The organism is Spongiibacter thalassae, assembly GCF_012272835.1.
GTDB lineage: Bacteria > Pseudomonadota > Gammaproteobacteria > Pseudomonadales > Spongiibacteraceae > Spongiibacter > Spongiibacter thalassae.
On record NZ_JAAWWK010000005.1, the window covers coordinates 193,312 to 250,982 of the forward strand.

The 57,671-nt window shown below is 50.3% G+C and carries 53 protein-coding genes and 1 tRNA gene (2 of these 54 only partly in view); 23 read left to right on the forward strand and 31 right to left on the reverse strand.

Annotation, left to right across the window (positions count from 1 at the left end; translation table 11 throughout):
- The 3 genes from HCU74_RS14210 to HCU74_RS14220 all read left to right on the forward strand — a co-directional run.
- Positions 1-1,389: the 3' portion of a hypothetical protein gene (locus tag HCU74_RS14210; protein WP_168451097.1), read on the forward strand. Its footprint begins 1,041 nt before the window's first position; 1,389 of the gene's 2,430 nt are visible here — the last part of the coding sequence; the start codon falls outside the window, past its left edge; its stop codon occupies positions 1,387-1,389.
- A 245-nt stretch (positions 1,390-1,634) separates the two neighbouring features.
- A complete protein-coding gene (locus HCU74_RS14215; protein ID WP_168451098.1) occupies positions 1,635-2,708 on the forward strand; it encodes an ELM1/GtrOC1 family putative glycosyltransferase in 1,074 nt (357 codons plus the stop codon).
- Positions 2,709-2,875: 167 nt separating this feature from the next.
- Complete coding sequence (locus HCU74_RS14220) at positions 2,876-3,715, forward strand: glycosyltransferase family 25 protein (protein WP_168451099.1); 840 nt, start codon at positions 2,876-2,878, stop codon at positions 3,713-3,715.
- Positions 3,716-3,752: 37 nt separating this feature from the next.
- Here HCU74_RS14220 and HCU74_RS14225 read toward each other — a convergent pair whose 3' ends face one another.
- The 3 genes from HCU74_RS14225 to HCU74_RS14235 are packed head-to-tail and all read right to left on the reverse strand — an operon-like array spanning position 3,753 to position 4,822.
- Complete coding sequence (locus HCU74_RS14225; RefSeq protein ID WP_168451100.1) at positions 3,753-4,097, reverse strand: hypothetical protein; 345 nt, start codon at positions 4,095-4,097, stop codon at positions 3,753-3,755.
- Positions 4,094-4,507, reverse strand: a complete 414-nt coding sequence (locus HCU74_RS14230; RefSeq protein WP_168451101.1) for a hypothetical protein — start codon at positions 4,505-4,507, stop codon at positions 4,094-4,096. The genes HCU74_RS14225 and HCU74_RS14230 overlap by 4 nt, the downstream gene beginning before the upstream one ends.
- Positions 4,508-4,519: 12 nt before the next feature.
- Positions 4,520-4,822: a hypothetical protein gene (locus tag HCU74_RS14235; RefSeq protein WP_168451102.1), complete on the reverse strand. Its 303-nt coding sequence runs from the start codon at positions 4,820-4,822 to the stop codon at positions 4,520-4,522.
- A gap of 432 nt (positions 4,823-5,254) precedes the next feature.
- On the opposite strand from HCU74_RS14235, the gene HCU74_RS14240 reads away from it, so the two are divergent.
- From HCU74_RS14240 to HCU74_RS14250, 3 genes are all read left to right on the forward strand, one after another.
- Positions 5,255-5,455 (forward strand): CsbD family protein, encoded by a 201-nt coding sequence (locus tag HCU74_RS14240; RefSeq protein ID WP_168451103.1) that lies wholly within the window; start codon positions 5,255-5,257, stop codon positions 5,453-5,455.
- A gap of 137 nt (positions 5,456-5,592) precedes the next feature.
- Positions 5,593-6,156 carry a BON domain-containing protein gene (locus HCU74_RS14245; RefSeq protein ID WP_168451104.1) on the forward strand — a complete coding sequence of 188 codons (564 nt, stop codon included), beginning with the start codon at positions 5,593-5,595 and terminating at the stop codon, positions 6,154-6,156.
- Positions 6,157-6,387: 231 nt separating this feature from the next.
- Positions 6,388-6,464, forward strand: a tRNA-Met gene (locus tag HCU74_RS14250).
- 40 nt (positions 6,465-6,504) lie between these two features.
- On the opposite strand, the gene HCU74_RS14255 is transcribed toward HCU74_RS14250, so the two are convergent.
- Both HCU74_RS14255 and HCU74_RS14260 read right to left on the reverse strand, forming a co-directional pair.
- Positions 6,505-7,629 (reverse strand): tyrosine-type recombinase/integrase, encoded by a 1,125-nt coding sequence (locus HCU74_RS14255; protein WP_168451105.1) that lies wholly within the window; start codon positions 7,627-7,629, stop codon positions 6,505-6,507.
- Positions 7,630-8,243: 614 nt separating this feature from the next.
- Entirely contained in the window at positions 8,244-9,062 is an 819-nt protein-coding gene (locus HCU74_RS14260) for a replication-relaxation family protein (RefSeq protein WP_168451106.1), read from the reverse strand.
- A 1,048-nt stretch (positions 9,063-10,110) separates the two neighbouring features.
- On the opposite strand from HCU74_RS14260, the gene HCU74_RS14265 reads away from it, so the two are divergent.
- Positions 10,111-10,638: a hypothetical protein gene (locus HCU74_RS14265; protein ID WP_168451107.1), complete on the forward strand. Its 528-nt coding sequence runs from the start codon at positions 10,111-10,113 to the stop codon at positions 10,636-10,638.
- 9 nt (positions 10,639-10,647) lie between these two features.
- On the opposite strand, the gene HCU74_RS14270 is transcribed toward HCU74_RS14265, so the two are convergent.
- The 6 genes from HCU74_RS14270 to HCU74_RS14295 form a co-directional block, all read right to left on the reverse strand.
- Positions 10,648-11,211, reverse strand: a complete 564-nt coding sequence (locus HCU74_RS14270) for a GrpB family protein (RefSeq protein WP_168451108.1) — start codon at positions 11,209-11,211, stop codon at positions 10,648-10,650.
- Complete coding sequence (locus tag HCU74_RS14275; RefSeq protein ID WP_168451109.1) at positions 11,204-11,707, reverse strand: GrpB family protein; 504 nt, start codon at positions 11,705-11,707, stop codon at positions 11,204-11,206. Before HCU74_RS14275 ends, HCU74_RS14270 begins: the two co-directional genes overlap by 8 nt.
- Positions 11,697-12,068: a glyoxalase superfamily protein gene (locus HCU74_RS14280; protein WP_168451110.1), complete on the reverse strand. Its 372-nt coding sequence runs from the start codon at positions 12,066-12,068 to the stop codon at positions 11,697-11,699. The genes HCU74_RS14275 and HCU74_RS14280 overlap by 11 nt, the downstream gene beginning before the upstream one ends.
- An 8-nt stretch (positions 12,069-12,076) precedes the next feature.
- Positions 12,077-12,820, reverse strand: a complete 744-nt coding sequence (locus tag HCU74_RS14285; protein WP_168451111.1) for a GNAT family N-acetyltransferase — start codon at positions 12,818-12,820, stop codon at positions 12,077-12,079.
- 84 nt (positions 12,821-12,904) lie between these two features.
- Complete coding sequence (locus tag HCU74_RS14290) at positions 12,905-16,564, reverse strand: YobI family P-loop NTPase (protein ID WP_210425290.1); 3,660 nt, start codon at positions 16,562-16,564, stop codon at positions 12,905-12,907.
- Between the two features lie 616 nt (positions 16,565-17,180).
- Complete coding sequence (locus HCU74_RS14295) at positions 17,181-17,414, reverse strand: helix-turn-helix domain-containing protein (protein WP_168451112.1); 234 nt, start codon at positions 17,412-17,414, stop codon at positions 17,181-17,183.
- A gap of 120 nt (positions 17,415-17,534) precedes the next feature.
- On the opposite strand from HCU74_RS14295, the gene HCU74_RS14300 reads away from it, so the two are divergent.
- Positions 17,535-18,047: a hypothetical protein gene (locus HCU74_RS14300; protein WP_168451113.1), complete on the forward strand. Its 513-nt coding sequence runs from the start codon at positions 17,535-17,537 to the stop codon at positions 18,045-18,047.
- Positions 18,048-18,089: 42 nt separating this feature from the next.
- On the opposite strand, the gene HCU74_RS14305 is transcribed toward HCU74_RS14300, so the two are convergent.
- The 5 genes from HCU74_RS14305 to HCU74_RS14325 all read right to left on the reverse strand — a co-directional run bounded on the left by HCU74_RS14305 (position 18,090) and on the right by HCU74_RS14325 (position 22,497).
- Positions 18,090-18,476: a hypothetical protein gene (locus tag HCU74_RS14305; RefSeq protein ID WP_168451114.1), complete on the reverse strand. Its 387-nt coding sequence runs from the start codon at positions 18,474-18,476 to the stop codon at positions 18,090-18,092.
- Between the two features lie 283 nt (positions 18,477-18,759).
- Complete coding sequence (gene qatD, locus HCU74_RS14310; protein ID WP_168451115.1) at positions 18,760-19,509, reverse strand: Qat anti-phage system TatD family nuclease QatD; 750 nt, start codon at positions 19,507-19,509, stop codon at positions 18,760-18,762.
- Positions 19,509-20,765 (reverse strand): Qat anti-phage system QueC-like protein QatC, encoded by a 1,257-nt coding sequence (gene qatC, locus HCU74_RS14315; protein ID WP_210425291.1) that lies wholly within the window; start codon positions 20,763-20,765, stop codon positions 19,509-19,511. The genes qatD and qatC overlap by 1 nt, the downstream gene beginning before the upstream one ends.
- Positions 20,762-21,628 (reverse strand): Qat anti-phage system associated protein QatB, encoded by an 867-nt coding sequence (qatB, locus tag HCU74_RS14320; protein WP_168451116.1) that lies wholly within the window; start codon positions 21,626-21,628, stop codon positions 20,762-20,764. The genes qatC and qatB overlap by 4 nt, the downstream gene beginning before the upstream one ends.
- Complete coding sequence (locus HCU74_RS14325; protein WP_168451117.1) at positions 21,628-22,497, reverse strand: hypothetical protein; 870 nt, start codon at positions 22,495-22,497, stop codon at positions 21,628-21,630. Before HCU74_RS14325 ends, qatB begins: the two co-directional genes overlap by 1 nt.
- A gap of 223 nt (positions 22,498-22,720) precedes the next feature.
- On the opposite strand from HCU74_RS14325, the gene istA reads away from it, so the two are divergent.
- The 10 genes from istA to HCU74_RS14375 all read left to right on the forward strand — a co-directional run bounded on the left by istA (position 22,721) and on the right by HCU74_RS14375 (position 31,737).
- Entirely contained in the window at positions 22,721-24,274 is a 1,554-nt protein-coding gene (istA, locus tag HCU74_RS14330) for an IS21 family transposase (RefSeq protein WP_168451118.1), read from the forward strand.
- A 36-nt stretch (positions 24,275-24,310) separates the two neighbouring features.
- A complete protein-coding gene (locus tag HCU74_RS14335) occupies positions 24,311-24,829 on the forward strand; it encodes an ATP-binding protein (RefSeq protein ID WP_210425292.1) in 519 nt (172 codons plus the stop codon).
- 38 nt (positions 24,830-24,867) lie between these two features.
- A complete protein-coding gene (locus tag HCU74_RS14340) occupies positions 24,868-25,815 on the forward strand; it encodes an IS5 family transposase (protein ID WP_168451119.1) in 948 nt (315 codons plus the stop codon).
- Between the two features lie 171 nt (positions 25,816-25,986).
- Complete coding sequence (locus HCU74_RS14345) at positions 25,987-26,115, forward strand: twin-arginine translocase TatA/TatE family subunit (protein WP_428480345.1); 129 nt, start codon at positions 25,987-25,989, stop codon at positions 26,113-26,115.
- Positions 26,116-26,320: 205 nt separating this feature from the next.
- Positions 26,321-27,490: an alkane 1-monooxygenase gene (locus HCU74_RS14350; protein ID WP_022958335.1), complete on the forward strand. Its 1,170-nt coding sequence runs from the start codon at positions 26,321-26,323 to the stop codon at positions 27,488-27,490.
- Complete coding sequence (locus HCU74_RS14355; RefSeq protein WP_022958336.1) at positions 27,490-27,660, forward strand: rubredoxin; 171 nt, start codon at positions 27,490-27,492, stop codon at positions 27,658-27,660. Before HCU74_RS14350 ends, HCU74_RS14355 begins: the two co-directional genes overlap by 1 nt.
- Positions 27,661-27,663: 3 nt before the next feature.
- On the forward strand, positions 27,664-27,825 hold the full coding sequence (locus HCU74_RS14360) for a rubredoxin (RefSeq protein ID WP_168451121.1): 162 nt from the start codon (positions 27,664-27,666) through the stop codon (positions 27,823-27,825).
- Positions 27,826-27,837: 12 nt separating this feature from the next.
- Positions 27,838-29,979 (forward strand): PQQ-dependent dehydrogenase, methanol/ethanol family, encoded by a 2,142-nt coding sequence (locus HCU74_RS14365; RefSeq protein WP_022958337.1) that lies wholly within the window; start codon positions 27,838-27,840, stop codon positions 29,977-29,979.
- Positions 29,980-30,038: 59 nt separating this feature from the next.
- Positions 30,039-30,665 carry a class I SAM-dependent methyltransferase gene (locus tag HCU74_RS14370; RefSeq protein ID WP_028968206.1) on the forward strand — a complete coding sequence of 209 codons (627 nt, stop codon included), beginning with the start codon at positions 30,039-30,041 and terminating at the stop codon, positions 30,663-30,665.
- Positions 30,666-30,747: 82 nt separating this feature from the next.
- Positions 30,748-31,737 (forward strand): AraC family transcriptional regulator, encoded by a 990-nt coding sequence (locus tag HCU74_RS14375; protein ID WP_022958340.1) that lies wholly within the window; start codon positions 30,748-30,750, stop codon positions 31,735-31,737.
- A 22-nt stretch (positions 31,738-31,759) separates the two neighbouring features.
- Here the strand turns inward: HCU74_RS14375 and paaI are convergent, their stop codons facing one another.
- The 9 genes from paaI to paaZ form a co-directional block, all read right to left on the reverse strand.
- On the reverse strand, positions 31,760-32,197 hold the full coding sequence (paaI, locus tag HCU74_RS14380) for a hydroxyphenylacetyl-CoA thioesterase PaaI (RefSeq protein ID WP_022958341.1): 438 nt from the start codon (positions 32,195-32,197) through the stop codon (positions 31,760-31,762).
- Between the two features lie 39 nt (positions 32,198-32,236).
- Complete coding sequence (locus HCU74_RS14385; protein WP_022958342.1) at positions 32,237-33,328, reverse strand: 2Fe-2S iron-sulfur cluster-binding protein; 1,092 nt, start codon at positions 33,326-33,328, stop codon at positions 32,237-32,239.
- A gap of 27 nt (positions 33,329-33,355) precedes the next feature.
- A complete protein-coding gene (paaD, locus tag HCU74_RS14390) occupies positions 33,356-33,877 on the reverse strand; it encodes a 1,2-phenylacetyl-CoA epoxidase subunit PaaD (RefSeq protein ID WP_168451122.1) in 522 nt (173 codons plus the stop codon).
- An 18-nt stretch (positions 33,878-33,895) separates the two neighbouring features.
- A complete protein-coding gene (gene paaC, locus HCU74_RS14395) occupies positions 33,896-34,660 on the reverse strand; it encodes a 1,2-phenylacetyl-CoA epoxidase subunit PaaC (protein ID WP_022958344.1) in 765 nt (254 codons plus the stop codon).
- An 8-nt stretch (positions 34,661-34,668) separates the two neighbouring features.
- Positions 34,669-34,956 carry a 1,2-phenylacetyl-CoA epoxidase subunit PaaB gene (gene paaB / locus HCU74_RS14400; protein WP_022958345.1) on the reverse strand — a complete coding sequence of 96 codons (288 nt, stop codon included), beginning with the start codon at positions 34,954-34,956 and terminating at the stop codon, positions 34,669-34,671.
- A 12-nt stretch (positions 34,957-34,968) separates the two neighbouring features.
- Positions 34,969-35,940, reverse strand: coding sequence for a 1,2-phenylacetyl-CoA epoxidase subunit PaaA (gene paaA / locus HCU74_RS14405; RefSeq protein ID WP_210425293.1), 972 nt, complete (start codon positions 35,938-35,940; stop codon positions 34,969-34,971).
- Positions 35,941-35,952: 12 nt separating this feature from the next.
- Positions 35,953-37,170 (reverse strand): 3-oxoadipyl-CoA thiolase, encoded by a 1,218-nt coding sequence (gene pcaF, locus HCU74_RS14410; RefSeq protein WP_168451123.1) that lies wholly within the window; start codon positions 37,168-37,170, stop codon positions 35,953-35,955.
- A 64-nt stretch (positions 37,171-37,234) separates the two neighbouring features.
- Positions 37,235-38,026, reverse strand: coding sequence for a 2-(1,2-epoxy-1,2-dihydrophenyl)acetyl-CoA isomerase PaaG (gene paaG, locus HCU74_RS14415; protein WP_168451124.1), 792 nt, complete (start codon positions 38,024-38,026; stop codon positions 37,235-37,237).
- Between the two features lie 22 nt (positions 38,027-38,048).
- Complete coding sequence (paaZ, locus tag HCU74_RS14420; RefSeq protein WP_168451125.1) at positions 38,049-40,091, reverse strand: phenylacetic acid degradation bifunctional protein PaaZ; 2,043 nt, start codon at positions 40,089-40,091, stop codon at positions 38,049-38,051.
- Positions 40,092-40,278: 187 nt separating this feature from the next.
- Here paaZ and HCU74_RS14425 point away from each other — a divergent pair, with 187 nt between their 5' ends.
- Complete coding sequence (locus tag HCU74_RS14425; protein WP_168451126.1) at positions 40,279-42,387, forward strand: 3-hydroxyacyl-CoA dehydrogenase NAD-binding domain-containing protein; 2,109 nt, start codon at positions 40,279-40,281, stop codon at positions 42,385-42,387.
- Between the two features lie 140 nt (positions 42,388-42,527).
- Positions 42,528-43,460 carry a phenylacetic acid degradation operon negative regulatory protein PaaX gene (paaX, locus tag HCU74_RS14430; protein WP_168451127.1) on the forward strand — a complete coding sequence of 311 codons (933 nt, stop codon included), beginning with the start codon at positions 42,528-42,530 and terminating at the stop codon, positions 43,458-43,460.
- Between the two features lie 157 nt (positions 43,461-43,617).
- Here the strand turns inward: paaX and HCU74_RS14435 are convergent, their stop codons facing one another.
- Positions 43,618-44,295 carry a hypothetical protein gene (locus tag HCU74_RS14435; RefSeq protein WP_210425294.1) on the reverse strand — a complete coding sequence of 226 codons (678 nt, stop codon included), beginning with the start codon at positions 44,293-44,295 and terminating at the stop codon, positions 43,618-43,620.
- 117 nt (positions 44,296-44,412) lie between these two features.
- On the reverse strand, positions 44,413-45,360 hold the full coding sequence (locus HCU74_RS14440) for an IS5 family transposase (protein WP_168451129.1): 948 nt from the start codon (positions 45,358-45,360) through the stop codon (positions 44,413-44,415).
- A gap of 21 nt (positions 45,361-45,381) precedes the next feature.
- On the opposite strand from HCU74_RS14440, the gene HCU74_RS14445 reads away from it, so the two are divergent.
- Positions 45,382-46,521, forward strand: coding sequence for a hypothetical protein (locus HCU74_RS14445; protein ID WP_168451130.1), 1,140 nt, complete (start codon positions 45,382-45,384; stop codon positions 46,519-46,521).
- 744 nt (positions 46,522-47,265) lie between these two features.
- On the opposite strand, the gene HCU74_RS14450 is transcribed toward HCU74_RS14445, so the two are convergent.
- The 4 genes from HCU74_RS14450 to HCU74_RS14470 all read right to left on the reverse strand — a co-directional run bounded on the left by HCU74_RS14450 (position 47,266) and on the right by HCU74_RS14470 (position 57,155).
- The gene (locus tag HCU74_RS14450; protein WP_168451131.1) at positions 47,266-47,922 is read right to left on the reverse strand and encodes a hypothetical protein; all 657 of its coding nucleotides are present in this window, start codon (positions 47,920-47,922) and stop codon (positions 47,266-47,268) included.
- 754 nt (positions 47,923-48,676) lie between these two features.
- Entirely contained in the window at positions 48,677-55,117 is a 6,441-nt protein-coding gene (locus tag HCU74_RS14460; RefSeq protein WP_168451132.1) for a P-loop NTPase family protein, read from the reverse strand.
- Positions 55,118-55,211: 94 nt separating this feature from the next.
- The gene (locus tag HCU74_RS14465) at positions 55,212-56,753 is read right to left on the reverse strand and encodes an SNIPE associated domain-containing protein (protein ID WP_168451133.1); all 1,542 of its coding nucleotides are present in this window, start codon (positions 56,751-56,753) and stop codon (positions 55,212-55,214) included.
- Positions 56,754-56,945: 192 nt separating this feature from the next.
- Positions 56,946-57,155 (reverse strand): helix-turn-helix domain-containing protein, encoded by a 210-nt coding sequence (locus HCU74_RS14470; RefSeq protein WP_168451134.1) that lies wholly within the window; start codon positions 57,153-57,155, stop codon positions 56,946-56,948.
- A 136-nt stretch (positions 57,156-57,291) separates the two neighbouring features.
- On the opposite strand from HCU74_RS14470, the gene HCU74_RS14475 reads away from it, so the two are divergent.
- Both HCU74_RS14475 and HCU74_RS14480 read left to right on the forward strand, forming a co-directional pair.
- Positions 57,292-57,528 (forward strand): hypothetical protein, encoded by a 237-nt coding sequence (locus tag HCU74_RS14475; RefSeq protein ID WP_168451135.1) that lies wholly within the window; start codon positions 57,292-57,294, stop codon positions 57,526-57,528.
- Positions 57,521-57,671 carry the start of a tyrosine-type recombinase/integrase gene (locus HCU74_RS14480; protein ID WP_168451136.1) on the forward strand. The gene runs 1,100 nt beyond the window's last position, so 151 of the gene's 1,251 nt are visible here — the first part of the coding sequence; it begins with the start codon at positions 57,521-57,523; its stop codon lies beyond the right edge, outside the window. The genes HCU74_RS14475 and HCU74_RS14480 overlap by 8 nt, the downstream gene beginning before the upstream one ends.

Below are 57,671 nucleotides of genomic sequence, written 5' to 3' on the forward strand. Positions count from 1 at the left end.
GCGCAATTAAGCGCGGGGCAGGGCTTCCATGCGCAAATCGGTATAGCCGCAGACATGATGTCGGATGACGCCAGCGCGACCCTTGATGCCCTGGGGCTGGGTGTCAACGCGATTGCGTCGGCCCATGCGGCCTATCGCGAAGCACAGCTCAATGAGGAAACGCCGCCGGCCAGTCACACCGAAGGCGACATTGAAGTCACTATCACTGCAACGGCGACCGGGGTTGAGTACAGCATCGACCAGACGCTGACTATTGCGGTGAACGATGAGCTTGATATCGGCGTTGATCTGGCGCTGACGGCGGTGGATGACAGCGCGGTGGAGCAGACCGAGACAACCGCGGAAGGTGAGACGACTGTCGATCACGAGGGGCCTGTGGATCTGTCGATCAGCGGTTCATCGAGCACTGCTGTAGCGGTATTAAGTATTGCCGATACGTCGGCGGTAACCGCAACACTGGATGTGCAAACCCGCTCCAGCGAAACCACCACGGGCGGCTCACCTCTCCCCGGTGTGGGTGAGGAGAGCACCGTGGGTGAAACCCATGCCACCGTGGTGGTTACCGACCTGTCGGCGGCGCTGGCGGTGAGCCTGAATCAGTTGGCGAGCGATGAGGTCACTGACCCGGTCGGCTTCGACGGCGAACTGGCGATGTCAGTTGATCGTATTGATGGCAGTCACGACCGTTACTACCGCGAGGACAGCAGTATTAATGGCACGACCAGTGGTGAAGAAGCGGACAGTGCGCTGCTGATCGATAATATCGCGCTGACCCTCTCCGGGCGTCTCTATAACACCAGCGGCGATCAATTGCGGGCCAGTATCTCTGCAACACTGGAAAAGTTTGACGCCAGCTGCAGCGGAAACTCAAGTAAAACCACCTCTGTTACCGGGCAGACCACTGACGAGGGGGGCTATGACCACGAGACAGGCTTTACCAGCGAGGGCAGTGCTGAGCAGTGCACGGTGGTGAACGAAGAAGCTGATTTTGCCGACGCGTCATTAACATTGATCTTTGCCGCGCAGTTGGACGGTATTGCCGATGTGGTCAAAGTGACCGCCAACGGTACCCGCAGCGGATTTGAAGAAGTCACCATCAATCTTGAGCTGGTCTACAATGGCAGTTCACTTACCGTGGCCCATGTTGCCGACTTGAGTGATGATGCCGCGGGTCGCTCGGTTACGATCACCAACCACAACAATGTGATGTTAACCCTGAATGATCCCGCTGACCCTGAGCAGGGTATCAACGGTAAAATTGAACAGGGCGGTGAGAAGTACGCGGACATCGACGAAGACGCAGGGATTGTTGTTATCACCTATAGCGACGGCACCTTCGAGTCGGCGTTCAGCGGTAGCAGTTCCGGCGCAGGGTCTTCCGGTTCCTGAACAGTTAATCCCGCGTCGGTCACGCCGACGTGATCAGCCGATGAGGGAGGCCTCCCTCATCGGCTTGTTCAAGCCCTCATTCGTTTTCCTTCCCGTCTTTTTATACCACTGCCAATAAATTCTTCATAAAACTACCACCTCAACGTAAACCCCGTTGCTGATACTCCCACTTCCACTGGTCGCAGCCCACGCAGTCCTGCGCCAGATACTCACAACGAGTCAAACAGGGAGGGGCGGTACGGGCGATGGGTACGATCAATATTCTGGTGATATACGACGGCAAGCCGGGGCACCTGTCCCAGTCGCTGGGTCTGGCGAAGTTGATTCAGCAGCGCTTGTCTGCGCCGGTAGCCATTACGGTGATGCGCGCGAAACCCCGGGCGAAGTTGCTCAACCGGCCACTCCGCGAAGTCGCAGCATGGGGGCGGCGAAGCCTGTGTCGGGGATTGCTGACGTTCTATAACATATCGGCGCTGCCGGGCCAGCGTCCCGATCTTATTATTTCCTTTGGCGGTAATGTGGTGGCGTTGAACGTGGCACTGAAACGTCTTTGGCAGAGCCGCAATATTGCTATTGGTAACATCTACTGCTTTGCCGAGTCGGACTTTGATGCTCACATTACGGGCTTCGGCAAGGAGGGGCAGGTAAACGCCGTGGCAAGCCATATCGCGATGTGCAGCATTGATCGCCATGTGTGTGACGCAGCGGGGCGAGCCATGCGGGATACACATCCCACGCCGCTTTGGGCGCTGTTTGTCGGTGGCGACGGTAGCGGCTATCGCTACACTGTGCAGGACTGGCAATCGCTTGCGCAGGCCCTGAATACCCTGGCCGAGATCCACGGCATACGATGGTTGCTCAGCACCTCGCGGAGAACCGGCAGCGAGGGCCTCCAGTGTTTGCAGCATTATCTGGACAGCGCGGCCGTGGCTTCGTCGATCTGGTACGGCGAGGCCAACGCTACGCCCTTAACCGCCTATCTCGGTGCGGCCAGCCGAATATTTTGCAGCGAAGATAGCCTCAGTATGTTGTCGGAATCAGTGGCAATGAATAAGCCCGTTGTGGCGTTTAGCCCAGCGGAGAGGGCTGATGGGCAAACCCACCACGAAATGGTCGCGCATATGCAGTCCAGCGGTTTGCTGGAGCGGTGGAAAATCGCTGATCTTGCCGAGTATCAACCTACACCCTATGCACCGGCGTTATCCTACGACGAGCAATTGACGGCTATTTTTCGCCAGCTGGTTGCGACCGGTGTGCTGCGCAATCTGGCCCCTACCTCGCGGTTGGTACACCCACTGGTGGCCGACGCGATGGCGTGAGTTCCGTCGTAAATCATGCTGACATAAAGCCTTCATCTACCGGGTGGCATCATGGGGCGATTGGGGTTAGTCGAATATGGCCTCGATGTTATATCACCTCGAATTCCTGTAGCAGACTCTGGCAAACAGGCTCAGCGAAACAGACACTGCGAAACAATAGGACACCCATGTCGAAACTCGACCCCATTCTGGCATGTTTTGTTATCAGCCTTGAGCCGGAGGCAGCGCACACCCGCTTGCTGCTTCGGTCCTTGCAGTCTCAGGGCGTTACAGCGTCGCTGTTCGCCGCCGTTGATGGTCGCTCGACTCGTCCGCCGCTCGCGGCAGGAGAAAAACTCAACGACAGGTTGGCGATGCTGCGCTTGAGGCGGCTGCTGACGAACACCGAACTGGGATGTTACCTGTCCCATTATCGCGTAATAAAACAAGCCTATGACCAGGGCTGCGATTACGTTTGTGTGCTGGAAGACGATGTGGTGCTCGAACCGAGATTTGCTGAAACCCTGCAGGCGCTATTGGGAGAACAGCGGGATTTTGTACGCCTGATGGATCTTAAAATTCGTCGGCGCAAGCGGGTTAAAGAACTGGTGCCGGGCATCGTGTTGACGCGTCCTGAGCGGGGAACCCTTGGCGCACAGGCCTACCTGTTCAGCCGAGACGGCATGGTCAAGTTTCTGCGCTATGCGGCGACGATTTACGAGGCGATAGATGGCGTCTTCGACCACGGATATATATTTGGCCTGGATACCTTCTCAGTAGAACCCCACGTTGCCTATGAAGTGGAACGTGAATCGAATATTGCCAAAAAAGCGGACCCTGGCAGTCGCGCAATGACGCTGTTCGAAAGGCTGGCTTATCATCCGGTGAAGCTGTATTTCAGCTTGCGGCGGCATTGGCATCTGAAGACCCACTATCGCGATTACTATCCCGCGACGTTGCCCTTTGTGCGGCCCGGTAAAAGCCCGCGCTTGCGTGCGAAAGGTGAAGCAGCTTACCTGCTGGATTAGCGGAGTGCGCGCCGATGCCATGCCTGCGAGAGTGGCATTAGTGTTTATTTCGCACAGCTGTATTGTGCTGCATACTCTTCGCGGTACTGCGAATAAACCTGGACAGCCAGCGGTCGCATTGCCGGTCCAGCAGATCCAGTAAAATATGCCGAGTCTCGGTGGCGATGACGCCTCGCCCCGGTGAACTGGCTGATGAAGATGCCGCGATACAATAACAAAGTGCGCCGAATATACCCGCGCCCAGAAGCGTCGAGGGGCGCACTGCGCGCTGTCGTGATTGCTCCCGGTAGTAGTGCCGCATTAACCGATTGCGCTGTGCAAGCTGCTCGCGTCGTTGTTTCAGTTCAGCAAGGGAGTGGCGAAGGCGTGACTCTTTTGTCATGGGTTTGAGTCCTCCGCTGAACCCGCGCGATGCTGAAAAAAACTGTGTTGAAAGGTGCCGGTCAGCTTCTTCCAAAGCAGGATGGTCGTCAGTGCCATTATTAGCCCGCCGAGCAGTAGTGCCGCCGCAACCGGTGCACCGGCGGTTACCAATAAGGATAGCAAGGCCGCTACCAGAAAGACCCATGCACTGAAGGCTGCGAACACAAACAGTAGTGTGCCCGCAGCAGCCTTCAGTACTCTCATCAGTACCAGGCGACTGCGTAGCTCAGCGCTTTCCAGCAAGCAATAAAATTGCTCTCCGTGGGCACCAAGCAGGGTGTGCAGATCCAGTTCGGGCAATGTCTCAGGGGCGTCCTCAGGCTTATTGCCGGCTGCATCGGTGTGCTGGCGGTCTTCAATGGTCGTCATAATAATCGTTGTTTAGCGACGGAACAGAAACGCAGCTACGGCGCCAAGTAGAAAGGCCAGACTCAGTGTTTTCAGTGGGTGGGTGCGGGTGTAGTCGCTGACCGCAGCACTGGCTTCGTCGGACCGGCGCTTGGCGCTATTGGCTAACTGCTCGGCCTGAGTTCGTAGCTCCTCGGCAAGGTGTTGCAGCTTTTCCTCTCCGGTACCGGCGAACTGGGCGGCGCGATTAACCGCTTCGTGGGCGCGCTCAGCGGCGTGATCGACTTTTGCGTGGGCAGAGTCAGCGGCGTGGGCGTTGGACTTTGTGGCTTCCATGGTGAGCCTCCTGTTGTAGTGGTTGATCAAGTTTGGTTGTGCTGTTGCACGGGAATTTCGTCTACGGATCGGCGCGTTTTAAGTACCTTGATCAAGTACTGGCGCTTATAAGAGTGACTGTGCGGTTAGCAATGAGTTCGGCGAAAAGCGGTAACGATTACTACTAACGATAGTGAGGCGGGCGGGCGATCAGTGAAACCAATGAACACGGTGCATACTCGGCTGATAGGTGCCAGCTATGGCATTGAGGTTAAATAAACTATTCATAAATAGCGTTGAACTACGGCGTTTTGCCCTGTCGTATTAACTGCGTCGTGCGAAATGTTCAGCACGACCGATGCAGGTTTACTAACATCAGTAAGCTTGAATACAAGGCCAAAGCCAGAGCACTTCGCTCCGGGCGGCAGAAACGAAACCTTTAAGGAGTAACCCATGAACAGAGATATTGCTGAAGGTAAATGGAAACAGCTCAAAGGTCAGATCAAGGAAAAATGGGCGAACATCACAGATGATGACCTCGAAGCCGCTGAAGGCAGCAGTGAGCGCCTGATCGGCATGCTGCAAGAGCGCCAAGGTCTGGCCAAAGACGAAGCGGAAAAGCAGTTTGAAGAAATGAAAAAGAAACTGCACTGAAGGTTTTCGATGTAGCCGGGGTTGAGCGTCGCTGTGCGACCGATAACCCTGGGCCGGAAATATTCAGTTAGCAACGGTAAAAATACACCGCGAATGCGACCACAGGATCCGTCGCGGTGTATCTCACGGAGGTGTTTATGAAATATCAAGCGACTATTCTTGCAAGTGCCATTACCGCGGTGTTGGTCAGCGTAGCTGCAAGCGCGGGTACAAATTCATGGAAAGGCGAATCCCGAGATGCCTGGCTGGATGGGAAGATCGAAACCGCGTTGATGTTGAACGGTGAGCTGAATAATTTTGATATTGACACCAAGGTGCACAATCGAAACGTCACTCTGGCGGGCGTGGTAAATTCGGAAATTGAAAAAGATCTCGCCGAAGAGATTACCGAAAATGTTGAGGGCGTCGAAGACGTGACCAACAATATTCAAGTGGATGCAAACTACCGTAGCAAAATGGAACAGACCGGCGATAGCTTCGCCCGAACATGGAATGATCTGTCCACCACCGCGGGGCTGAATATGAAATACGCCGTTAATGACAGTATTGAAGCTACTTCGATTGATGTCGATACGAAAAATGGCGTGGTGACCCTGACCGGCACCGTGCGCAGCGATGCATCCCACGACCTCGCGATTGAAATAGCCAAGGGCTATGACCACGTGAAGGAAGTTAAGGATAACCTTGAGGTAAAAAAGTAAGCGTTAGCATCGCCGCCCCGAAGCATGTATACGTTGTGTGATGCCTGCACAGGGCGGCGTATGAATGCCCACGCGCCGCTTCTTCCTCACGGCGTTGTGGGTTGGTCGAAAACTGCCCAGTACGGGCCTGGGTTTTAGTGAGTTGAGAAAAAAGCAGGAAACCCCTTGCCAGATCGAATTCTCATCCCTATAATGCGCGTCCTGTCTTAGAGAACAAGACAACCAGTCAATTGCGGGGTGGAGCAGTCTGGTAGCTCGTCGGGCTCATAACCCGAAGGTCGTAGGTTCGAATCCTGCCCCCGCTACCAAATTTTAGTGAAGTAGATCAACGGCTTAGCGGATTATCTGCTAAGCCGTTTTTCGTTTCAGCAGCGTGAGTATGGGAGTTTTGTGACATTCGTCCCCACAAACCCTATTTGCTGCGATCAACAACTCCTCAATTTCCGGCGCACAGTAGTGCGCAGTAATGTCGCCATTCCGATGGCCCAGCAAGACTTTGCGCGTTTCCAGTGGTACGCCCGCCGCCCTTAAGCGACGCCCAAAGGTGTGCTTAAGATCATGCACACGCAAATTCTCAAAGCCCCACGCGACAGGCTGCCCCAGCTTTTCCGCATGGGCCTTGGCGGCTTCCGCCCGAGCCCGCTTCCAAGCGGAGTTGCGCATACCACCAATCGGACGGCCGCGAAAGGTGAATACGTGGGTTGGATGCTTGCCCCGCTGCGCCTCAATGATTGAGCGAGCTATGCGGTTGAGCACCACCAGACGATCCTCTCTGTTTTTGACGCAGTCACCTGGGATCAGAAATACCGACGTATTGAGCTCAGGAACAGCAATTTCCCAGTCCCAACGCAGGCGGCAAACTTCCTGTTCTCTTGTCCCGCTATTGACCTTGAACAGCGTCATAGCAGCCAAGTGGTCAGGGAGCTTACGCAACAGCATGCGCTGCTCCTCCCAATCCAGCGGATACGGCGACCGAGAATCATGCGAAGGCAACATGGTAATGAGTGGTGGAACTTCGAGCCAGGTTAGGCCATTTTCATCCCGCCACCGCCGTGCCGCCTGATTGAGAATTCGTCGCACCATCTCCAATCCATTGTTGATGGTCTTGGACTTCAGGCCACGAGCCCTGCAATCATTCACATAGCCTTGCAATGTACCATCGTGCAAATAGCGCAATGGTACGTCCGCAATAAAGGGCAAAAGCACCTTGATTCGACTCGCGTCTTTCGAAATGCCCTGCCGGTCCATGTTGTCCTGCAGGTATTTCGCTGCCGCATCTCTAAACTTCCACTCCGGTCGCACACCATAGATCTTGGACTGACGACATGAGTTAATGCGGTGCGCTAAAAACGCTTCGGCTTCTTCGAGGTTGCTTGTACCAGTAGACTCTCTAATTCGCTGTCCGTAGACGACTTTGTCAACGTGCCAGACCCCACCCCTGAGGGTGAGCCCCGGCGATTTTTTACGTCCCATAATCGATCTCCTTGAGATTGACCGAGACGTCCGTTGCAGTGCTTATGATCCTCCACCCAGCGATCCAGATCAAGGCGATCAAAGGCGGAGCTGTTTCCACCAAAATTTAGCTCCGCAACATGCGGCCGGACTTCTCGGTTAAATAGCGTTTTGGAGATACCGAGGTAACGGCACGCATCTGGCAGCCTCAAAATTCGGGGCTGGATTGGTGAAATGAGTGTTTCGTCTTTCATTGAGCACTCCCAACTTGGCATCTCTGGGGTACAGTGGGAGAACCTTCCACAAAGTCGTTCGAAGGGACGGAGCAAGAAGCACCGCCACTAAGCAGCCGATAATTAATTGGGCTTATAAAAGCCTTTTTTCAGGTGGGAATATTCAGATTTTAGACAAGAAAAAGGCTAGGCCCGGAGGAGCATCAAATTCCGCCAAAAACTCACTTAGAGAAAACGAAATCCCGCCCCATACAGACGCCGGACCTGCCTACTTTACTTCACTACATTCACTGGCCTAGGCGGGCACTTAGCCCTGTCAATTTGATGACAGCATTTCGAGCTGTGCGCATATGCAAATCTTGAGCGCGCACGACCTACTCAGCTGATATCAAAAAGATTCCTTTATCCGCGAATTATGTGGGTGTAATACCTGCCCGCGTAATGGCTGAGGTCGTATAACACAATCGAATCCCCAAGCATACTTAATGAAAGTGGCCCTTGACGAACCGTCGGGTTAATTGGGTGCCAACGTCCATCGATATAATCAAAAGAGCGAACCCCACGATCAATTATCCGCCTCGCATGTTCCAGAATATTTCTCTTTGTGCTTGCAAAGACCAATCCTTGAATTTCGCCCCGGATAATTGATTCCGCATATAGGGAAAGAATCAGTTCCAAATGATAGGATCGTAAAGGAGATTCCTGAACTTCGATCAGAACCTGATGCGGTTTTTTATGCGATCCCAAATGCACCACAGCGTCTGGAATTTTGTAGTCTTGCCGCAAGAAAAATTTCTGCCTCAATCTGAGCTGCCTATCGGTTAAAAAGCGCGCCTGACTATGTTCGGATTTCAGACGCAAGACAATATGCTGCGTCAATAGATCGTGGACCACATGACTCCTATTTATTTTTGAAGGGAAATAGGCCGTTTTTAGGTGCTCGTCTTTATGGCCCACGAATAGTTCTCGGGCGGTCGAAACTCCATTCTTTTTTAAGTGGTAAACCCGACCACAAACATTGGGCATTGTGAATGAGTCAATTAAGCCAAATTTTTCGTATCGTGCAAGTGTAGAGTAAGTGGCTGATCTTTTCGTGCCAAACAACTCCGCTAGCGCATGTACGCTAGATACCTCCCACCTGTATAGCCATCGCAGCATTTGCCCAAGCTTTTCGCCTGAGCGCGCTTTGGCGGAGTGGTAATCGTAGTCGCTAAATTTCATGGGGTTTCTCTCCTATTAATTGGACTTCACAATCACAGTAGGAGAACACGCCACGAGAATTGATCTTGCTGGCCTATGCAAGAGAGGGCGCTGGCTCTGTCGGACGCTCGGGGCGACATATCGGTGGACTGGATGTCCAGCACGGAGTCCGGCCATTTCGTCCGGGTAGTTCTGAGGCTCTCCAACCTCTGCCCGAAGCGATATCACGTAGGAAGCATCTTTGCCTAGTGAGTTCCAACTCATTGATTTCTGGAAGGTCTTTGCCCGCCACCCCGCTGTCGCGGGGCCCCGAACAGGCCAAGACTGCTTGCGGAAAAGCTGTGCTTTTCCACAAGTGAGTTCGCGCCGCCGTCTTCGACGGCCACCCGCCCTGACGGGCTGGAAAAGCGCTCGCTCCGCTCGCCCCTAGTGCCACCGGCCCAATAACCAGCTAGCGCTGCTTATCGGGGCCCGCCCGGTGGCCCTGCGGGCTGCGGCATTTCCAGGTCCTGCGAATGCCGTATCGTCGCTAACGCTCCTGCCCGCCTGCGGCGGCGGCATCCTCGGACTCCACCCGACGCCCCGCTCGCGGGGACCCCCGTCGGGTTGGACACGGGGTGCAATTCGAGCGGCCCTGATTGTCGCGCTGCGACCGGCCTACGGCCTCAATCCGGGGCCCGACCGCTCGAATTACACCCCTCCGTCAGCTCGGGTGGCCGGCGGAGCCGGCGGCGCGAAGGCGTGCTTTCGCAGCGCCTGATGAAGCAGATTAGCGCGCCCAATTTTCTTCAAAATGCAATCTTTCAGGGACAGAAAAATGGGGCCTTACGCGCAAATCAGCGCTCTCTGCAGGCCTTGATCTGGAAAGATTCCGTCGTCTGCTCAGGGTCAACTAATCGGACGATCAGATTGTTATTTCCCGCTGGAAATAATGCGTTTAAGGGTGCTAATGGCCTGATCCCGGAGGCTGGTATCGAGCCCTATTGACCTTGATGGAATCGCCAATTTGCCTGGTAATTTAACGCTATTTTGGGGTTAAAATGAGTGGATGTCGGGAGGAAAACGATTGATGCAGCGTACAAGTAATCTTGAGGACAGCCGTTCGGACGATCAGTTAGATCACTGGCACTGGGAACCATTTTCCCGCCACATGACACTCTCCCGCAAAGGCAAAACCTGTCGATATTTTCTGCCGAACAAACCTGATATTCCTGCGGGTGAACACGTCCCGCTGTCACCCTTTGAGTGCCGCCTGGCAGATGTCATAAGAGACCCTTTGGGGGCGTATTTTCAAAGCAGCCCTGATCTGAAAATCATGGAAATCATGATCCGATTGAGGTGGGTTAGGCCAAGAAATATTAAGGAATTTGCCACTCTTCCCTCAGCCAAAATTCTTGTTTTCCCTAGTGAAATCACCACGCTGTCCGTTGCTAAATTTGGCAATTTAGGCGACGAGAATAGTGACGTTTTCGTTGTGGAAGAATCGAGAAATCAGCATCACAGCGTGGTATTTCTACAGCCCTGGAAGCAGATTGACGCGCTCTCATTTTTGAATGTCCCAAGCCGCTGTATTCACAGTGTTGAGGTGCCGCAATAAAGAAGCAAGTTAAGTAGCATTCCTCAGCAGATCAGCGCGTCTTCTGGCGATTATAGCCTCAACTATTTCACTCTTGGCTGCAGCGTAATCGTTCATATCTGCCCACACCTTTTGCGACAGCCGACGCTTCGTGCGTTCATACTCAATCCTGTCATTCTCACTGGCGCGAAGCTGATCGCGGAACAGCAAATATCGATCAACTTCTCCAGACCATGGCGGGTAGATATGAATGTGAACATCGCGTGCTAGTGTTCTGAGCATACGGTGCTGGTCATCCTTTGGCTCGCGAACGCGCAGTTGATAGCCAGTCTGAAGTAACGCTGGCAGGTACTCCGCCTCAACGCCGGGGTCGGCGATCACCAACAAGATGTCGATGATCGGTTTTGCAGCCAGTAACGGCACCGCAGTTGAGCCAATATGCTCGATCTGCAGCACATGGTTGCGCAGAGCCCGCCTGATCTTTACGGCCTCAGTTTCATACTGGCCTGGCCAGTCTGGATTGTAATAACAAAGGGCGACTTCGCGCATTTCAGCGCCGCCGATTAGACCAATTTCAACATCGATACTAGCCATTCTTCGCGTCGTCCAATACCCGTTTGATAAACGGCCATTTTTGCTGAGTATAAGCCTCCCGATCATCGGCCATATCGGCTGCCAGCGCCTGCTTTAGCTCTGCGTATTCCCGAGCTACGTCGGGTTTGTTACGCAGAATGTCGCGAAAGGCGATTCGCTCCATCCATAGAGCACTATGGTAGGGGATCAGGTGTAAATGGTGGGTTCGCATTTCCGGAGAAGGCTTGCAGAACCAGTGCATTACATCCGTTTTGTAGGGGGAGTGGCAGTAGCCGTTGCGCGCCAAAATCTCTATGGCTGCCCTAGAAGCTGGGAGACTTTCCACGCCGAACATTATGTCGATAACTGGCTTTGCCACCATCCCCGGCACCGCGGTGCTGCCAACGTGTTCAATGGTGCCGACACGCCAATCACCAATAAGCTCTTGCAGAAACCCACGCTCAGCTTGGAAGGCCTTCGGCCAGTTGAGATCGTAGCTTGAAAGCTCAACCTTCATGGCTACCTGCTTGCTTAAATAGAATCCGGTTGGCAAAGGGATCGGTAATCGTAAAGCAGCGTCCACCCCACGGTGGTGTCTCAATCTCCGGTGAGCAAAAAGGGTAGTCTTTTGCGCTCAGTTCATCATACAAGGCTTGTAAATTATCCACTTCAACGAAAAGCTTGCTACCGGGGCTGCAATCGCCGGAATGCTCACTGAGGTGCAAGACAAAATTGCCTTTGGAGACCTGCATGTAGATTGGCAGACCAGGCTCAAATCGGTGCTCCCAATCCAGCTGCATGCCGAGGTAGCCCAGGTAAAAATTTTTCGTTTTTTGCTCGTCAAAAATACGTGTGATAGGGATGGTTTTGTATTCCATGTCCTGGCCTATAAGGTCTCTGTATTCTTATTAATGGCAGCGCTGGTAAACGCCGAAAGGGATTGCCGTTGGCGACCGTCCTCAGTGAAATTGTCTGGCGACAGCCAGGCTGAAAATGCCGTTTTTAGCCGAGGCCACTCACCATCCAGCATGGAAAACCACGCGGTATCCCGGTTTCGTCCTTTGATCACTGCCGCCTGACGGAACGTGCCTTCGTAACTAAACCCCAACCGCAGAGCGGCATTGCGGGAGGCCTCGTTCAGTGCGTTGCACTTCCACTCGCAACGGCGATAACCCAACTCGAATATGTGGTCTATCATCAGATAGAGGGCTTCAGTGGCGGCGGCTGTGCGTTGAAGCAATGGTGAGAAATTGAGGTGACCAATTTCGACTACGCCCATCGCCGGGGAGATACGCATAAAACTGGCGACGCCAGTGGCCCGCCCCAAGTTTGTATCGACCACGGAGTAGAAGAGGGGATCGTCTTTCCTAGCTTGCTCTGAAACCCAATCACAAAAGTCAGTTAAATCATCAAAGGGGCCATAAGGCAAATAGGTCCAAATCCTTCCCGGCACATCCCTTGAGAAAGCCTCAAAGAGTTGCATTGCATGACTTTCAACGGATAGTGGTTCGAGCCGACAGAACTCGCCACCGATGATAGTCTTCGATAATGCTGGCGGAGCTTGCCAGTTGGGGAGCGGTGCCCCTATAGCTTGGCCATGCTCGTTTGTTTCGGCTGGCGTTCCTTTCAAAGTGTGTAACCGTCCTGGAAAAAAATTGGATCATCGTTGGTTCAGGCTAGATTGTCAGCTCTTGGCTGAGGAATTCAAGCCCACTTACCGGCGCCTAAAAAGATTCACTTTTATTTCGTTACTCAATAACCCGCCTTCACGCCATGAAGAGATAATTTTTCTTGATTTAAGCCAGCTGACAAAATCTCTATTGATAGGAGTATTTTGCAGTTTAGGTCGATGATGCCCGAAATTTATTTCGCAAAATGGTTTCTGAAAACTACCCAAGACATGACGCACTTCCTCAATTGACATCAATGAATGATATTTATTAAAGAGCGAAATTTGTGTCGCTATGGGTGTCGAATGCTTTATCAAGGATTGTGCTACAGCTCCATTCACGTAAGATATCGTAGTGGGGCTTTTGTTAATAATTGGTCCTATAAGTGCTGATCTGTCGGGAAGGTCTACAAGTAACTCCAGATCCACCAATTCGACTATCTTGAGTTTGGAGGTGCTATCGATTGCAGATCGAAGAAGCTCCTCTCGGAAATCATCGTCGAGTTCAAAGCGTGTTGGATCGGCCAGATATGTGTCTATGTTGGTCGCAACGAAAAATACCTGCAAATCCCGGTTTTCTGCGAGAGCATCTAGGCTCGCTTTGGAGAAAGTAATTTTTCGTTGATCTATCAGAATTCGGAGCTTGGCTGCCTCAAGTCCTTCGGGTGGCATATTGAATGGTTTCGGCAGTGCATGTATATAAGCTTTATAGGAGGCATCAGTCAAAGTATCAGCCTCATAAAGGAATCGCCGTAATTGCTGCGAACCTGTGTCACTTGATATGGGATTTTTGAGGATAGCCAGACGAACATCGTCTTGATCGAGATACCCAATCAAACTCTCTGCATCGAATCCCTCACTTTCCATAAATGTAATAACATTTTCCCAAACAGGCTCAATGGCGTATAGCTCGAATAGCATAGGGTGTAGTTTAGCAGGTACGCCCTCTAGATTTGGCAACAGGACTGTTTGCTGCTCAAGAAACTGCCGAAGATCATCTTGGTCGATCGAGTCTTGACGAACTACTGTTAGAATCGCCGCAGCGTCCTCTGTTGAATTGTCTTCAAGTTCCAAAAGAATATTGTGTAGGTACCGATTGAAGTTCCGCTCGACTCTCTCTATCAATGCGGCATTCTTCGTTGACCTGATTGTAGTAAAATTCTGAACGCGCAGTGGTTGGAGATCGTGTTCTCCCAAAATTGATTGGTAAGCATGCTCAAGGTTAGCCATTGTTAGCTCGAAAAGCCCCTTCTCGAACATAAAACGTACAATTTCTGAGTGTTCTTCGATTGCCGCTAGATCATTCACTTCAACGCCAACGCATTCAAGTCGTTCCGGGGTTAATTCGGGTGAATTGGCTAGAATCTCTGGAAGGTTCGCGGAAACAAATTCTGGTAGTTCGTCAAAATCCCTTGCGAGGGATTTTAGCTGGCTTTCCGGTAGGCTTGTGAGCAACTGGGTAATGTGAGAAACATTGTTGGCGCTGGCAATGGCCGTTGGAACAAGAGATTTCCATGTCTTGACTAGCCCTGAAAGAAGCTCTCCAACATAGCGGCCGCTCGTATAATAGCCTTTGAAAAAGGCTTCACAACTTTCAAATTCTGATGAGAGAAAGCCGAAAAGCTTCTCCGTTTGGTTGAGGTAACGACTCCGCTCACTAAGGAGACTATCGATAATACGTATATTCAAGACATAGCTTTGCCGGAAGTCTTCATCTCGCATTGCAGCGATGACCTCTTTTGGATTGTCGATAGGAAAATCCGGCTCTGGAGTGACAAACGCACGTATCTGGATCAGAAATTTATTGTCGTTTGGCGACAAACGGCCTGAGTGAAAGAGTGAGGTGTACTGGTAGTAAGTATCGTCGAGATGCCCTTCTAGGATTAGAAAACGCGCGAGCTTTCCGTTTTTCCCGAAGTCTTCGAAAAGATCTTGGATTCGGTTGGCATTTAAACGCAACAGCTCGTTGAACTTCGTGGTGCGAAGCGTTGCAATCCTCGACTTAAGGTCACGTATTTGTCGAAGGCTCCTGCTCTTGCTATCCGCCGCCTTGCCTTCGATCTCCTCTTTGCGTTGCTGATAGGATTTCTGAGAATTCACCTCGCTTTGTAATTTGGATACATTGACCGGCTCGTGGTGACGTTGTGCGGTGCGGCTCCACAAGCGAGTCGACTCAATCAGTTGTTCGAAAGACTCGTGGTTAACTACTTGAGAAAGCTGGACCCATCCTCGTTGGTCATTACTGACGCTAACCACATTCGGTGGAAGCCTTTCAATCAGGGCCATAGAATAAATTTGCCGCAATTCTCTCAGATCCGATGGTGTCTGTCGCTCGGCAACTTCAAGCTGCCTTTCGAGTTCTGTAATCTCGGCTCTATGCGCCTCCTCGGCCTGATGAATTAACTCCCCTTGGCGGTTTAGGATTCTATAGAGATTACCCGAGTCGCGGTGCAATTGTTCGAAGTCCCTTGGATAGACGTTCTTATAGATCAGGATCGCGAGGAGCTTATTGGCGTCGAGAATGGTTTCTCCATCCGTTTCCAAGTTGGCTACGTAAATGGCATATTCATTGAAGATGTTCTGGATTAATCTAAGATCGTTCAGATACCGTGATACCTCCCTAAGAAACTGCCGATCAAGACGCTCGTCAAGCTCAAGTCTCTTTCCTTGCTCTAGTACCATGTCGATCGAATTAGACGTATTGATGATGGGAATCACAGGAATGATGAATTCGAAGAACTTTGTTCGATCAGTATTGGTGAACATATCGTCGCGCAAGGCGTAGAGGAATCTGATGGTTCTCCTCACACCTGCATTCTCGTTCACGAGGCTATTAATTTCACGTAGTGTGACGAAGATTTCGGCATTATTAAATCGATCTAGATCCTCAATGATCACAAGGTCGTAGTCAGTGGATTGGAAAAAGTAGATGATTTCATCTAGGTGGCGGTTCAGTATAGAAGCCTGGTCATCATGTGCTGGCTTGATCTCAACGTCTTTCAACGAGATGCTCTTGAGTGACAGACCAAAGCTCGCGACATAAAAGTGATGCAGTGTCACCCAGAAAAACGTTGCTGCGAGCGTAATGCTGCCCAGGTTAAACCAGTTGCCGAGGGACAGCGGAACGAAAAATGCGCCGCTGATGATGTCTTCTCGCTCATGTAATACGTACCAAATCGCAATAATCCCAAGCACTATGTATAGAGATTTGAATACTGCCCCAACACCGGGCGACTGAATTCTTTTAAACCGTGATAAAGGAAGCCTGTTTGCGTCAGCACCATACAACATTTGTTGCAGGATACTTCTCTCAATCTCTTGGCGACTGACGCTCTCGCTCCCCAAAGTTGCCTCGGGAGTGAACGCAGCGAGTGAGATATGAAGCGCAGGCCGCCGATACTTTTTCAGGAATGTTTGGATAATACTGCTCTTTCCTGATCCATAGGGGCCAGTTAATGCAATATTGGTAACTTTTGTATTGCTCGTTGCATACATGATCGCTTCAGAGTAGATCCCGGTCTCGTCTGCCTCATCGGTCGGTGCAAGGTCCACGAACTTCGACTGCGCACCGATGGAGCGCTCCTTACTCTCCAACCATGAAACGGTGGTATTGAGCCTGTTAGAAAGGCGTCTTGCTATGGAGGTGATGGTCTTTATCATGCGATGCTGAATTAGCTTACCCTTAAGAGACGATAATGCATCCAATGCTGCCCTAACTCTGCGCAAGCAAAGCTGTTCATTTAATTTCTATGTTTGGACTCGGAGGTCAAAGGTTTCATATTGCAGCATTCAGATAGTGGATACCAGTGAGTATCGAATAGCGGTTTCGGGCCGATATGGAGGTCGTGGCTGCAGTATAGTTGTCTACTCTGAGGCCAAAACGGTCACCCACACAATCGCGGCCAGCTACATATTGGATATGAGCTGAATCAGCGGATGTAACCCCGCCTCAGAGTAAAAGCACCCAATCCATAGCTGCGCTGGTCTTGGTGCTTGCCCATCAAGAGCCTGCATCCCGCCCAAACCCAGTAAAGATCAAGCCTTCGGCGCGATTTGCATCGCGATCGTGACAGGCTTTGAGCACAATGCGGTGGGTTAATTATGGGCAATACCACGTTATGTGTTTCGCTTGAAACACCACTGAGCCACTACAGCCATCGCCAGGCGTTGCTTTTCAATCGAGATCCCGTATTTGTCTGTCTAGCCCTTGAGGCATAGGCGTAGTGACCGACAAATGTGGGATCCAGACGCCGCGCACCGATGCAGAAAAGATCATCTCATTTCCTCGGCGGCTATCGCAGAGGACTGGGGGACAGAAGGGTTAGATGTCGGAGGGGCGAAGCAGCTCAAAGGGCTCGCAGCTCAAGGCGCTGGCCAAAGCCTCGAGCATATCCACAGACGCGGCCTTTTTTCCGGTTTCAATTTCGCTGATGTACACCTGGGAGGTCCCCGCTTTGGACCCCAGCCCTTCCTGCGACCAACCGCGGGCCATACGCTCCCGTCTCACATTGGATGCGAGGATCTTGCGAACCTTGTAAGTGGGCTTCTGTGGCATGGGAGAAGAGTCGCAGTAAGCCCTTGGAACATCTATAAACTATAGTTTATAATTGGGCTCTAAAGGTTCCGTTTTGAGTTCCTAGTTGGGTTCGGTACTGTAGATCAGGAGGTAATGAGGATGAGAGGGATATATCTGAAAGTGTTAACACCCTGCACTGATAGTGTTGACCTGGTGCTACACCCTGGTCGCGCTGTCGCTGCTCAACCTGGCCTGGCTGGCAAACTGCTGTCCGTTATGCTGATGCCGCTGTGGTATCCCATGAAAGCACTGATGTGCCTGTTTGCACTGGTCGGCGTTCTGCTGTCTGCGACCGCTTTCATCTGGTTCATGGCTATCCCGTTTGTCGTTTTTGGTATCGTGCAAGTCATTGTCCTGGCACTGGGTGGCCCAGAATTTCCAGACAGCGTAATGACCGGCGTTTCTCTTGCTATTTTTGCCGTTTCAGTGGTTTTCATGTTCTTGGGCGGCTATGCAGCGCCGAAGATCATGCACTGGTCAATGCGGTTAATCGGCGTGGAAACTGATCCAAACGAAAAATTTGAATGGAAAAGTGTCTTTGAGCGCAAAATGGAGATCGGTGGCGACGACTATGCCGCAGGTTATGTCGCAGGCATGTCCTCTATGCACTAGGTTGAGGAACCCCTCAGGGCTTAAGCCCTGAGGGGCAGTCATTTAGCCTTCGTCAGAAGGAGGCATTTTTTGCCTGTAGCGTTCGGGAAGTACCATCTCTCGAAGCGCCGGACTAACCTTGTTGCGGTTACGCCGGCTAGCCTTTTCAAGAATGAGCTCTTTTAACCGCTCAGGTGAAATATCAGGATTAACAGGAGTATCAAGGTAATCGAGCAGCGCTAAAATCAGAACTTCCTTGATCATTAGCCCTTCCGACAGCGCGCGGTAGGAAATTGCCAGGTGAAGCTTCTGAGAAATCGAGACAGAAAATGCTTTGTGTGGTTTACCCAGTGCCACTGAGAGTAGCTCCCGCGCATTGGCGTCCGCGATACATTTGCCGAGCTCGCGCTCGATTTCTTGGATTATTTCGGATTTGATATTTTCTTTCATGGGATTTCTCCGGTTGATGTATTTATGTCAAGGCATGATTGCTGTGACATAAACACAGTGGGAGATCGCTCTACATTTTTGGTTAAAGCCACACAGTGTGGCTTTAACGATCTCGAAAATAGGCTGGAAATTTTGACGGAATGCTTAGAAAGGAGAGCTCTATGGTCGGCGTTTTTTTCTACACCGCATTTAGTATTTTGCTTGGTGCGGTATACCTGACCTTTGCAAGACAGGCAAAAATGTCAAAAAGGGAATAACTTGCTGTAGCTGATTCCATTCAATGCTATCGCCCACTTTTGCCTTCGGCAAGAACTTGGGTTAATCGCGAACCATTATCGCGAAGTAGCAGTACGACTTCTTCGACAGGGATACTCCATATCTCTGACAAGGTACTTGCTACTGACGCAGCTTCCCACGGCATCACAGATGCACCTCGAACTTTAGCGAATGGCCCATCACTTTCGGGCACTACACGATCACGAGGCATTAAGCTGGCCAATTTCCGGCCATTAGCAGAAGCCACCATCGCAGGCCCAACACTAAACCAACAGCCCATTTCCTTGGCTCGGGAAAGTTGCGACGGTGAATCAGTGAACCAGTGGAGAACGGCAGTTCCATAACCCGGGTGAGATTCAAGTAAACACAACACGTCTTTTGCAGCCGATCGAGAGTGAATGCTAAGGACTCGCCCCCCGAGATTTACGCTTTTCTGAAGAACTGACTGAAATATGTTCTTCTGTAGTTCAAAATGCTGCTTGTAGCGGGAAGACCCATCAAGACCGACTTCACCAACCCCAGAGTACTGTTCCATCTGTGAAAGCAGCATCTCCAGCTCGCCAGATCTTTTACCAGCAACTTCCGGATGAAGGCCTGGAGAAATGAATATTTTTTCCGAGGCCAGAAGTACCTTTGATGTTGCTGCGAATGCTCTGGGGCTGGTAGTGACCAACCAAACAAACTCAACCCTATCCGATGCTTCCGCATAAACGTTTCGGGCATCAGGATAAAGATCCAAGTGGCAATGAAAATCCATCAGATTATGCCGTCCCTACGAAGCACGACGCCAAGATCTCTTAATCCCTGCTCAATAACACGGCGAAATTGAGGTCGATCCGCCTGAGAGGCAAACGATAATGTGGCCCCCAGAAAGGCATCGATACCTTGTTGCTCAGAGGCTAGAACCGCACAAGCCACTGCCATGGGATCATCCGCTTTTGCCTTGCCGGCGGAAGATAACGACGGAAATTTGTAATGTGTTGTATCAACTTGCCCCCAATGCTGAATGGCTGCCTTGCGAACCATGCATGGCACACACCGTCCACAGTGCGTGCGATTGTAGGTACGAAAACGACCACAGCTTGTCGTGTCACAAGCATGTTTCTTCAACATTGACTGATCAGCACATTCTTCCAGCATTTCCCCTTTGGTTTTAAATCGGTAGGGCATGATAAGACTGGATTTAATATTCAGGCTTATCAACAACTCTTGAAGCATGGACATGAACAACGGGTAGGTAGTTCTGGTGCTAAAACTGGCCATCCTTCCCGGCAATAAAGGTGGGTTGATGCTTATGAACCCATTTTCCGCCACAAGGATCTCTGTTTTCTCCATTGGTAGCAGCGAAGTCGCAAGTACCGCCAGGCCATAGAAGGCCATTGAACGAGCCCTTGTGGATGTCTCTTTCTTACCTTTGAATACAACACGGTGGCTCCACTGCTGATGCCACTCGCCACCACCAAGCTCATTGGCATATTTAGTTTGTCGGGCTGAATCCTCAAAAGCACGCTGTGACACAAAGATTGGCTTATGGCCGTGTGCTACAGCATCGATCCCACCTATCAGGCTATCGAGCCCTCCGGAAAGCAAAGCAACACAGTCACGATCACAAAGTCGGCGCTGTCCTTTGGGCGGGACAGGGCCACCTGCTGAAAACTGCAATGTCCAAAAATCGCCTGTCAATACCCGCAACATCTTTTCGACAAGCTGCCGATTTACATCCCATGGAGTCGGGTCATTGAGTGTAATATCCAGCTCAATCTGGCGAGTCCATCCATCGGCGCTTTTCTTGCGAAGAACGGCCACGTCGGCAGCGTAGACAGAAAAGCAAAACAGTACAAAATCCCACACTGAAACCGAAGGGGCATAACCTTCCTTTTCCAATTTTCGGAGCCAACCATTAGCGATGCGACCAATCCCCGGCCGCGATGACGATTTCAGGAATGTAAATGCCAGCGCTCCTGAAGGTAGAGGATCTGGCAGCGCATCAACACTTGAACAGATAATTTTCATGATTCAGCAAACACCGTCAGTGCATCTTGAAGAGCAGCATTCGCAATCTCCCTCATCGCTCGTGGTGCACTGCCGGCACGAGCCTTCTGCATAGATCGATTGACCACTACCATTACGTAATCTAGAACCTGCCCCAATCGATTCTGCACAAGCTGGGGCGCATATTTCAGTTTTTCAAATACCTGCCCAAGCTCAAGCTGAACCCGGTTATAAACATCAAAAGCCACCGTGTAAGCCATCAAGTTGGCGATTTGATCGTCCGTCAAATTAAAGATATCGGCGTTCGGTTCCACTTCGTAGAGATGTGCAATAGCATGATCCATGGAGTGTCTGGCTGAATCCTCGTCAACACTCCCTCCCGTTGGAATCAATTTCTGCACGACTTCGAGTGCGGTTTCCTTGGCAGAAAGTCCGCGCTGCTTTATTGAATCGACCCAAGTATTAATGCTTGGATCAGAACCGTCGCGAGCGGTGGCAAGAAATCCACCCAAAGACGATGCGGCAATTGCGCTAGTCCGCATTCGACTCGCGGCTCTGGACGATCCTCCCATGCCCTTCTTCACAAAGCTTGAAACACCTCGGCGCAGGTCGGAGCTGCTACCAGACCGTACAAACCCGGTCAATGCACCACGAGCTTGTTGATACCGTCCTGGCGGAGCTTTGGCAGGGCCGGCAGGTGGTGTCGTCGGATTCTGATTATCCTCCCCATCCTCTGTGCTGCTGCCGTCATCTGAGGGGGTTGCGCCCGGGCTTAGGGGAACTTCCGCGTAGTCGCTATCAATACCGGCGCCAGCATCATCCAGCCATGGAGGATCAAAGGGCGCGCCTGTACCCGCACCCGAGCTCGATGCTGACGTACCCATTACTTCTTCCTCGCATTAGTGATTGCCCGCTTCACAGACTCCTGCGCATCCGCATCGCTTACCCACTTGTCCAGAATGTCTTTTGCCCAATCACAGTCCGCCAAAGCAGAAACAAATCCGGGAGCAAGCTGAGCAATAGGCGCTTGACTAATGAATGCCGCCGCACGCGGCCCCGCACTTGGGTGAATGCGGCAAACCTCAGTCAACATCAAAATTTCGTCATGCTTCTGCCAGGTTCTACCGGACCGCCTTGCATCCCACGCCCTCGCCATAGCAAGGCCAGATTGAATATCCCCGGCCTCTCGAATCTGCTGTTTTAATGCATCATTTGATGTTCGAGCGGAAACCAGCGAATCACGCAGCGCCTTGCCAGCGGCATTTAGCTCATCCGCGCCAAAATCCCTGATCGTGCTGTCGCGGCTTAGATGCAATATTGGCCTCAAGTCCATGTCGCCAAGAGGCGGTTCGAGCCTGAGCCACTCACGCGCAAACTCTTTGTCGCCAAAGAGCGTGGGAAGCTTTTGATCCTCCTCTTTTGCAACTTCCTCTGCCTCGCGAAGAATTTCAACTTTGCCTTCGTTCTCAGCAGAAACCCTTTCTGCAAGCGCATTCGCGATTGATTCATCGCACCGCTCAAGAAGGTGCCACTTCGCTAAAACCTGGACATCCACGTCGATATTTTGAGGTTTAGCCAGGGTCTTGCGCAGGAATACAGTGTTGAGAAAACGTTTGACCAACCTCGGATTAGCTTGAACCGTACTTGCACTGAATAGCAGCGGAGCCAACCGCTCAGCCAACCCCATCAAACCCAGAAGCTCAGAACTCCCTTGCGGGGCGAGACTTTCCAAAAACTGCGTATTTTTGCCCACTGTGAACAGTGATTTTTCCCTAGCGTGAACACCCGATTTTCTCCACTGTGAACACTGAATTTTCTCTAAGCGTGAACACTTTTTCCGCCAGGCAAAATTCGGTGTTCACGGTACGCAAAATTTAGCGCACGCAGCCCAATCCCCCCCGTATTCCTCTTGCAGGTACTGGCTACGGCCGTAACCTGCGTTCCCTTTGCCTGTTCATCAGCTATCGGGAGCGTGAATGACTACCAAGAGGGTCACCATGAGTAAGTTAAAAGAAATCCTGCGCCTCAAGTACGACGCGCAGTTGTCGCAGCGGCAAATTGCCCGGTGCCTGAACCTGTCCATCGGCGTCATCTCCAAGTATCTGCAGCGCGCGGAGGCAGCGGGACTCAGCTGGCCACTGCCAGATGGCGTGTCAGAGGCCGAACTGGAAGCTCAGCTGCAGCCAGGGCGTTGCCGTTCGACCTCCGCCGACCTGGCCGAGCCAGACTTCCCGGCGATTGAGCAGGAGCTCAAGCGCAAGGGGATGACCCGGCAGTTGCTGTGGGAGGAATATGCCGAGGCACACCCCGGCAATCACTACTGCTACTCCCGATTTACCGTCCTGTTCCGGCGCTGGCGTCAAGCTCAGCAGCTGTCGATGCGCCAGACCCACCAGGCGGGCGAGAAGCTGTTTGTGGATTACTGCGGGCCGACGCTGGCGGTAGTCAACCCCGATACTGGCGAGATCCGCAGCGCCCAGGTGTTTGTCGCTGTCCTCGGCGCCAGTTCCTATACCTTTGCCGAGGCCACCTGGACACAGGGGTTGCCAGATTGGATCGGCTCCCACGTCCGGGCGCTTGAATTCTATGGTGGCGTGCCCGACGTGGTGGTGCCGGATAATTTAAAGAGTGCCGTCAGCAAAGCCTGCCGCTACGACCCCGAGCTGAACCCCAGCTACCAGCAATGGGCCGAGCACTATGGTGTTGCCGTTGTGCCGGCACGCCCTTACAAACCCAAGGATAAGTCCAAGGCTGAGGTCGGGGTTCAGATCGTAGAGCGTTGGATCATGATGCGTTTGCGACATCACACCTTCCATACCCTGGCCGCCGTCAACCAGGCGATTCGTTCGCTGCTGGATGAGCTGAATCGCCGCCCCTTCAAAAAGCGGCCTGGCTCTCGGGTGACGCAGTTCGAACAGCTCGACAAGCCGGCCCTGGCACCCCTGCCCGAGACCCCTTACCAGTATCGCCACATCAAAAAGGCCCGGGTTCACCTCGACTACCACGTCGAGTACGAGGGCCATTATTACTCTGTCCCTTACCAGCTGGTGAAGGAAGAGGTCATGGTCCATGCCGGCGAGACGACACTGGCCGTCTTCCATCAGGGGCGCCAGGTCGCCCTTCACCCACGCGCCCATCATGCCGGCGGCCATACCACCGACAGCCAGCATATGGCCAAGGCCCATCGCAAGCATCAGGAATGGTCACCACAACGCTTCCTCAATTGGGCGGGGAGCATCGGGCCGCACACCCACACTGTCATCCAGTATCAGCTGGAAAGTCGTCGGCATCCCGAACACGGTTATCGCGCCTGCCTGGGGTTGCTCCATCTCAGCAAAAAATACGGCAAGACGCGGCTGGAAGCCGCCTGTCACCGCGCCACCCAGATCGGCGGTATGCACTATAAAAATATCGCCGCCATCCTCAGTAACAGCATGGACAAGGTACCGCTGGACAACCCCAGCACCCCGCGACAAACCCCGCTACCGCTGGCACACGACAATGTCCGCGGCAGCGAGTATTACCACTAGCCCTCACGTCCTCAATCACTCACAAGGAGACATCCAATGCCTCAACACACCTTGCAACAACTGCACCGCCTGCGATTAACCGGCATGGCCGACGCCCTCTCGCGACAACTGGATCAGCCTGGAACCTATGAGGAACTCGGCTTCCTGGAGCGTCTTAAACTGCTAATCAATAGCGAAGCCACCTGTCGCGATAACCGTAAAATCACCCGGTTGCTGAAACAGGCAAAATTGCGCCTGAATGCGCAGGCGGCGGACATCGATTACCGAGCCCGTCGTGGCCTTCACAAAGACACCCTCGCGCAACTGCTGCAGCTGGACTGGATCCGGCATCACCGTAATCTGCTGATAGAAGGGCCTACCGGTACGGGAAAAACCTTCCTGGCCTGTGCCCTGGGCCAAAGCGCCTGTGAGCATGGGATCTCGGTACGTTACTTCCGCGCCAGTCGCCTGTTTGAAATGCTGACCATCGCCCACGGTGACGGCAGCTTTGGCAAGCTGCTCGCCCAACTGGCCAAGACGGAGCTAGGGAAGCTCTGCATAACCCCCGTAATTTGAGATAATTTTGCGATCACCTATTTCAACCGGACTACTGCATGAGCCAGCTGACCTTCGCCGAAGCCGAGTACCGGAACAAAAAGCGTAAAACGCGGCGGGAGCTGTTCCTGGAAAAAATGGATGGCTTGATTCCCTGGGCCAAGCTGGAGAAGAAGCTCCGCAAGTACTACCCCAAGGGTGAGAATGGAAACCCGCCGTATCCGCTCCCCATTATGCTTCGGGTGCACTGCCTGCAATTATTTTACAACCTCAGCGACCCGGCGATGGAAGATGCGTTGTACGAGATTGAGTCCATGCGCCGCTTTGCAGGGCTACGCTTGTCTGATCGGCTACCAGATGAAAGTACTATCCTCCGCTTCCGTCATTTTTTAGAGCGCCACAAATTGGGCGAAGTGATCTTCGATACCGTGAGCGCCCAGTTGCGTCAGCAGGGTTTGATGATGCGTGAAGGCACCATTGTTGATGCCACGATTATCGCCGCACCCAGCTCAACCAAGAATCAGGATGGCGAGCGAGACCCGGAAATGCACCAGACCAAGAAAGGCAATGAGTGGCACTTTGGCATGAAGATGCATATTGGCGTGGATGACCAGGACGGCTTGATTCACAGCATCGAGACCACAGCTGCGAATGTGCATGATCTCACTGCGGCAGATCAGCTTCTTCATGGAGAAGAGCAGCGGGTCTGGGGTGACGCGGGTTATACCGGCATCCATAAGCGAGACGCATTTAAAGATCGGGATGTCGATTGGCGTATCGCGCTACGCCCCGGCACCCGGAGCAAGCTGGCTGATCAGCTGCAGGAAATGCTGGAGGGGATAAAGGCCAGCGTTCGCGCCAAGGTTGAGCATCCGTTCCGGACGATCAAGCAACAGTTTGGCTATACGAAGGTTCGCTACCATGGGCTGGCGAAAAACACCAACCGCCTGTATGTGTTATCAGCGTTTACCAACCTGCTGAGAGCGGAGAAATACCTGCCCTCATAGGGTAGGTACGCCTGTAGTCAGCCAAATGGCTGCCTACAGGCTGAGATGAACTGAGGATTGCTGCGTTTTACGCCGTTGACGCGGAAATTTGGCGATATTTTATAAAAGGGAGAGGTTGTGCAGACCTTCCTTAGTATTTGGCAGCTTCTTATCATACTGACTATTGTAGCCATGCTATTTGGTACAAAAAGACTGAGAAACATTGGCTCTGATCTTGGTGGCGCAATAGCGGGCTTCAAAAACAGCCTAAGCAACAAAAACGATGAAACACAAACTCTATCACCGCATGACAAAGAATAATCCACGCGCACCAAACCCTTGCCCAAATACCGAAATATATCCAACCGCGCATAGATAAAATTCCATGGCGAAACAACAAATATTCGCAATCCTGACATTACCTTCGCAAAACTGATAGCCCCCTTTCCTTCTCATTAATATCATTTACCAGTAACGGCTTAACGGCCGACTCGAAACCCAAGTTACCAATAAAAAGGTGGTATAAATGAGTGAAGTAATGAATCGCCAAAAAACACGAAATTTGGCTACCCGAGACAAAAAACGATACTTTTGGTGGCTTCCGCTTTTTATTGCGATCTCCCCCATTGTTGGAATCGAATTTTATAAAACCACCGGAAACGCCATCTATGCCTGGTTTACACCGATTCTATGGTATTTATTTGTCCCTCTAGGTGACTTTTTGTTTGGTAGAGACGACAAAAACTATAGTGCACAGCGTGCCGACGAGCTAGAGAATGACAACTACTACAAATGGTTGGTTTTCCTGTCGGTCCCCCTGTTTTTTGTAACTTGGATGTATGGTGCTTGGTGGGTGTCAACCCAAGCTGTCTCCGTATCCGACTACCTTGGTATGACGATCGGTGTTGCCTTGACCAATGGACTGGCACTGGTAGTTGGACATGAGTTGGGACACAAGAACAATCGCCTGGAAAAGAACCTAGCCAAATGGGTTCTGGCAGTACCCGCTTACGGGCATTTCTCTGCTGAACACAATCGCGGCCACCACAAAGATGTCGCTACCCCTGATGATCCCGCATCTGCAAGGATGGGAGAGTCATTGTACCGCTTTGTTCTTCGAGAAATTCCTGGTGCTTTTGTCAGAGCCTTTCATGATGAAAAGGTACGACTCGAGCGAAAGGGTAAATCCGTAATCAGTGCCGAAAACCAGATCCTACAGTCATTCGCGATTACCTTTGTTCTCTATGGAGCTGCACTGACACTATGGGGCACTGTTGTTATTCCTTTTATGGTCATATCAACTTTGTGGGGCTGGCAGTTTCTATCCACGTCCAACTATATCGAACACTACGGTCTACTGCGCCAGAAACAAGAAGACGGTCGCTTTGAGCGCACACGCCCTGAGCACTCATGGAACGCTGATTTTCGAGTTTCCAACCTCGTAACCTATCACCTCCAGCGCCACTCAGACCACCACTCCCGACCAACCCGCCGTTACCAGGTATTGCGCAGCGACGACGCCCCCGAACTTCCCACTGGTTACGCTGGCTGTTTCACCATGGCTTACTTCACACCGATCTGGCGCAAAGTCATGGATCCAAAAGTACTCGAGGTCTATGGCGGAGACATTCTCAAAGCTAACCTCGACCCCAAACACCGCGATGCACTCATTGCGAAATATGGGAGAGCATCCTAATGGCTAGTTATCGCTGCCCCGGTTGTGGCTATACATATGACGAAGATAAAGGCGATGAATTCGAAGGCTTTCCTGCGGGTACTCAATGGCAAGTGGTTCCCGACGACTGGTCCTGCCCCGACTGCTCTGTTAGAGACAAAATAGATTTCGAAAAAGTCGAGGACCAATGAAGAATGGCCAAATACGAATGCATCGTGTGTGGGTTTATTTATGACGAAGCACTTGGTCTTCCTGAGGACGGAATCCCCCCAGGCACAAAATGGGAGGACATACCGGACGACTGGACATGCTTTGAATGCAGCTGCCCCAAAACCGACTTTGAACTACTTAAATGAAAGATCATTACAATGAAAAACAATAAACTTGGAATATCACTTTTTCCACTCCTAACCGCTGCGGCGGTTTTAACCCTGAGTGCCTGCTCGAACGGGTTCAACAAATATATTAGCAATGGCATAGACGCCACACCGCAGAAGAGCACAGCGAATACCGACTGGCCGATGCACGGGAACAACCGCTACGAACAACGCTTTTCTGAACTTACCGATATCAACGCTAAAAATATCTCTGAACTTGGGCTTGCCTGGTATATCGACCTTCCTGAAAATCGCGGCCAGGAAGCAACGCCTCTGATTATCAATGGAGTGATGTATACGACCTCAGCATGGAACCATGTTCATGCATTGAATGCCAAAACCGGTGAAATACTCTGGCAGTACGACCCGAAGGTTCCGAAAAAACAAGGAATTAAAGGCTGCTGCGATTCAGTCACCCGCGGCCTGGCCTACGACAAAGGCCGCGTTATTCAGGCTACCCTCGATGGCCGCCTGATCGCCCTGGATGCCAAATCTGGTATTCCATTATGGGAAACCCGCACCTTCAAAAACACACTCAACTACACAATCACTGGTGCTCCTCGCGTGGCCAGGGGAAAAGTTTATATCGGTAATGGCGGAGCAGAATACGGGGTTCGAGGCTATATCTCAGCCTATGATATAAATAGCGGTAAACTTGTGTGGCGCTTTTATACCGTCCCCAGCTCCAAAAACTTAGATTCTGGCGTTGAGCCAGAGGCGTTGATGGCCAAAACCTGGTCGGCACAGGGCAGCGATCTGGAGAAAGGTGGTACAGTCTGGGACAGCATCGTTTACGACCCTGACACCAACAGTATTATCTTCGGTGTCGGCAATGGGTCTCCCTGGAATCCGAATATTCGCTCACCTGGCGGCGGCGATAATCTATTCCTTTCCTCTATCGTGTCGGTGAACGCCGACACCGGCAACTACAATTGGCACTATCAGACTACACCAGGGGAAGCTTGGGACTACACCGCAACGCAACCGATCGTCCTTGCTGATATGGAATTCGATGGCACGATGCGTAAAGTCGCCATCCAGGCTCCAAAGAACGGCTTTCTTTACATCCTCGACCGCATTAACGGCAAGTTGCTATCAGCTAAACCCTTTGTAGACGTCACCTGGGCCTCGCATGTCGATATGACAACCGGCCGACCGGTAGTAAATCCGGAAGCCGAATATTGGAAGACTGGGAAGCCGGCTCTGGTCATGCCGTCATGGATGGGAGGACACAATTGGCACCCGATGGCCTTTAACCCCAACAACAATGTCATCTATATCCCCACCCAAACATCAGCATTTCCCTACCTTGCTGAAGATGAACAAACACCGTCAAAACTGGCAGTAAACCTCGGTGTCGACACAAAGGCTGCGAACCTGCCCGATGACCCAAAAGTTATCCAGGCAGTTAAAGATGCAACCAGCGGGGCACTACTCGCAAGAGACCTAAGAACTGGAAAGGATTTATGGAAGGTCGGATATCCCGGCGTCTGGAACGGCGGTGTGCTAGCCACTGCGGGTGAAATCATTTTTCAGGGATCGGCGACTGGTTACGTAAACGCCTACCGCGCCGACAATGGTGAAAGGTTGTGGCGTTTCAATGCGCAAACCGGCGTCGTGGCACCACCGGTGACATACAAAATTGATGGCGAACAATATATTGCGGTCAATGCTGGCTGGGGTGGTATTATGCCATTGATGACTGGTGAGCTGACAAAGGATGCCGCTCAGCAATATCCACGTAACATCAGTCGACTACTTGTCTTCAAACTCGGTGCTAGTGCAAAGTTACCTGTCGATGATCGCGTGGCCCTACAGATGGCTCCAGTCACAACACAGATCGACAAAGATGCCGCACACAAGGGTTTTGAGACATACGACCGCTACTGCGTCGTCTGCCACGGAGGTGGTGGTGTAGGTGGTGGAGTTGTGCCGGACCTTCGCTTTTCAGGCATTACCCAATCGGAAGAAGCCTGGGCTTCGGTAGTTCTAGGCGGCATACTCGAAAGCCGCGGCATGGTGTCATTCAAATCTGAACTGGATGCCGGGGATGCGGAAAATATTCGCCAGTTTATTCTTGATCGAATTCGCTATGCACACGAGGTTGGCGATACCAGCCGGCCGTATCGTTAATCCAATAGTGAACGTTGTCCCTCGTCAGTAAATAATAACAGCGTTTCCCGAGGTTCCAGATGAGTTTTTACGATAATAAAATCCTTCCTCATATTCTAGATACCCTCTGTAGCCACGGGGCAGTGATGAGCCAACGTGAACGTGTTGTACCACGTGCACGCGGAGTGGTTCTCGAAGTCGGTATGGGTAGTGGCATCAATTTGCCGCTTTACAACCCTGATATCGTTGATTTCGTCTGGGGACTTGAACCAGCAGAGGGAATGCGCAAAAAAGCCCTGCCCAACTTGGCCAAGTCACCAGTCGAAGTAAAATGGCTGGATCTGCCAGGGGAGAAAATTCCACTCGACGACGAGAGCGTCGATACAGTATTGCTGACCTATACCCTTTGCACTATATCCGACTGGCAAAGCGCCCTTGAACAAATGCATCGTGTGCTTAAACACGAAGGGAAACTGCTGTTTTGTGAACATGGCCATTCGTGTCATGAACCGGTCTCAAAATGGCAACACAGGATTACACCAATGTGGAAGAAACTAGCCGGCGGCTGTCATCTGAACCGATCGATCAGCGAAATGATTTCGTCAAGTGGATTCACCATTACCGAGCTCGATAACTGCTATATGGAGAGCTTTCCGAAAATCACCGGTTATATGTATATCGGTGAAGCAGAAAAACAGATCGATTGATACATACGCCCGCCGTTTCTAGACAATAACTTGCGGCGGGGTGTAGTATCAGGATTCTGGTAGCGACGTATGCAAGTTGACTATGATGAATAATAATATTGACGAGGTTTTACAATCGGTCTTCGAAAACAGCTCCGATCCTGACGATGCTTGTGAGCGAGTCAGCGCGTTGTACCAGCCCCATGATCTGAAGCTATGCCACCCCAGAGACCAACTACGCGCACAGATGAAACACCGCGACGTTCGCGACACTTCCCTGAGCCGCCTACTCTACAATGCTGAAATCCAAATAGACTCCGAGCCGTTTAAAGATTTTTATCTGGTCATGCTGCCAAGTAGTGGCCATTTCAATGTAAAACAAAACTTCATCGAAGGAGTTGCCTCCCCAAGCAAACCGATCATCCTCGATGCCGACAAACACATCGATATGCGTTGGTCTGAGGACTGTAGTAACCTGATATACAAAGTTAACCGACGACTGCTCGATGAAACACTTTATCAGAGTTATGGCATAGAAGCTAAAAACGCGGTTGAATTCAACTCATCAACAACCGGACTCGCCTCACTGTCTGAATTTTCGGAAGCACTGGGAAATTTTCTGATTAACAACCCCTACGCAAATGACATGGCGAAAAATCCCGAACTGTTCGAAAAAATTGAACAAGTGCTTGCGTTATCTCTACTCTCACAAGGAAACAGTTATAGCGAAGCAATCCTCAACGCTAAGTACGGGGTTAGACCTCGGGTGGTCATCAGGGCCAAAGAATTTATTGAAGAAAATTACACCCGCAAGCTGACAGTGTTGGATATCGCTAACGCAGTTGGTGTAAGTGCAAGAAGTCTACAGAAAGGCTTCGAACAGTACGAGCACACCACCCCTATGCTGTACCTACGTAAATGGCGTTTGCGTCGGGCGCGGGAACTGCTGGTTTTTTCTAGAAACCAGAATATTCGGGTCAAAGTTTCAGATATCGCCATGAGTTGCGGCTTTTTTCATTTCGGCAATTTCAGCAAACTCTACTGTGAATCATTTGGGGAAACTCCGTCCAAAACCCTGTCTGGAAGGCTTTGAGCCTACCCTTTATAGAAGACTTTCAGGACAGCAACGCCGTCCCAAGCTGATAAGACTTACCTCGCATCACTGCGATAATCAGTCCCTCTTGATTTTCCACGCAGACATCATAGACCCCGGTTCGACGGCCACGGGAGACTTCACAGCAACTTGCCCTCAAGGTATCGCCAAGCTTACCGGGTTTAACATATTCGATACTACATCCCTGCGCTACAGTCACTTTATTGTATGTGTTGCATGCAAAGGCAAATGCGGTATCCGCAAGCGAAAAAATGTATCCACCGTGACAACTGCCATGTCCCTGGATCATGTAATCCTGCACTGACATCGTGATTGTAGCGGTGCCGGGCGACACCGATTCGACATTCATCTGCAGGTGGCGGCTGGCGTCATCTCTTTGCATCAAGACCTCCGCACAGCGCTCCGCGAGCTCCTGAGCAGTGAGGCTTTCTACTGCCATGAATAGTTCTCCCACCTAGCCGCTATTTTGGTGATCGACTTACTTCTCATCAAAGTTGACGACGACCTTCTCGGAAATCGGGTGCGCCTGACAAGTCAGTATATAGCCACGTTTAAGATCACTTTCTTCGAGGCCATGAGTAATATCCTGATCCACCTCGCCTTCAACCAACAGAGCCTTGCAGGTAGAGCAAACGCCGCCTTTACAGCTATACGGTAGATCCATACCGTGACTCATGCCGGCATCTAGGATATTTTCGCCATCGGCGGCGAGATCGAAGGAACTTCCACGACCATCAAAAATAACCGTGACCTCGCTGGTCTTTCCAGCGTAAGCGTTAGCGCGAGCATGGTGTTTCTCAATTACGGCACTGGCATCGTCGGCAGAGGCCCCAAATAGCTCATAGCGTATACTGTTCTCTTCAATACCCAGTCCACGCAGGCCCCTTGATACCTCAGAGATCATCGACTCAGGGCCACAAATGTAATACTCATCATAGGATTTCAAGTCGATTAACTGTGTACCGAGAGCGCGCCCTTTGGCGTTATCGATACGTCCGTTGAGAAGATCGACGCCCTGGTCTTCACGGCTGAGAATATTGATCCACTGAAAACGCGTCAGATACTGGTTTTTAAGAAAGCTGAGTGCGTCGCGAAACATGATCGACGTCGTGCGCTTGTTGCCGTAGATCAGTGTTAACCGGCTATTGCTCTCAACATCTAGGATCGACTTGATATTGGATAGAATCGGAGTAATACCACTACCGGACGCAATAAACAGATAGTTCTTCCTATTCCCCTGACTGATATCAGCGCAGAAGTTGCCCTGTGGCGGCATAACCTCAATCTGTGCTCCTGCGACTAGAGCGTCATTCGCAAAATTAGAGAACTTACCACCCTCGACACGTTTTACCGCGATCGTCATGGCAGCATCGTTGATACCAGAGCAGATCGAATAGGAACGTTGTACCGACTCACCGTCGATATTGGCCCGCAGGGTGAGGTACTGGCCCGGCCGATATTTGTACAGTTCAGCTTGTTGCGCTTCGACATTAAAGCCAATCACAACAGCCGAATCCGTTTCTTTCTGCACACTGGAAATGGTCAGCGGCTGGAATCCTCTCGTACTCATTATCCCGATTCTCTCTTATCTTAATCGTTACAGATTCTTAAAATAGTCAAACGGCTCACTACAGCTTCGGCACTGATAGAGTGCCTTACAGGCGGTGGAGCCAAAGTGGCTTACCAGTTTGATATCGAAGGAACCACAGTGCGGACAAGCAATACCTTCATCATCTTTTTGCGACGGCGCTATACCGTAATCCGCCAGCTTTCGCTTTGCCTCAACAGACATCCAGCTGGTAGACCAGGCCGGGTGAAGTTGACGCAAGACCTCAACCCGTTCATAGCCTGCATTTTTCAGGCAGAGCTCAATATCCTCCGCCATAGCGTTAATGGCAGGGCATCCGGAATACGTCGGCGTGATGGATACGGTTACCGCTCCGTCCGTTACCAGCACATCCTGAAGCACGCCCAGCTCCCAGATACTGATTACCGGCACCTCGGGATCCTTGACACTGTCGAGCAGGTTCCATATCTCCGGCACTACTGAAGAACGTCGACGCTCACGGCGCTCAAACTCTTCCTGCGGCAGAATCGGGATAAGGTTGTTTTCACTCACAAACCGGATCCTCGTCAGTTACCACGTACAACCCGGGTACGCACGCTGAACAAACTGCATTTCCGACAAGAGGTGTCCCAAGTGCTCCGTGTGAAAACCTGTACGCCCGCCTTTTACGCGCCAGGCCACATCCGGTAAGGTCACGCCGGCCTCGGCAAAGGTGGCATCACAGGCTGAACGCCAACCCTGTTCAAGACTCGCTCTGTCTACAGCAACACCCTTCTCAGCCAGCTCCTTTTCCAGCGCGTCCATTTCAAACAGTTCGGGCGTGTAGCCAATCAACTGTTCCAGCGCAGTTTGCAGCCGCGCCCTGCTCTCCTCAGTTCCATTCCCCAGGCGCAACATCCATTCTTTGCTACGACGCAGGTGGTAGAGAGTTTCTTTCAGTGACTTTTCGGCAATTGCCGCTAGCGTTTCATCAGCGGACTGCGTCAGTGCCGTCAGGAACAGCAGTTCGAATTCATCCAGCAAATACTGTCTTGCGGTGGTGAAGGCGAAGTCGCCTCGCGGTAATTCATAGATCAGCAGGTTGGTGTAGTCCAGACAGTCTCGGTCGTAAGCCAGTGTGTCTTCAGTAACACCTTCACCCGTCAATTCTGCCGCGTAGGTCAGGAAGTTACGTGCGCGACCGATATAGTCCAGAGCCACATTGGTCATAGCCAGATCTTCCTCGAGGAAAGGGCCGTTACTGCACCACTCGCTCAGACGATGGCCGTGAATAACGGAGTCATCGCCAAGCCGGATGGCATAAGCCGCAAGATCTTGTTGGTTATCAGTAGTCATACGCGGGCTCACATATTGTTAACTTTATCGGGAAGCTGGTAATGCGTCGCATGGCGATATGGCTTGTCATCCAGCGGGTCATAAAAGCTATCGCAGTCGCTTTCCTGAGAAGCACAAATGTCCGACGAATTAACCACCCAGATGCTGATACCTTCCCCGCGACGGGTATAGACATCACGCGCGTATTCCAAGGCCTGCTCGGCATCTTCAGCGTGCAGACTACCGACATGCTTGTGATCGAGACCGCGACGGCCGCGAACGAACACTTCATACAACTTCATATTGGATTGAGACATGATTTCTATTCCTCAAGCAGTGCGGGCTGCAGATCTTTTACTTTCGTAGGCATCGAGCGCTTCGCGAACCCAGGCGCCCTCGTCATGGGCGCGGCGATGATGCGCAACACGGTCGCGGTTACAGTGTCCGTTTCCGGCGATGACTGAATAAAACTCCTCCCAGTCGATTTCGCCGAAATCGTAATGCCCACGATCCTCATTCCAGCGCAGATCCGGGTCTGGCAGCGTCAAGCCAATCGCTTCTGCTTGCTCTACACTTTGATCTACAAACTTCTGACGCAACTCGTCGTTGGACTGCCGTTTAATTTTCCAAGTCATAGACTGACCAGAGTGCTGGGAATCCGAATCGTGGGGGCCGAACATCATCAGCGATGGCCACCAGAATCGATTCACCGAATCCTGAGCCATTTTGCGCTGACGCTCGTCGCCCTCCATCAGGGTCATCAGAATGTGGTAGCCCTGACGCTGATGGAAACTTTCCTCTTTACAGATACGCACCATGCCTCGGGCGTAGGGACCATAGGAGGTCCGTTGCAGCGAAACCTGGTTTACGATGGCAGCACCATCAACCAGCCAGCCAATTGCGCCCATATCTGCCCAAGATAACGACGGGTAGTTAAAAATAGAGGCATACTTGGCAGCCCCGGTATGCAGTGCATCAATCAGCTCTTCCCTTGAAATACCCAAGGTTTCAGCAGCGCTATACAGATACAGGCCATGACCGGCTTCATCCTGAACCTTGGCCAGCAATACCGCTTTCCGATGCAAACTTGGCGCACGGGTAATCCAGTTACCCTCGGGCTGCATGCCAATCACTTCAGAGTGTGCGTGCTGTGAGATCTGGCGAATCAGATTTTTGCGGTATGCCTGCGGCATCCAGTCTTTAGGCTCGATTTTTTCTTCGTTATCTATGCGGCGTTGAAATTCGGCTTCCAGCGTCTTTTCATCGGCAGAACGATTCATTTCATTCGTTGATAAACTCATGGCTCATTCCTCTTAGTCAGAAACACGTTCAATAACCAGCGCAATGCCCTGGCCTACCCCGATACACATAGTGCACAGCGCATAACGCTGCTTTTTTTCAATCAATTCATACATGGCGGTAGTCACCAACCGTGCGCCGCTCATCCCGAGAGGATGGCCGAGCGCGATGGCTCCGCCATTGGGATTAATACGCGGATCGTCGTCCTTCAACCCGAGGGCCCGGATAACCGCAAGCCCCTGGGACGCAAAAGCCTCATTCAACTCGATCACGTCCATATCATTGATACTCAGGCCCACCAGCTCCAGTACCTTCTTCGAAGCTTCATAAGGGCCAAACCCCATTATCGCGGGTTCAAGACCACTGGAAGCCATACCCAAGATCTTGGCTTTTGGCTGCAGACCATGCTGCTTTACTCCATCAGTGGAGGCGATCAACAGCGCGCAAGCGCCATCGTTAACACCAGACGCATTACCAGCGGTCACACTGCCACTCTCCCGAAACGGGGTCGGCAATTCTGATAATTTCTCGTAGGTTGTCCCGGGGCGGATATGCTCATCCTTGTCAAAAACCACCGGATCACTCTTACGCTTTGGAATAGTGACTGGCGTCACTTCAATGTCGAAACGACCCGAGGTTTGCGCTGCATGGGCTTTGGCGTGGGAGCGTACTGCAAATGCGTCCTGGTCCTCTCGACTGATATTAAACGTGGCGGCCACGTTTTCTGCGGTCTCAGGCATGGAGTCTATGCCGTACTGCGCTTTAATGGACTTGTTAACAAAACGCCAACCAATGGTGGTGTCGTAGACTTCCGCTCGACGATCAAATGCCGATCCGGCTTTCGGCATAACAAATGGCGCGCGGGACATGGATTCAACTCCCCCGGCAATCGCCAGATTAATTTCACCGGCACGAATAGCGCGCGCTGCCGTTCCAACGGCATCAAGCCCCGATCCACAAAGCCGGTTTATCGTCATACCCGGCACACTCGCAGGTAGTCCCGCCAGCAGGGCACTCATTCGCGCAACGTTGCGATTGTCCTCACCAGCCTGGTTTGCGCAGCCGTAAAATACATCGTCGACTTTTTCCCAGTCGACAGAGGGATTTCGTTCCATAAGTGCCTTCATAGGCACGGCGCCCAAATCATCGGCGCGAACCTCGGCAAGCGTACCGGCATATCGACCGATCGCCGTGCGCTGAGCATCGCAGATATAAGCGACTAGCGGCTCCATTGATTATCTCCGTTCATCTTCTTGTCTTATTGACGCAGCGCGAGCAAAACTCGCATTCTAAAAACTAGCGACCGACAAATTCAGGGGTGCGCTTATTCATAAACGCATCGACCCCTGCCTTGTAGTCTTGTGTTTGTCCCGCTGCGCGCATCAACTCTTTTTCCAACTCGAGCTGCTCATCCAGTGTATTTGTGGCCGACGCATACAAGGCTTGCTTAGTAAAGGCAAAGCCCTTCGTCGGCTGTGTAGCAAGAGTGGTCGCCATCTCACGAGACTGCTCAACGAGTTGGTCGTCATCAATAACGTCCCAAATCATGCCCCATTCTTTTGCCTGCTCTGCCGAAATTTTTGGGCCGAGCATCGCCACCGCTTTGGCGCGCGCCATACCTAGAAGACGTGGTAAATGCCAGGTACCACCGGAATCCGGGATCAAACCCAGCTTGCAGAACGACTCGATGAAGCTAGCAGATCGCGCGGCAATCACGATGTCGCAGGCCAACGCGATATTGGCACCCGCACCCGCAGCAACACCATTCACTGCACAGATCACAGGTTTTTCCATACTGGTAATCATCCTGACAACGGGGTTGTAGTACTTCGCTACCGAATCCCCTAGGTCGGGAGAAGCCTCACCCGGCGCGACCGCTCGGTCGTTCAAATCCTGTCCTGCACAAAAACCGCGGCCTTCGCCGGTCAGCAACACACAGCGTATCGATTGGTCATCGGCGCAACGCGTCAACGCATCCCTAAACTCCAAATGCATTTCCACAGTAAAACTGTTCAGTGCCTCAGGACGATTTAGCGTAATGAAGGCAGTACCGGCCTCAACCACGAATCGAATATTTTTATAGTCCATCGTCTTCCCCCCTATCTGCGAATCAATCGTCGCGACGCTCAACCAGCGTCATGATGTCGTACACAGCAACGGGTTCGTTATGTTGATTAACAACTTCGATAGCCCACTGCACAACACCGTTGGCTTTTTCGTCACCACGTTTTGCTTTTTTGATCTTCTTTTTCACTGTCAGTTTGGCTTGGATCGTGTCGCCGATTCCCACCGGCTCAATAAAGCGCAGACTCTCCAGGCCATAGTTGGCAATAACCGGCCCCTTGCCGGGATCAACGAACATGCCTGCTGCGGCGGAAAGCACAAAGTATCCGTGAGCGACGCGCTTACCAAAGAACGAGTCTTGGGCAGCAATCTCGTCGAAGTGGGCATAGAAATGATCACCGCTGACACAACCGAAGTTAACAATATCGGCTTCCGTCACCGTACGGCGATGTGTTACCAGCGTTTCGCCAATAACGAGATCTTCAAAATATTTTCGGAACGGATGTACCCCATCAGATTCCACCAAGGCGCCGCGATGGTACTCAGACGTGACCGCCATTAGTGAGCCAGGTGAGCCCTGAATTGCTGTACGCTGCATATAGTGCTTAACAGCCCGCAAGCCGCCCAGCTCTTCACCACCACCCGCGCGTCCCGGACCGCCATGGACCAACGGCATCAATGGCGAGCCATGACCTGTAGATTCTTTCGCGCAATCGCGATTCAGGATAAGCATACGGCCGTGCCATGCGGCCGCCGAGGTAATCAGCTTCTTGGTTTCGACGTTGTCGTAGCTGTAAACAGATGCGACCAGACTACCCTTGCCAAGCTTGGTAATATCAATGGCGTCGTCCAACTCGTCGTAAGGCATAACGGTAGTGACCGGACCGAAGGCTTCAACTTCGTGCACCAGTGTCTTTTCAAACGGACGGTCGCAATACAAGACGGTTTTTGGATAGAACGCGCCTTTGTTCTTGTCTGCACCGATGACCTCAAAGTCATCGCTGCCGCCGTGTACTATTTCGCACTCTTGAGTCAGGCGGGCGACCTGTTCCGCCACATCACGTACCTGATCGCGACTGATCAACGCCCCCATGCGAACACCTTCGTGGGAGGCATCGCCCATCGCGATTTTATCCAGCTTTGTCGACAAACCATCAATGACTGCTTTAACCTTTTCACGCGGCACAATCACACGGCGAATAGCCGTACATTTCTGACCGGCCTTGATGGTCATTTCCTTGCTGATTTCCCGTAAGAACAAGTCGAACTCAGGGTCGTCTTCCGACACCGATTTACCCAGGATGGCGGCATTGAGAGAATCCGCTTCCATAGTAAATGGAATGGAGTTTTCAATAATGTTGGGATGCGTGCGCAGCTTTCGCCCGGTACTGGCCGAACCAGTAAACGTCACCACATCCTGCTCATTCAGGTGTTCGAGCAAATCCCCAACCGAGCCACAAATAATCTGGATTGCACCTGCAGGAAAATAGCCACCATCAACGATATCTCTGACCATCGCCTCTGAAAGATAAGCGCTGGGCGTTGCGGGCTTAACAATCACAGGAACCCCGGCAATCAAACTGGGAGCAATTTTTTCCAGCATCCCCCAAATCGGAAAATTAAACGCATTGATATGTACCGAGACGCCCGGCTTAGACGTGAGAATGTGTCTCCCCAGAAAACTACCGTTTTTAGATAGCGTTTCCGTCTCCCCCTCAACCAGCACGGTATCGTTTGGCAGCTCGCGGGTAGCAAGGCTTGCATAAGAAAAAACTGTACCCAAACCACCTTCTATATCGACCCATCCATCAGCACGGGTTGCCCCAGTCTGTGCGGAGATTTCGTAGAACTTCTCCTTGTCAGCCATCAACGCCTTAGCCATGTTCTTCAGAGCCAGCGCGCGATCATGGAAGGTCATTTCACGAAGGGCTTTGCCACCGACTTCGCGACCGAAGCGAACCACATCCGCGAAATTGATGCCTTCACTACTGACGTGACAAACGGCTTCACCAGTGACGGCATTAAATGTTTCTACCCCTTGGCTGGTGCCCTCGTACCACTTTCCACATACGTAGCTGCTGAGCTTCATAGAACTGACTCCAATGCGCGAATTTTCCAGTCTTTATTAGCGGCACCCGTCGAACAGTGCCGAATTATTCAGGCGATCGATGAATCGGCCTTTTTCATTATGATACATAATTTTTACCTTTGGACAAGTTTTCTGTAACATATGAATCATCAAGAAGACGCTACATCACCGCAACAGGGGCACAGATATGTCTGCAGCAAACCCGTCAATATCTTTAGAATCAGCCAGTTACCAGATCATCGACGGGATTGCCGTCACCGCAATCAACAATCCACCCATCAACGCCATTTCAGCGGCCGTGCGACGCTCCCTGCTCGCCGCACTAAAAAAAGCAGAAGAAGATGGCGCGTCATTGCTGATGATTTACTGTGAGGGGAATACCTACATTGCCGGTGCAGACATCTCCGAATTCGGTAAACCACAGGACTTCCCACAGCTCCCAGATGTTGTTGCAGCGATTGAGAACGCGACTATTCCAGTCATGGTCGCCATGCACGGCAATGCTCTGGGCGGTGGGCTTGAGATAGCGATGGCCGGACACTACCGAAGCGCCCTAAGCGGCACCAAACTGGGCCTTCCAGAAGTTAAGCTGGGAATACTGCCGGGATCGGGAGGCACCCAGCGATTACCTCGATTGGTCGGCGCCGAGAAAGCGCTCGCAATGATATTGGAGGGTAAATCCATTAGCGGGGAGGAAGCACTTCAGGCTGGCCTGATCGACCGCACCCTCGACGGCGATCTCCGCGAATCAGCACTTAGCTATGCCAGAGAACTGGTACAAGCCAACGCATCGACCAGGCGTACCGGCCAGCTGTCAGTGGAAAACCCGGCACCCGAGTTGTTTGCTGCAGCGCGTGCAAAACAGGAGAAAAGTCGCAGCCAACTGCTTGCCCCTAACTACATTATCGACCTTATCGAAGCGGCAACATGCAGCTCTATAGAACTAGGTCAAAAGCTGGAGCGCGAACGGTTTGTAGAGTGCCGCGCCTCGTCGGGCTCCCAGTCACTTCGTCACCTATTCTTCGCGGAGCGCACTGCCGCCAAGCCCAAGGGGATTGGCAACGATATCCCGCCGCGCAGCATTGACCGGGTTGCCGTTATTGGCGCGGGTACCATGGGGGGCGGTATCGCCATGTGTTTTGCCACCGCAGGTTACGCGGTGACATTGGTCGAGTTGAGCAGCGACAACCTGCAGCGGGGGCTTGGCGTTATACAGGGCAATTACCAAAAAGCGGTCGATCGCGGCATTACGCAAAAAACGATTGCTGAAGAGGCCTTCAGGCGTATTACAGGCACCACGGACATTGGAAATATCAGCGACGCAGACTTAGTCGTTGAGGCAACATTCGAAAGCATGGATGTCAAAAGCGATGTATTTGCCAAGCTCGATGCCATTTGTAAACCAGGCGCCATCCTCGCTACAAACACCTCGTATCTCGATATCAATGAGATCGCAAGCATGACATCACGCCCACAGGACGTAGTAGGCGCTCACTTCTTCAGTCCAGCCCACATTATGAAACTATTGGAGGTCGTCCGCAGCGATAAAACCGCACCCGATGTCATCAAAACCCTGATGCAGGTCGCTAAGCGGATCGGCAAAATCCCCGTCACAGTTGGCGTGTGCTATGGGTTTGTCGGTAACCGGATGCTTCAGAAATATGCGCGCCAAGCTCAGCTTCTCCTCATTGAAGGCGCCACACCCGCGCAGGTCGACAATGCAATCAAAAGCTGGGGAATGGCGATGGGACCGTTGTCTGTCGCGGATCTTGCCGGATTGGATATCGGTTACTTCTCCCGTCGTAATCAGGGTATCGAGGTGGGTAGTCAGCCAGAATGCTCCGTACCCGACGAGCTAGTCGACGAAAAAAGGCTCGGAAGAAAGACACTGGCTGGATTCTACGGATACGACGCCGTTAGCGGGACACAGTTTGAAGATGACTACGTCGTCGAAAAGATAAAATCCCACTCAAATAGATGGGGAATTACCCGCCGGGCGATCTCTGATGAAGAAATTGTTGATCGTCTTATCCTGGCACTGGTCATAGAAGGCATCAAAATTCTGGAGGAAGGCGTTGCCGATAGATCCAGCGATATCGATGTCGTCTACGTTAACGGCTATGGCTTCCCCCGTTGGCGAGGCGGCCCAATGTTCTATGCGGAGACGATTGGACTGGAGACTGCTCTTCAGCGCATCAGACAATTCCAGCAACAGACCTTGGATGATTTTTGGGAACCACCCACACTCCTGATCAAAGCAGCTGAGCAAGGGTCTGCAACGCTGGCTATACGCTAAGGAGAGCCTGGGCTGGCCCGACAATCGACTTCAGCTTGCAAGTTGCCTAAACTGCCGCCTAGGCGTTGGAGGTAACAGGGCCATAACAGGCTCCAGGGTCGCTCTGTTCGCCGGTATAGAGACAAGGAAAAGAATCAGTAATGCCGAAGATTACTCGAAGTCCATCACTCGTCAGCTGGATAGAACGCTATATTGCAACGGAGCAACCACGCTCAAAATCTCTGATCATTACCGTATTTGGCGATGCTATCTCGCCCTTTTCCGAGGGCATTTGGCTGGGTGAGCTTATAAAGCTCATGGAAGCTTTTTCAGTGAACGAACGCTTGGTCCGTACCAGCGCATTTCGTCTGGCGGACGAGGGCTGGCTATCGTCAAGAAAAGAGGGCAGACGTAGCTTTTACTCACTGACCGACGCAGGAACACGGCGCTTTGAGTCGGCGTATAAGCATATTTACCAAGAGTACAGTATTGATTGGGATGGAAAATGGACCCTGGTGGTTCTGCAAAAGAACATCGAAGCCACGACAGAGCGATCTGAGCTACGGAAAGAACTTGAGTGGAATGGTTTCAGCCTTCTCTCGAACGGTATTTTCCTCCATCCCCTCGCCACCCTTGATACCGCTAGGCAAATCATTGAGCGGAATGGCTATCAAGACCTAGCTATCCTATTCAGAGCTGAGTCCGCTGGAGATAGCAATGGTTTGAACAGCCTCACGAAGATTAGGGAGAGCTGGAATCTTGAGGAGGTTGAGCACCTCTACCGGAAATTCATCAATGACTTCACGCCCGTTCTGGACCTGGTACATGAGGATAAACTATCACCATTAGTCGCCTTTCAATTACAAACACTCATGATCCACTCATTCCGGCGAGCAAACTTGCATGACCCACTCCTGCCCACCGAACTGCTTCCGGAAAACTGGCCCCACACTCAAGCCTACGAGATATGCAAGGATATCTATAAGGTAACGTGTGAACAGGCACACGCCTTTCTCTCCATGCATGCAGATGTTCCGGCTGACTTGCGCAAGGGAAACAGACTGAACATTTCCGTTGTCGATCGATTCAAATAGATTACCGCTCAATTCCTCATGCATATCGATAGAGCGAAGCGACATTTTGCCTGAAGGAAGATTACCCAAGCGAACAACGCAAACGTCCCCCGAGAAGCCACCGGCCTAGATAGCCGCCTATCAGGCCAATATCGGTGACCTACAATTCCCCCAGCGACTACCAGTTTATTTGCGCGCCGCCGTGAATCGGTGGCAGGTCAAGGGGAGACAAAATACCCGCCTTGCCATCACAGACAGCAGGTATGGCATTCACAATGCGGTTCGCCGCCGAGGCGTTACCACCGCCTGCCGGGCCGGGTTCGATGCGGTCGTGGCCGTGATAGCTCACAACCAGATCCGGCGTGCCGGTGATCATCAATTGATGGCAACCCTGCCCCTCCGGCGGGTAGGGCCAGTCAGGGGCGCAGTCATCGTCAATGCGGGTCACATGCTCAACAACAATTCGCGCCCTGCCGTTCACCATGCCGCGCACTTCAAACCGGAAGGCGCCCTGGGTACCGGCTTCAAACTCGCCCATGCCGTCAACCTGAATGCTTCGCTCCAGCGCGACGCGCTCCACATGCGTCTCGATGCTATCGAGTGTCACATCCAGCACCTCGGCGACAATCGCCACCATCGGCGCCCAGACGATTTTCAGCGCTTCTTCCTCCAGCATACGCGGCAGCGTATCCATACTGAGGCCAAAGCCAATGACATTGCGCACAACGTCTGGCGCATCATAGAGGCCGTAATTGAAGATCTCCTGCATACGAATTTCTTCGATGCCCGACGCTACACCGCTGACCAGTATCGGCATAATATCCATTGATTCGGGAGAGCTAAGGAAGCTCTGCACAACTTCCCGCATTCATAAAATATGGTCGTTTTTCCGCGCCATATGCGCAAAACAACGCCATTCGCTGCTTCGCCTTGTCTGTAGTCAGCCATTTGGCTGGCTACAGACGCACCTTCCCTACGAAGGCAAGTATTTCTCCGCTCTCAGCAGGTTAGTAAATGCCGATAGGACATACAGGCGATTGGTATTTTTCGCCAGTCCGCGGTAGCGCACCTTCCCATAACCAAACTGCTGCTTGATCGTTCGGAACGGATGCTCAACCTTCGCACGAACGCTGGCCTTTATCCCTTCAAGCATTTCCTGAAGCTTGTCAGCCAGCTTGCTCCGGGTGCCGGGCCGTAGCGCGATGCGCCAATCGACATCCCAATCTTTAAATTCATCTCGCTTATGGATGCCGGTATAACCCGCGTCACCCCAGACCCGCTGCTCTTCTCCATGAAGAAGCTGATCTGCCGCATTGAGGTCATGCACATTCGCGGCTGTGGTTTCGATGCTGTGAATCAAGCCGTCCCGGTCATCCACGCCAATATGCATTTTCATGCCGAAGTGCCATTCATTGCCTTTCCTGGTCTGGTGCATCTCCGGGTCTCGCTCGCCATCCTGATTCTTGGTTGAGCTGGGCGCGGCGATAATCGTGGCATCAACAATGGTGCCTTCACGCATCATCAGGCCCTGCTGCCGCAACTGGGCGCTCACGGTATCGAAGATCACCTTGCCCAATTTGTGACGCTCTAAAAAATGACGGAAGCGGAGAATGGTGCTTTCATCTGGCAGCCGGTCAGACAGGCGCAGCCCGGCAAAGCGGCGCATGGACTCAATCTCGTACAACGCATCTTCCATCGCCGGGTCGCTGAGGTTGTAAAATAATTGCAGGCAATGCACCCGAAGCATAATGGGGAGCGGGTAAGGTGGGTTTCCATTCTCACCCTTGGGGTAGTACTTGCGGAGCTTCTTCTCCAGCTTGGCCCAGGGAATCAAGCCATCCATTTTTTCCAGGAACAGCTCCCGCCGCGTTTTACGCTTTTTGTTCCGGTACTCGGCTTCGGCGAAGGTCAGCTGGCTCATGCAGTAGTCCGGTTGAAATAGGTGATCGCAAAATTATCTCAAATTACGGGGGTTATGCAGAGCTTCCTTAGGTCGGCGTTGAACGATAACGCCGCTGTTATCGTGCTCGCCCTTAGTGGTGACGCTATGGAGTGGGAGCTAGGAAGCCCAATTTTTCGACGCCTCGTCATGGGCTGGAAGGTGATGCATCAAAAGCAGGTTGCAATTCTGGTTGAAAAAGCGGCAATAGCTTCTGATGAAATCAAGCAAGACTTAGCCTTGCTAGCTAGCTTGGGGGTGTTGATCGCAGAATACGATGGCAAAGCACCTTATCCGGGTGTTTGTGCGCCAGTGCAAGTCGGATACAGGGACGGTTCAAGCAAAACCCTTCTTGGGGATAATTTAATTGCCGCTTGCCCTGGAAGCCACTTTCTTGCAAGTGATGAGCAGTCGATGTGGGTAACAACTGATCAGTTTTCAGGATATCGATTCCAGAAAATTGATGCTGCGCAATGGCAAGCGCAGCGAAATGGCGCTGAAGTGGTAGAAGTTCATACTGAACTGAATGGCGCAGCTCGAAAAATGTCGTCGCGTTTTATCAGTTTGCTCGAGCAAAAGGCGCCTTCATTTTTCAAAGCTGTACGGGATGAAAAAGTCAGTCGGCTTGTTTACGAGGACCGATACCTAAAGTCTCCTTCATCGGTCATCATTCTGGCAGGCATGCTTCGAGGTTTCTCTTTGGACGAAAACTGCGCTGTCGAAATCCTAACCGCGAGAGCGACCAGCGACCGAATAGGGCGTTTTAACTGGCACGATTGGCTGGACGAGGAAGACCAACGGGTTGTCACCCAGGCGTTTTTGAAACTGAGTTTAAAAGATGCAGAAGAGAGCGGCCCAAAAATCCAGGTCAGCGTTGCTGATTCGGTTAAGGAGCTCACTCACAGGCGGGTGTTAACTCTCGAGTTAACGTCCGGTGAAAAATATACTCTGGCCTTCGATCAGGGCGTAGGGTACTGGACAACTAAGTCTGAATATCGGTACAGGGAGTTCGATTTCACTGATGACCCAAAGGCCCAGATTACTAGAATGCTGGAAATTGGAGCCGCCTGTGATGTTGTAAACTCGGGAGACTGGTCGACGGATATCACGATTTATCGCAGCGAAGATCGAAAAATATCGTAACTCGGAGAAGAATTATGACAGGCATCCTGTTTTATGCCGCATTCAGCACAGTGCTTGGTATCGCTTACCTGCTTTTTGCAAAGACACGAGACAAGGCGCTCTGAAATTCGACAAGTGTCATCACTTTTTTAGCATTCTGATCATAATTTGATCATTTCTGCTGCGTATCATAGCGGAAGGTTTACATGGTATCGTCTTTTTCGCTGAAGTTTGTAAATCTGCCTGCTGATTGAAAGATGCATGCCGATAATCTCTGCCAGATTTGATGACACTTGCCGAAAACTGATGACACCAATCACGGCATTCTCCGCAAGGCTTCCTTCTCATCAACGGCGTATTGCTAGTCCGGCTTACGTGGGAGATTTGTGGGGACCACATGTCCTCTACTATGCCAAACTATACCCAAAACAACGGACGCCTCGGATATTTTTCATTTAAAAACAGTAGCTTAGGAATTGGTTGGATTTCTCATAACCCGAAGGTCGTAGGTTCGAATCCTGCCCCCGCTACCACATTAAAGAACGGCAAATCAGTTACTTACTGGCTTGCTGTTTTTTTTCGCCTGTTGGTTTTTATAGCCTGTGACGCTTTGTGACGGTTTCTGTGACGGTTTTGAAAATCGAGAGACCGGAGGTGGGCTCATAAACGACCTTCGGGCATCCCGAGTTCGAAATGTCGCGCGCTTAAAATCCAAAGAATTATCTGGCAGTCGCAGCGTATACGCCTCGATGGCAATGAATATTGCTATTCAATAATGGACCGTACTTGTGCGTTGCTGTTTATGTGGTTTATTAGCTCAGCCGTTCGGCGAAGGCTAGATATACTGCCAGGCACCAGCATCGTGCTGCCATGGGAGAGATTATTGCGCAGCCCAGAAACAATTCCGATATAGTAGTGAACACCTAGGTTTCGAGTTAAACCATCTTGCAGGTCGTCAACGGTAATGTGGCGACTTGGATCTTCCGGTACTTGACCTGCAGCTCGCAATTTATCTGCAGAGCGCTTTCGCTCTTCTCGAATACCTGCTTTGGTAAGATCGTCCAACCGATCTCCGAAGTAAGCCGTATCCAGTAACCCTGCATCAAAAGCCCAGCGCAGTAGACGACCCAAACCAATTGGCGTCTTCCCGGGTGCAAGCTTCGCATGGATTCTCTTCAATGCAAGCTCAAGCGTACTAAATCCGACACTTTCTGCCACTTGGTGAAAGCGATAAACAAAGCGTGAATATAAAGCAACGTTCTTGGCAGTTTCAAAAAGCTGGCGAACGTCCACATCTATACTGGTATCTAGAGTGACCAAGGACAACTCAGCGTGAAAATCTTCAATCTCGCCGGCTAGGAACGGTCGATCATACTCAAAAATGGTCGATAATGATTTAAGGGGGTCTTTGACGTTTTCCATGGAAAGTACTCAGAGAACCGCGCACGACAGCTGACTAAAACATATTGCTGTATTCATGATTAGCCACCTATGGATATTTATCTTTACTGAATAACACATACCGAAGGGCATTTTTCAGTAAAGTCTTAAAAACTCATAAGGCCGGACTCGCCAGAAGCGGACATTGCCATTTTACTCACCTTTATCCGATAATTCATTTTTTAGCTCGTTTAGCTTTCCACATAACTTATCAATAAAGTCGCACACACTGTCGACCGCATTTTCAACCTCTGATTTACCCGAAGAAACTCTTTCAGATGTGCGAAAATCCAGTTCCTCTTCAGCCCAAGAAGTCAAAAAATCATATATCTTCTGCTCTTCGCCTGAGAAGACAGAGGGAGGCACTTGACGATTCCCTATAGACTCTAATGAAACAAATTCAATAAAATGCAATGTCCTGTATAAGTCAACAAGCATTGAGAAGCTGTCTGCTGCAAGTGATTCATATTTACCTAGCCTATTTCTCTCCCATACATTTGCTTCGGGAGAAAGTATGCTCAATGAGTCGATAATCCCTTTGAATCGAGCTAATGGATAAGCATCTGCTTTTAAAGAGGCCCTGTGTTTCCATACTTTCAGTATTAATTCGACAGCTTGCTTCTGGTACTCTTCTTTCTTTTCAGGGTTACTCTCCCGTTCAGCTCGATCCATCACTTCTGCCAAGTGGTGGGACATCCATTTTCCGAGAGTGTCACAGCTATCTGAAAAACCCAGCTCAGCCGCCAGATGGTGACCAAGTACCAACACATCCTTCAGTGGTAAAGATTTCTCCAGTTCTTCTGAAAAGATAGAGTCTTGCGTACCGCGCTTCTTTTTCGGAGTCTTCGTTATATTTTGTAATTCCATCTTTACTTGCTCTTCGTGTTATTTCGACTTCAATAATCAAATCTAATTCAACTTCATTTAGGTATTTCTTAAGGTAATATGATGATATTTTCAGGCGATGCCCATCGGAAATAACATCTTCTTCATATATGTATTCCCTTTGTCTGGAATCGTCTCTAACGTCACCCCATGCTTCATAAGCAAACGCATTCTCTCCATTGGAATCAACCCAGCTAACCGGATAACTATTGGTGCGGTGCAATCCTAGTATCTTAACGACCTCTTCAGAGGGCATACTTTCAATCATACGAACACCATGATTAAACGTATCTTTCTCATCCAATCGTGAATCACCAGAATGTTCACTGATCCAGCCACGCAATAGATAGGGGTCATCGTCTATCTCAAACTTATTACCCGCGGGTGGCAGGCGATAATCATGCGAGTCATCAGATGTTTGAAGAGCCCGAACCAAGGACAGGCCTGTATCAGGGTTAACTAGAGAAGATGATATTCTCACGGTAGAACGGTGCTTACTGGTTCGTATACTGTGATACGAATCAACAGTTAGACTTTTATCACCAGAGGATAAGCCGATCTCCAACTCAAAATCATAAGCGTTGATTTCAGCTATCCAGCTCTCTACCTCAACAGAAGGAGGTTTGTGAAAGCGGCTTTCCAGCGGAGTCGGGCATCGAAGATCACTCGACCAGTGTGGCGGCTGAGTTAACCCCTCTTGCCTTAAAAAACCATCTAACGTTCCGTAATCGTCATCATCATATTCAGCTTCAGCCAGCGAATTTTCAACCATTAGAGAGCCAATGCTACACCACATAGCATGCCACTCCAGATAATACCGATGCCGTTCAATCGTCGGCATAGAACCGTGACTATGACTGTAAAGATTATAGTTAGCCCGTTCGAATTTATATTTCCTTGGTTCGTTTTCCCATGCTGACAAATCTGAACCGCTTTTCCATCGATCAATGATCCAAGCTTCAGCCTCGTCAAGAAACATCTCTTGGTCTACATCAGAGAAACACCTTATCGCCCCTGGATATACATAACTTAGAGTATCTAGCGAATCAAAACGAAACCGTCTCTCTTTATCCTCCTCATGAAACCCTCCACGGGAAACTCTACGCTTAGGTTTTTCGGTAACTAAGTCTGAGGTATTAATACTGCGTACCGCAGCAATTTCATATTCATCGAAATCCAAGAAACCGCCTGAAATCAGCTTGATCAAACAAGATTTAGCAAAATGGCGCATTAATACGTGCGGAAACTCTTGATCAGTAGCAATACTCAACAGCCAACGCGCCAAAGATACAATCGCCTCTGGCTCCTCGGATGCAATTCGATCAAATGTAACGATGAGCCAAAGACGTGCTGACAACCAATAAAAAGGCACGTTATCTTCACGATAGCCTGGCATAGATTTACGGTCATATAGAACGGTCAACGCGACTATTGTATTAAAATCACCCATTCTGGCAGATGCTCTAATACTATGCGCCGCTCTCCATCTCACCCTAGTATCTACATCACCTAGAAATGAATAGAGTTGACATGCTAACGCTGACTCAGCTGAGCGTTCAGAATCAATTACTTTTGTTGGGATTTTTAAGCGTGTGCTCAACCGATGAATATACCGAGTAGTGACATCTGCAATTTGTTCATCGCTGCAATAATCAGCCAGCAGTCTGATCACCGAATATAGCTTGGTTAATGGCAAAAATTCGGCATTTCGTTCCAGACCATCTAGCAGCAAACTAACCGTCTCTTCTTTATTCAAATGAAGGCTATGAATTACGCCTTTTAGCATCCCCTTGTCGTAGCCATAACTTTCATTGTAAGAAAATTCGCCCAAGTGATTAGCAATCAAAATTGGTAGGTTTTCCTCCCTCCAGGAAGATATAGCATGGGATGATCCTACCCAGAGGTTAATACAGTCAGTTAATGTTTTAGCCCATGTATAGCCAACATCATCAATTACTCGATCATCAGCTAGAAGATTCAGAAAATTAATACGATCTTTTGATTCCAAACGACTGCTGGCTGACATCAAGAAGTCATCGGTCCCAATATAAAGCTTCTTACCTCTAGCCTCCTTCTTTTTAGCTTTTATCAAATCTACAAAATCAGTAGGTGATTCAAAGGAGATTTCCGCAAGATTTACACGGTCAAGAAACTCCTTTTCTGTTATCTCCCTAGCTTTAGAGTCGAGCTTATCGCTATCAACATCAACCTTAATAGTTTCTCTGTTTTGTACCTTAAACTGAATTAGTTGATTTAGTGCCGAATGCCAATATCCACTATCATCGTCATACGGGATTAGCTCATTTAGCGTTTGACATACTTTGGAGCTACCATTCTTGCTGAACCGTAACAGCTCGGCTCTAGCGACTTCTTCTATTAGCTGCCTGGAATTTTGAGAGTTTACAGCCGATACCAGCTTGGTAAGAAACTCACCACTCAGATCATCACAAAAATTAAGTAGAGATGCTGCCTGTGCAGAGCTTATAGTTCCCTCTGATAAACCCGTTGACATCAATGCTGGTAGGGTTTCATTGGCTGAAACCAAATCGAAATCTTCCCAATACCCGATCAGACTGATGGCTTTAGCCATATCCAATATAGCAACAGCAGAAATCGCATCCCCCCAAGGGAAATGATCATATCCCTCAAGAAGAGTACCGTATTCCGTTATTATCGCCGCCATCTGATTAGCTGTTTGTTGCGAAACTCCTGTCGAAAAGTGCTTTTTGGCGTTTTTGGATAACGTTGAAAATAGAGTTACATCACGCATAGCATCGACATCAACGTCATTAGCGATATTAACTGCAATTTTGAATACCTCCCTAGCTTCATCCTTGTCCACAAAGAGCAATATTCTGGACAAATCCAGAAGAATACTGATTTTTTCACTAGCTGCTGCTTTTAGAGCCTTTACTTCAACTGATCGGTCGTAAATGTCTTTAGCAACCAATAATCTTAACTCAGGTATTTTTATTAGATTTGAAATAACTTTGCGTTGGCCGGAAGAATATACAGATGGCCACTCTTTAAAACATGCCTTAGACAAGGTTAATATTGTATTCATATCAACATCTGGCATTACTGATAGACTTGCTACAGATAAGGAAAGCCGACTACATATAGATTCAAAATAATGCTCTCTAGGCATTCTCCAAGAATTTGCAAATAAAGACCTTAGTGCAGAATTAACTTTATCCCCAGCATCTTTAGGCAATATATTGGATAGCAATATGTCTGCACGGACAGCATAGACTGTCATTAAATTAGACAGGCTTTCTTTTATTTCCTTGTGTTTTTCCGATAATTTTTGCTTCTTCCTGTTTTTTTCAGCCTCTTCAAGATTTTCATGTATAGCTGAATCAATCCAATATAATTCTATTGTGACGTCGAGACCACGATGACGCATCAACAAAGAGTAAGCTCTAAAAGCAATATCGTTTTTAAGAATGTCATGTATGTAGATGTTATTAACTAAACGCCATTTATCTGGGCATAGATATTCAAGGATTGGCTCAACAGTGGACAAATCCACTCCGTTGGCTGCCAGAATTTCACAGCCACTAAGTAGCATTTCTGGGTAGTTGAACTCGCCTGCGTCTCCTGAAGTGTGCCGTTCCAACTCCTTCAGATCGCAGTACTTCAGTATCCTCTTGTTACACAGTGACTTCTCAAGAGCGGCACAGTTAATATCATTACCGGCAAGTGCTAAATGTATGCCGAATAATGATGACCAAGGCTCGGGGATACAGCCACTACTTAAAAATTCTTGAATAGTAGCTGCCTTCCCTGATGACAATAGACGACCCACGAGTAAGAGTGCGATCTTGTAATGAATACTTCTCGGCTTCCAACTACAAATAAAGTCATATGCAGCCTTATAACCCTCCATATCCAAGACTGAATGAGCAATAGCAGCAATATCATCAAGCTCTATTGGCCAAGGCTCAGTATGTTGATGCCAATGCTCGCTTTTCTCAGATTTTTTCCGCTCAATGTCCTCACTTCGTCGATTCATCCATTCGCGAAGAATACGTTTCTTTTCGCGAGCAGCAATAAAGTCTTTGTCGGCGGCATCACGAGCAACTATATGAGACAAGAATCTGCCATGACTTTCATACGTCTTTGACGAATAAAGTATGTTTCGACCTACGGTATCGGATGCAAAATGAATAGATAAGTCTGGATTCTCAGCAATAATCTTGTCCACGGCATCATCCGTTTTTATGGCTTCTGCACCAACCAACAAGGTAAATATCGCATCTGCTGGCTCACCTGCCGCACGGCATACTTTCATTGCAAGTTGTAACCGTTGACGCTGGACTTCTCGACGAATTATTTGATCTTTTATGGCTAGTGGTGCTTCACTTTCCTGAATGATTTCTATGATTTTCTGGCCTTGTCCTGCTGAAAATAGTGCTGAAGCCAAATGCATTGCCGAATATTCATCGTTCTCGTGATGAGCGCAGAAATGGGCTGCTGAACGCTGATAAGCCTCTAGCAGCTTCGGTTCAGCCTTTTTTCGGACAAAGAATTCAACATCCTCATCAAGAAACCCAACTTTGTCTTCAAGAACACGCATTCCCGGAAGGTCAGAGACAATATCATTAATCCTCTCTATTGATATTCCTACAACACTAGCCAAATGTTGCTTTGGAACTGGTGCAGGCAATGCAATTAATGACGAACAGACAAGAGACAATGCATCAAAATCACCTTCTTTCAAAATTGCCTCTTCAAAGCGGGCTTCAAAGATTTGATCTAACCCCTTGCCATTTGGTCTTAAAAAATCGATGGCTTTCCCCGGATCAGAACCTGCATATTCAAATGCGTAACTTTGCACCCGTGGATTTTGGTTAGATAAATTGTGGAAATCCTCTATCCACGCCTCCGTTGCATTGGGGTATTGGCGAGACACATTGAGCGCAGTCTCTTCAAGTGAGAAATTAGAAATTTCTACCGATTTGTATTTATCAGGAATAGATAAAGATTCTAAGCGTCCAGTTCTTGCAGAGATCATCAGCCTAACATTACTCGGCAGATTACCAATCTTAATCAGCTCATGAACAAAACTAGTTTCTTCTGGTTTACACTGTTTTGCCCCCGTTACAGTATTATCCGCTGCATCAATAACAACGACCAACAATGCATCGCCCGCTTGAGCCTTTAAAACCTCACTTGCACTGTCAACTCGTAAAGAAAAGGCTTTGAGAAAATCAATGGAAGAATCCGGACTAATCAGCAGCGGCAATCTTAACTGCGCCGAGGTTTCATTGATTATTTGCAAGTAGGCATCTTTGTCTCTATGTCGATAGGCTTCACTGTCCATATAAGTACCCGCGCCATAACAGTCATAGGTGATCATAACTGAGCCATCGGGCAATAGGCTTTCAACCTGTTTTAGTACGGTCGTCTTACCACTACCACCTTCTCCATGTAGGCAGATAAACTGGTCGCCCTTAATCATGGCAGTTTGTAACGCAGTAGCAGCGCTTCTACTAACCGAGTTTTCTACTAGCTTGAGTCTTGGAGGACATGGGAACAGAGCAAGAGGGTCTGACACATTCATCCATGTCAGCACTGTTTCTCTCGTGATATAACTTCCCGTAGCCTCCGGCAGCATCAACTTGTGAATTTGGTCTTTCAAATCCAGCACAAAGCCTCGATCAGCACTATGTGTTAGATTTAGAATTTCATTGATCGCATTCTCTTCTTGCTCAAAGCGAGACCCCGTACCACACTCAGAAAAGTCGAAGAGTGAAATAAATTTTTTGAAGTTTCTTTTATTGAGGCCACTAGCGACCCTCAGCGTTTCATGTTTATTGTTGCATGCATCGGAAAGTGATCTCTGAAGGTCCGCACCAATGGGGCGATTACTGACTAGCCTGATTGTTAGCGCACTAGTGCTGATCAAATCCGGCCTAGTTTTCAATATGGCATTAAATGAATCAGCAAGCCCTCTGATGATGCTATTATTTGAAGACTTCGACTTGGAGTTTGTTAACTCTGAAACTGTCCAATTCTTTTCAGGCGTTGACGAGGAATACTTTAATTGTTCAATGACAATTTTTTCAGCTCGCTCTACCGTATGGCCACCATAGAATAATGCGCAATCAACGGAATCCCACTCTGATAATTCTTGCGAATTTTCATCATCAAGGTTTACACCTTCAACTGTTACAGCAGCTAAAGATGTATTTTGATCCAGCAATTGTAATGCCAAACGAAGAGCCCACCACTCATGAAAATCATCACCTGAATTAGAGCCTCTGGCACCGAGATATTCTGCTTTCATGTCTTAATAATCGATTTAAGGTTAATATTTAATGACTCATTTCGGTCGATTTCTGCCCTGTACTTAAGACTTGTAATGCTCATGCCCGTCACTCTCAGGCAGTCTTCTTCGCCTCTTGCGCGTTCTGAATACTGAGCGTTTCACGGTATTCCTCGGCTTCTGCCCGCATGGTCCAATGAACATCAGAACCGACTTCTCGCTCAACGATTTGTCGAATCTCGGCGAGAGTGGTCTTGAAGAATTCTTTGCGGTAGTTCACCCTATTTACTCGTGCGTGATCAAACTGCCTGTGAAGTTCAGCTTCGAGGGCGGGCGCATCTTCGGCACTGATGATGGCATGTACATCAAATGAGAATGGTACAGATGCATCACCGAGTTCTTTTACCCTATCGAGCGGCTCAAGCCTTCTAGTCATGCCGACTTTATATGTGTGCTCACCGAAACTACCGATATTGCTGATAACGTAAACATGCCCTCGGCGGGTTTGCTGGGCCATCGACATGGCTCGCTGTTCCTTTTCTTCGGCCGCTTTTAGCTTGCCTTCCAAGTCGATAATTTGTGCCTCAAATTGAGCTCGTTGATCTTCGCCGGCTTGCGCCAACTCAACTCTAGCCTTCTGCATTGCATCTTGAAGTGAACGCTCTTCCTTCTGAGCTTCTTTCATCGCCTTTTCAATCTCTTTCCGGACACGCTCCTCTTCTCGCATTTGCTCACGAATTTCGCGTTGTTCTTCTTTTTCCTTTAGCTGAAGCTCTCGGACAGTAACGGCCCATTTCAGCTCTTCGAGGCGAGTGTCTAAATATGCTTGCTCGATACGCGCACTTCTGAATGGTTGGCCATGGAAATTGACTTGCGCAAAAGCATCAATGATTTCTTGCCTTAGCTTTCCGTAGTTATTGTATTTTACTTTGGCTAAAACTGAATCTGCCTTACCGTTAAAGGCATCAATCACAAAATGGATGGCGGTCTCCCTTCGGTTCGCTTCTTTATAGTCACAGTCAGCTGCGCGCCCATCTTTTACTAATTTGCGAATGCGTTCCCGCACAGTTTTCAACTGTTGGCCTGCATCCTTGTGGCTATACTCTGCTGCCAATTCATCCAGAACAGAGTGATTGGGAATAATATAATCGTCGCGATATCCCTCAATCGCGTTTCTCATCGCGGTTACTACAGCAGAGAATTTGTCCGCGTTCTGCTTAGCGTCCAGCGCGTCCCCAGCAATTTTCTTAGCCTGCTCTCGCGCATAAGCAAGCAGGCTGTCGTGCTCGATTTGAGCCGCTTGCTCAATTTCAGAGGCCTGCTTTCTCGCAGCATCCAAAAGTTCGCGCTTTTCTTTGCTCGCATGTGTTGCGATGGTAGACGCTGCATGCTCAGCTTTCTCACGAATAGCTAGCGTAGTCTGTTCAATTTCCTCAGCTTCTGTTCTAACTTTGGCCACATAATTGTCAATGGATATAATAGGCGCATATTTCTGTTCCAAAGCCGAATACTTGAGCTGTAGCTCAGCTACAGAGCGCCTTTCATCCTCAATGGCACTTTTTAGCCTCTTTGTCTTTTTGTAAAATACAATTGCGAGAGCTATAGGTGCTATAACGAGCAAGAGTATTAGCAGCGGTGATATTGTCCCTGTATCCATGGGTAACTTCCTTGTATTAGATGGCGGCTTTAAATCGTTATTATGTGCCTGCTCAGCATGGCCTAATGCATCGGATCATTAGGTCAATTTTCCCCACTTTACTCCACGAGCGCTCATATCGCTAACGTTGTCTGCAGCCCCAAGCTTTGTAAATCTCGTTATGCCTCTTAGCTTGCCTACACATAAACCAAATTAATAACTGTCGTCTTCGAGCGTCAGCATTTCGCCGATCTCACAATCCAGATAACGGCACAATTTTTCCAGGGCTTCAAAATCAACACGCACTGCTGTTTCATGGTAAAGACGCGTAATAGTCCCCCTATTTATTTCTGTATCTCGCGCGACGTCGGCAATCTTCAGCCTCTTCTCTCCAAGTATTCTCGAAAGGTGGCACTTGATCACAATACTCTCCAAAAATAAAAAATGATCCCCAAGAGGTCAAAAAATGTTGCAATAGGTCATTTTAGTGCTATTATGATCTTTAGGAGATCAAAAATACCGCATTAAAGATCGGCATGACTTACTGGAGAACGCAATTATGGCACACACCTATTTAACGACAGAAGAACTTTCTGAGCGCATCAAATATGACGTGCGCACCATTCGCCAACAACTCAACGACAGCGTGTTGCTCGAGGGCAAGCATTACATCAAGCCTTTCGGTCGACGCAAAATCCTATACCTGTGGGAAGCAGTTGAAGAAGAGATGCTTAGCGGACGCCAGACAGGTGAAATGGATATCCCTATGGCTAACGGAGCAGTGTGTCATGGGTAATATTAGGGCTCGAAAGGAAAACGGGAAATTACTGCTGGACTTCCACTTTCACGGAGTTCGTTTCAGAGAACAAACCGCACTTCCCGACAACCAGCAAAACCGCAAGAAGGTGCAAGCACTTCTCGACAAAGTAGAAGCCCGAA

Excerpts from the sequence above, each read along its gene's own strand:
- HCU74_RS14440 (WP_168451129.1), bottom strand. The coding sequence starts at position 45,360 with ATGAGCCAGCTGACCTTCGCCGAAGCCGAGTACCGGAACAAAAAGCGT.
- HCU74_RS14270 (WP_168451108.1), bottom strand. The coding sequence starts at position 11,211 with ATGGCTAGTATCGATGTTGAAATTGGTCTAATCGGCGGCGCTGAAATG.
- paaZ (WP_168451125.1), bottom strand. The coding sequence starts at position 40,091 with ATGAAGCTCAGCAGCTACGTATGTGGAAAGTGGTACGAGGGCACCAGC.
- HCU74_RS14370 (WP_028968206.1), top strand. The coding sequence starts at position 30,039 with ATGAGTTTTTACGATAATAAAATCCTTCCTCATATTCTAGATACCCTC.
- HCU74_RS14220 (WP_168451099.1), top strand. The coding sequence starts at position 2,876 with ATGTCGAAACTCGACCCCATTCTGGCATGTTTTGTTATCAGCCTTGAG.
- HCU74_RS14275 (WP_168451109.1), bottom strand. The coding sequence starts at position 11,707 with ATGAAGGTTGAGCTTTCAAGCTACGATCTCAACTGGCCGAAGGCCTTC.
- HCU74_RS14240 (WP_168451103.1), top strand. The coding sequence starts at position 5,255 with ATGAACAGAGATATTGCTGAAGGTAAATGGAAACAGCTCAAAGGTCAG.
- paaI (WP_022958341.1), bottom strand. The coding sequence starts at position 32,197 with ATGGCAGTAGAAAGCCTCACTGCTCAGGAGCTCGCGGAGCGCTGTGCG.
- HCU74_RS14300 (WP_168451113.1), top strand. The coding sequence starts at position 17,535 with ATGAGAGGGATATATCTGAAAGTGTTAACACCCTGCACTGATAGTGTT.
- HCU74_RS14465 (WP_168451133.1), bottom strand. The coding sequence starts at position 56,753 with ATGGATACAGGGACAATATCACCGCTGCTAATACTCTTGCTCGTTATA.
- HCU74_RS14280 (WP_168451110.1), bottom strand. The coding sequence starts at position 12,068 with ATGGAATACAAAACCATCCCTATCACACGTATTTTTGACGAGCAAAAA.
- HCU74_RS14360 (WP_168451121.1), top strand. The coding sequence starts at position 27,664 with ATGGCCAAATACGAATGCATCGTGTGTGGGTTTATTTATGACGAAGCA.
- qatC (WP_210425291.1), bottom strand. The coding sequence starts at position 20,765 with ATGAAAATTATCTGTTCAAGTGTTGATGCGCTGCCAGATCCTCTACCT.
- paaG (WP_168451124.1), bottom strand. The coding sequence starts at position 38,026 with ATGGACTATAAAAATATTCGATTCGTGGTTGAGGCCGGTACTGCCTTC.
- HCU74_RS14450 (WP_168451131.1), bottom strand. The coding sequence starts at position 47,922 with ATGGAAAACGTCAAAGACCCCCTTAAATCATTATCGACCATTTTTGAG.
- HCU74_RS14340 (WP_168451119.1), top strand. The coding sequence starts at position 24,868 with ATGAGCCAGCTGACCTTCGCCGAAGCCGAGTACCGGAACAAAAAGCGT.
- HCU74_RS14265 (WP_168451107.1), top strand. The coding sequence starts at position 10,111 with ATGCAGCGTACAAGTAATCTTGAGGACAGCCGTTCGGACGATCAGTTA.
- HCU74_RS14425 (WP_168451126.1), top strand. The coding sequence starts at position 40,279 with ATGTCTGCAGCAAACCCGTCAATATCTTTAGAATCAGCCAGTTACCAG.
- HCU74_RS14215 (WP_168451098.1), top strand. The coding sequence starts at position 1,635 with ATGGGTACGATCAATATTCTGGTGATATACGACGGCAAGCCGGGGCAC.
- HCU74_RS14235 (WP_168451102.1), bottom strand. The coding sequence starts at position 4,822 with ATGGAAGCCACAAAGTCCAACGCCCACGCCGCTGACTCTGCCCACGCA.
- paaB (WP_022958345.1), bottom strand. The coding sequence starts at position 34,956 with ATGTCTCAATCCAATATGAAGTTGTATGAAGTGTTCGTTCGCGGCCGT.
- pcaF (WP_168451123.1), bottom strand. The coding sequence starts at position 37,170 with ATGGAGCCGCTAGTCGCTTATATCTGCGATGCTCAGCGCACGGCGATC.
- HCU74_RS14475 (WP_168451135.1), top strand. The coding sequence starts at position 57,292 with ATGGCACACACCTATTTAACGACAGAAGAACTTTCTGAGCGCATCAAA.
- HCU74_RS14350 (WP_022958335.1), top strand. The coding sequence starts at position 26,321 with ATGAGTGAAGTAATGAATCGCCAAAAAACACGAAATTTGGCTACCCGA.
- HCU74_RS14460 (WP_168451132.1), bottom strand. The coding sequence starts at position 55,117 with ATGAAAGCAGAATATCTCGGTGCCAGAGGCTCTAATTCAGGTGATGAT.
- HCU74_RS14260 (WP_168451106.1), bottom strand. The coding sequence starts at position 9,062 with ATGAAATTTAGCGACTACGATTACCACTCCGCCAAAGCGCGCTCAGGC.
- HCU74_RS14385 (WP_022958342.1), bottom strand. The coding sequence starts at position 33,328 with ATGAGTACGAGAGGATTCCAGCCGCTGACCATTTCCAGTGTGCAGAAA.
- HCU74_RS14225 (WP_168451100.1), bottom strand. The coding sequence starts at position 4,097 with ATGACAAAAGAGTCACGCCTTCGCCACTCCCTTGCTGAACTGAAACAA.
- HCU74_RS14375 (WP_022958340.1), top strand. The coding sequence starts at position 30,748 with ATGATGAATAATAATATTGACGAGGTTTTACAATCGGTCTTCGAAAAC.
- qatB (WP_168451116.1), bottom strand. The coding sequence starts at position 21,628 with ATGGGTACGTCAGCATCGAGCTCGGGTGCGGGTACAGGCGCGCCCTTT.
- HCU74_RS14230 (WP_168451101.1), bottom strand. The coding sequence starts at position 4,507 with ATGACGACCATTGAAGACCGCCAGCACACCGATGCAGCCGGCAATAAG.
- paaA (WP_210425293.1), bottom strand. The coding sequence starts at position 35,940 with ATGAGTTTATCAACGAATGAAATGAATCGTTCTGCCGATGAAAAGACG.
- HCU74_RS14365 (WP_022958337.1), top strand. The coding sequence starts at position 27,838 with ATGAAAAACAATAAACTTGGAATATCACTTTTTCCACTCCTAACCGCT.
- HCU74_RS14295 (WP_168451112.1), bottom strand. The coding sequence starts at position 17,414 with ATGCCACAGAAGCCCACTTACAAGGTTCGCAAGATCCTCGCATCCAAT.
- HCU74_RS14245 (WP_168451104.1), top strand. The coding sequence starts at position 5,593 with ATGAAATATCAAGCGACTATTCTTGCAAGTGCCATTACCGCGGTGTTG.
- qatD (WP_168451115.1), bottom strand. The coding sequence starts at position 19,509 with ATGGATTTTCATTGCCACTTGGATCTTTATCCTGATGCCCGAAACGTT.
- HCU74_RS14345 (WP_428480345.1), top strand. The coding sequence starts at position 25,987 with ATGCTATTTGGTACAAAAAGACTGAGAAACATTGGCTCTGATCTTGGT.
- HCU74_RS14255 (WP_168451105.1), bottom strand. The coding sequence starts at position 7,629 with ATGGGACGTAAAAAATCGCCGGGGCTCACCCTCAGGGGTGGGGTCTGG.
- istA (WP_168451118.1), top strand. The coding sequence starts at position 22,721 with ATGACTACCAAGAGGGTCACCATGAGTAAGTTAAAAGAAATCCTGCGC.
- paaC (WP_022958344.1), bottom strand. The coding sequence starts at position 34,660 with ATGACTACTGATAACCAACAAGATCTTGCGGCTTATGCCATCCGGCTT.
- HCU74_RS14305 (WP_168451114.1), bottom strand. The coding sequence starts at position 18,476 with ATGAAAGAAAATATCAAATCCGAAATAATCCAAGAAATCGAGCGCGAG.
- paaX (WP_168451127.1), top strand. The coding sequence starts at position 42,528 with ATGCCGAAGATTACTCGAAGTCCATCACTCGTCAGCTGGATAGAACGC.
- HCU74_RS14355 (WP_022958336.1), top strand. The coding sequence starts at position 27,490 with ATGGCTAGTTATCGCTGCCCCGGTTGTGGCTATACATATGACGAAGAT.
- HCU74_RS14335 (WP_210425292.1), top strand. The coding sequence starts at position 24,311 with ATGCCTCAACACACCTTGCAACAACTGCACCGCCTGCGATTAACCGGC.